The following is a 53,435-nucleotide window of genomic DNA, read 5'->3' as shown; positions in this document are numbered from 1 at the left end:
ACCCAGAATGCCCATTTCGTCCCGAAGGAAATCGTCCGGCAGCTGACAAAAGTCCCAGGCATTATGCACACCGAATTTCTTGAACCGTTCGTAATATCTCCGACCAACACCCCAGATGTCTTCGAGCGGAAACCATTTTAATGCGGCCTCAATCTTTGCCGGCGTGTCAATCATATACACAGTTCCGGTCCGATCCGGATATTTCTTTGCTATTTTGTTGGCCACTTTTGCCAAGGTCTTACTCTCGGCAATGCCGATGCTAGTAGGCAGGTCCAGGCCGCGGAAAACTTTCTCACGAAGATTCCGCATCCGTCCCATCGGGTCAGAATAGCCATCCAGGAAAATAAATGATTCATCAATCGAATAAGGTTCAATATCATTGCAGTACCGGCGCACAATCTGCACTACTCTATTGCTTATGTCACCGTACAAAACAAAGTTTGCAGAACGAACGATAAGACCGTGTGTTTTCTCGAATTGTTTGACCTTAAAATACGGCTCCCCCATCGCAATGCCCAGAGCTTTCGCTTCATTACTACGGGCAATAGCGCATCCGTCGTTATTGGATAACACAATCAACGGCTTTTCCCTCCAGTCCGGCCGGAATATTCTTTCGCACGATGCGTAGAAATTATTACCGTCAATTAATGCTATCATAATTTCCTCCAATTTCTAAACGTCCAGGTAACTACGCCCCAGAGCATGAATTCTGTTTGATCAGTGATGTCGAAGTCTGAATACTCAATATTCGCCGATTCAAGCTTTAGTTCCCGAAGCACATTATTTTCCTTATACTTTGGTCGAAACCGTTTAATGAAAAACTGTCCTTCGATAATGGCAGCTACCAAGTCATTCGGGCGGGCTTCGATGCCTTTTTGAATGAGGCACCAATCCTCGTTTAAAATTCCTATATCTTTCAGGGAATCTCCAGAAATTCTGCCGGGAAAAGTTGTCACCGGATCCTTAACGAGCAACTTCAGAAAGTCGATCCCTTCGTCGGGAAAGTCAAGCGCAGCACTTGGAAAAGCCGTGTAACCTCCTGCCAGAAGCTTTTCTCTAACTGGCTGAAGAATAATAGGATCAACACTCTCTAATATAAATAACTCTAATGTTTCCATGTGACTAAATTAAACCAAAAACTTAACCCGATTTTTAAATTATTCAGATTAAGTTTTCCACTTTGGCAAGAATCACCCTTTAATGCGACAAAACGTGACGCATTATATAAAAGTTATCCACAAAAAAAATAATGCGGCCAAATTGTTGATATTGTTAAATGACCAAAACCCATATTATGATAAATCTAACAAAAGCTGAAAAGGATTTAATTCTGGCAGCTATTAAAATTGAAAAAGAAGTTAAAGAAAGATTCAATGATGATGAATCCGAAGAAATAGAAGAGATCGAGTTGGAAATTACAAAAGAAAACATCTTTCTTTCCAGAATCCAAATAGACGTTATAATTTATTATTTAGGAGCATTGCTGGACAGAAGGGAAATGTTTGATCAAGGTGATGTTTTATCTTTAGAATCTAAATTAGAACAATTGATTGAATTACCTTAATTTAAGGTAAACAAAACCCCCAGCCTTAGCCGAGTGAGAGCATATTGATTTGATTAATATCGAAGGATCAAATATTATTCCTATATTCGAAAAAACTAATATCTAATTTTTAGATGAAAGAAAACAATGATGGAAATATTCCTTTTTATGTAGCCCTAGCTTTATTTGTAATTCTCGTGGTGTTGGGATTGACTTACATGACTCAAAATTCTAATGACTACAATGATCGTGGAACATTTGGTGATATGTTTGGTTTTGCTAATGCATTATTCACAGGACTATCCGTTGTTGGTTTAATTGCTACTATACTGCTTCAAAGAAAGGATCTAAATATCCAACGGGATGAATTAAAAAAACAAACAGATTCTATTCATGTTCAAAATTTTGAAAATACATTCTTTCAAATGTTATCTCTTTATGGGAATTTTATTTCAACAATTGAAAAAGATGATTTAAAAGGCAGAAATTATATAAACCACCTATCTACCGGAATATCTCGACCAATCCTATCTTTTTTAACTTATAAACAAAACACGATAGATTTAGATAGGGTAAGAAACATATATTTTGAATTACATCAATATAATCGTTCTGAAATGGATCATCATTTAAGAATCATTTACAGTATAATTGAACTGATAAATACAACAGAAAGAGTGAACAAAATTAAATATTTTAGAATATTTAAAGCTAATGTATCATTGGATGAACTTATATTACTTTACTATGGATGCTTATATAAAGATGATTTAATATTAAAAAATTTGATCGAAAATTTTCCAATATTTGAAGACTTATTGCCAATCCATACTTTACACCCTAACATCAAAAATTATTATAAAAAAAGTGTTTATAACGAGTAAAATAAATAATCCCCACCTAATAAGTGGGGATATTTTTTTGCGGTAAATTACCGGACTTTTTTACTTAAGCTTATTATACCAAGCCTTAACCTCATCAATACCAAAAGGTTTCTGGCTGTAATTCCCAGCGATCACCTGCCGGGTCGCAAGCAATGTCGTTTTCTCCGAAAGCTTGTGAGTCTTCCAGAAATCCAGCGCGGAAATGAACTTATATTGATCAGATTCGAGCCACTGCGGGTTATTTACGAAATCAATTCCTGTTCTTTTGGAAAGCATCGTGTAATTGTTTCGGCCGGTTACTTGGATAGCTCCACGCCCTTTGAAATTCCATCCGTCACCATCGTAGAGATTACCAAGACCTTTTTTAAATTTCCGATCATCATAGACCAAGTTAAAAAGCTTCTTTTCGTTTCGGAGATATTCCACGGGATTATTCTTGCCAGTTGTCCCGGGACGGCCGAACGCTGACGGAAAAACTTGCTGAAGCCTTAAAGCGGTGGTGTAATTTCCGTTTTCAGCAAATCTGGTAAATCCACCCGTTTCATTCAGGCAGTTCGCTAAGAACCGCATGCTGTCTTCCACGGTGATAACTCCATATTTCTCCATGGTCTCGGCTAAGTTTGATGGGACCCTACCGGCAGCCACTCCGGCACCTACAAGCATTTTATTTAAATCTGATTGTTTCATTATTTTATTTTTTATTAAATATTTTCATAAACCAAGTTGATTTCCGGAAATAGAAATAAACGAAAACGAGCAATAAAACCACTACTCCAACAATCAGAGCAATAGCCCAAACGTCGAACGTAAAACCTTTCTCGCTTACCTCTTTCGCTTTTGTCATTACTGTTGATGCAACGTCCTTAATCGTTTCTTTTGAAACTAAATCCCGGGCTGTCTGCTGGATTACATTTGTACTTTCTTCTTTTCCGGATTCGCTTTTGCTTTTATCCATCTTATTGAACCGATTATTAATAATGTAATCAGCATTTCCCCGGATAGATATCGACTGCAGCGTGTCTCCGTTAATCACATTATGGAATTCAAGCGGATTTAAAGAATCTGATTTCCCTTTGATGATTATATCTCCGGAAAACTCGTCTTTCTTTTCCTGGATCGTTTTATCGATCACTTTTTTAGTTTCCTGCTTTGACGAAGTTTCTTTTAATGAATCCAGATTTACCCGCTGTATTTCGGTTTTCGCTTCTTTCGTTACCGTGACAGCCTTATGTTTTGTCCGGCAGCCTAAAAAAAGGCTACTCAGGAATATTAGAATCAATATCTTTTTCATCTTTCTTTATTTTTAAGTCGTTGTAATCTAATGTTTCATTGAATTTGTGGATCTTCTTCAGGAAAGCCAGCGGAGGAAATTTTCCCTTTGTTATAATGCCCATATTTACCAAGGCATTACCGGCAGGCCATATAAACAATAGAAAGCGAAGAAATACCTTCACATAAATACTATCAAGTTTTGCATCAGAAATGATCTGCAGGAATGCTTCTGATAGAAAATAAAACACGATCACAAAAAACATTTTCTGCGCAAATCCCCAAATCATGCTTTTAAAAGAAAATGTATTTAAGTTTAAGTGCTTCCATACGCCCAAGGCCAGATCAGCGACAAGGGTCCATATCAATATCAAAATAAAAGATTGGCTATCTATATACCAACCTGATATTTTCTCAGTAATTGAAATTCCCACAGCTGGAACCGCTGCCAACTGAACCGATCCCCATATCTTTCCACCCACCCCTCCTGAGTGGATGGAAATTAAATTTTTTATTATGAATTCTTTTATCATTTTGAGTATTTTAAGTGTATTGAACCAGAATACCTTTTTCAAATTGCATTGCTTTATTATTACCTAAGCTATCTTTGTAGGTTATTATTGTAGATTTTCCAGTCTGTGAACCAATTACTATTTCACCTGAATAAATTTCTAAGGCATTATCAGCACTGCCTCCACTTGCTCCCAACCTCAAAGCTGTGTTGTTTGCATTATTGCCACTTGATGATATATCCGCAGCAATATTATTTATATTACCTTCTGATTTCATACTAGTAATCATGAAGCTATTTCTAAATGTCGAGGGCGATACATAATTATTTTGAGCTATTGAAATTCCGCTGGTAAAATTTCCGAGAGAATCAAACACACCAAACTGTATTTTACCCGTTGTGCTTGTAAGCCTATTGGTAGTAATCTGCCAACCGTCTGGACCGCCGATATACCCTTCTGTAGCTTTTATAACACCTTCTATTTCCGCATTTTCAGCAATCATTTTTCCATTTTGAAGCACTTTAAACGCTGCATCGTTTTTATGTGCATAATCTGCGCCCGCACCAAAGCGAATACTTTCCGGACCAGCATCCGTAACCGATGATATAAAAGCATTTCTTTCAGTATCATTTCCTACCTCGATAATTTCAGACATCAACAAACCGCCGTCAATAGATGTAAACCCATCTGAACCGTTTAGGAATTTAATTTTACCTTTAATGGCTCCGGTGTCAAGATTGAAGTAAGTCTGCATATCAAGTGAAGAAATAGTTCCAGTCCTGATCAGTCCGCCGTTAATGGTAGTGGTTCCGACAGTTATTGAAAGCACTCGCACGCCATCGACAACCGAGTGTAGTATCCCGATCAGGAAATAAAAATCATTAGGATCAGAATCAAACTTAATCTGGTCTTTGGTGAAAACTATGGTTCCGGTGGTCCCGGTCTTGCTACAAGCCGCATAAACATATCGGTAATCATCATCTGGGATAGTTTCTATATTTTCAGGAATACTCCACTCCTTATCCATTGTTTGAGAGTAAACAATGCCAGGATTTACCTTGATCTTATTTTTATTATTTTCAAACATCACGAAGAAAACCACAGAGCAGCTTATCTGTTGACTTTTAGCTCCCACAGTCAACATATTCGTTTCAATCGAATTCGGGCGAATATTCTCCGGCTTAAAGTAATCATCAGTGTCAAAAACCAGGTTCTGAAGCTCCTGAGTAGTTTTCAGCCCCAGTTTTGAATAATTGATCTGACCCAGGTTCGTAATGGACATTACATTCTTGATTTCCTTTATATCCAGAATAAGCTGTGAAGAATAGCTGATTTCATAAGAATCAGCAATGACAATTTTTGAACGGTTTACATTCCATTCTCCATCCTGGATGAAATCAATAGTTTCCTGATTAACTCGCAGAACCTTATTGATACCCAAAGGCTCATCTACGATTCTGATATAATCACCAATATCAAATTTTCCGAATCCTATTTTTCGCATGTACTCAGGATCTAATTCCATCGAATACGAAACCTTTGCGTTTTTATGGAGATCAAATTGTTCAAGACCTTTCTGTAATAGTTCATTTTCAGCGGCGGAAATATACGATTCCGGCATCACGATATCCAGGATCACATATTCATCACCTACAGCAAACTGAAATGCAGTAGCAGCCTCATCCGGAAAACTCTGACCCTGATCATTTTTGAAAGGGATTATCTCGAAAGTTTTTGAAACATGATCATATCCTCCGCTTTTTATTTCAAATTCGTAACCCGCTAAATTACCGGTGTTAAAATGAACTTTTGCTGAGGTTCCTGCTATCAGGTATTTAGTTGATCCATCTGTATTTTTAGCTTTCAAATCGAAATCCATTGTATTATCAATGAACTTAAATTTCGTACCACCTAAAGCCGTAATCTTACCGGTCCGGTGCGGGTAAATATCATCGAAAGTGATGGATCCTTCTTTCAAGCCAAATGAAATAATCGAAGCCTGATCTTCTATGTAATCTGCATTCGGTAGTTTTAATTTCGTGCTGAAATTCCGATATTCATTCGGAATATTGTTGGAACCTCCGAAAACATACAGGCGATTTACGATATCGTTGTCATCAACATTGGCTCGGGATAAAGAATAAAGTCCCTTCCCTTTTCCGTACTCAAATTGAATCGGAATCGTATTTCCGTAGTTTCCTGTATGGATAACGAACTTATCGCCCTCCACTTTGATCCAGAAATCTGTCTTGAATTCTGAGCAGATCTTCTGCAGGGCCGAAAGGCAAGTATCATCTCCGAAAGTCAGAGTTTTAGTTTCACCATTGGTAAAAGTTCCAATCTCCCAATTAGAAGCAAAACGCTTCATGTTATTTCTAAGAGCGATCAGGAAAGTTTCAATGTTTCCAATCAGCGGAAACTCTAAATCCGGACCAAAACCGGTTGCATCGGCGTTGAAGTACTTACACCTCAACAAATCGAACATCAGACCCTGGGCTGTGATGTTATACTCATACTGCGAATTGCTTTTTTTATCTATTGAAGGAAGTATGTTAATGCGGTAAACCGAACCAAACAAAATAAAGTAATCGTTAATTCGGATATCAAGAACAGAAATAGAGTTCAGCTTAATTGATACCGAATCATCCGAAAGTAATACCCTATTTAATGAAGCTGTTTCAACAGAACGCTTCCCCTTTTCAATCAAATTGAAAATAAGAGAGCCGTTTCTGTATAGTGTTATATTGTTCATTATAATTCAATTAGAATAGACTCACCAACCGCCGAAACAAATCCCACTTTCAAATTTGTAGTATTTGAAAGTGTTAAATGACGACTGGTTACAAATTCATTATCTCTTGATACTTCCGAAACTATTCCGTTTCCATCCACTGTGTAAACTACTGTTTTTGTCATAATATTAGAGGTGATAGTTAAATTATTTCCCGATAAAACAGCGGTTGCGGTTGGTTTTGTGAAATCGTAGTAAACGCCTGTTGAGTCTTCTAATATCTCGCAATTATCTGTTAAATCAATTGCATAAACATTTGTAGAAATCTTTCTAATACCAATGCAATTTTTTGACGGTTTAAAATTCTTACCTTCGAAAGAAGTTCCTGTAAAATCAATAATTACAGTGATGGGACATATTATTAAATCATCAATTGGTAATCTATTTCTACGCAGATTAATTTTTAATCCGCCTGAAATTGAATACAAATCCACCCTTAAAACAGAATCTCTATTTGTGTGATAGCCGACAATTTCATCATATCCGCCTTTAAAAACAAAATGATCATTAAGTAAGCTTGATAGATGAGACAAATAATCCTCGTACAAAGCTCTAATGTCGCCTTTCGTGCCTGTCCAGCCTGTGCCATTCTTCATATTAGCCCAATGGCTAAATTCCTGATACCATCCAGAAGATGTGAATAGGCTCTTTATAGAACTCCCATTGCCGTTTATTAACGTAGTTAAATAGGCTTTAAAATTGTTATGTGCTGTTAAATAGTTGTCGCTTCCTGCACCTCCTGCCGTTAATGATGCTTCGTATTGGACGGTGCTTTGCCTATTTAAATGATGGGTATAAGTCCATCCTAAATTTGGATTTGCAGCAATTTGCGCATCTGAATAAAAAAATTCGCCTAATTTCACGGATTTATCAGACTGCTTAAATCCGTAACTTGTTAACGCTGCCCCCGATGTTCTTCCGCCTGAATTTCTACCACCTAAAAAATTATTTTTGGCGATAGTCCATGAATTAGAAATACCATTGCGGTATGCTAATGTTATCAATTTCCGCCCTATGGCCAATTCTACAGGGTTTCTCGTAACATTCAGCATTTGATTAAATTCAGATAGATTAGAATGCCCTATAGTATTATTGGCAACATTATAACCATAACTTCCACCACTTACATCATACATTTGTTGTCCGTGATTCGGATAACGAGTAACGGTAATAGTTTGGCCATTACCGTCTAAACCTGTTGGTTTTGGTTGCCCTGCAACCGCTCCAGTAAAAACAGCCGCTCCCAATGCCGTCCATGTCGATGAATAGTAATCTGGAATTACTTCGTAAACGCCAGTAATAGGATTTGCCCATTTATCAGTCATTAGATACAATGAGTGTTGTATTTTACCTGTTTTTTCAAAGTCTACGGTTTTAGCCCTCCATATAGCCTCGTCTCCATTAATGAAGGTAGTGGCTTTCAGGTTGTTTTTAAAAAATAGCATTTCTCCCCAAAACATAGAAGCATCTTGGTAAGCGTCATTGCTGACTGATACGCTCGCTTCCGCACCATATCGGTGATCAGCAATCAACACCCCTACAACAATATCGGATGCAGGAATCCATCTACCCGGTATGTTTAAAACTCTTCCCATTATTGCTTTTGTCTTAAAATTGGGTTTGCTGTGGAATCTGTTTGATCTAGCCAATACTCACCTGATACAAGTCCTGTTGGTGGCGTTGCTAATGTGCCTTTTTTCAATGTGCCGGGTATCGCATATTCATTGGCTGTAACCTTAGCAAACTGCACATTATCTGTAGTATTTAATGCCTGATTAAACGAATTTCCTGCGCCGCCTCCGATGTTTACCCATTTTGTTACATCTGTAGGTAATGATGTATTATCATTCACTAATGATTTATATATTTTTGCTTGATAGACAAAAATTTGATTTTTTTTATAAGTTCCTGCTACGTAATCAGGTAAATATGAAGCAATTAAATCTTTATCATCAATTTTTTTAATAATTTCTGTTTCTTTGTAAGGTTCGTAAGCGGTTGCAATATTTCCTTCTTCGATCTGTAACTGCGTTGCCGACACATTAGATGTGTTTTTTATCGAAGCGGAAATAAAATAGCAGTTAGCTGGTATCACGATAGTCTTAGGCGAAGGGTTCAACGATACTGACGGGGGAGAAATTATGGCTTTATTAATATCCTTAAAAACCACATATTTTGTCACGCCTGTTACGTCAATGCCGGAAATTGTAATTTGGGAAGAAGGAGTTACAGGCACATCTCTTATAATCTCCCAATTAGCCAAAACAGCCTCGGCACCCGATGAATTAATCCATCTGCCAACAATTCTTAAAGCTGGGTTTGCAAGGTTTTTACCAGTAGTTTTTTCAATAGAAGTTACGGATACCCCCGCTTTTATTTTAACCCACTTATCACTAATTCCAGGAATATCTGTTTCGCTCGCTCCATTAGGTGCAATGTACTGAATAAAATTGTCTACAACCATTGCATTCGGAGAATAATTATCAGGCAACCATTGCGGAATTGTTGATGTTCCATTTGCTCCATCAGCTCCAACTTTTGCATAAACCTTTTTTTCTGAAATCCCATTATAAACTTCAATAATTACTTCATTTCGTTGTACTCCATTAACTATACTTAAATCTGCATCAGTAACTACAATAGATGTATTATTGACATCTAAGTAATTTGTATATGTTACAGCTGTATTTGCTAACATTCGGTAAAAACCAGTTGTAGTAATTGTATCACTAGGCTTTGCCACTCCTCTAATTCCTGAACTAGTGTTTTCTTCAACCTCTTTTCTCCATGCATTATCCTGCTCTTTTGTATAAACAGAACCTGTCATCACCCCCTTATCTATTGTAGCATAATTTTCTGGCGGAATTGTGTCTGAAATATTAATAATTACTTGATCTGACATTGTTTATTTTTTATATTTTTTCCCAAATTACTTCTGCAGGCGTTTCCAATATTGTAACCTTATCAATATCACCTGCGATAATGATGATCTTTTCTTTTCCGAGCATGTTTTGCCAATTACCAATTACTTCAGCGGTTTCGATTTTTGGCAGGGTGTAGATAATACCAGGTATTTCCTGACCGTCTGAATCCAAAACCTTGTAAAAGAACTTAGTATACTGGCTCATATCTAATTCAGCTGTGAGACTTACCGAATTAATCCCGGTGCCGGCTTCAAAGATTGAACTGGACTTTATTGAATTATAAGTGTTGTCTGGCTTTCTGCCGATCACATAAAGGGTCACGTTTTTAGGTGATGCAAGAGTGATATTAACAGAAAACTGATATGTGTTTTGTGCCGCTGGAATTGTGTATACTTCATAATATTCATTGTTTACCGCGCTATTTTGAACTAATGAAATTCCTGATGCTTGATAATTCGGTTCTGAATATTGAAATAGAAAATTAACATTACCTCGGCCAGTTAATTTTGTTCCGTCACCCGGGAATATTTCTGTTTCTGATTTTGAATTATATTTTAATATGAAAGAATCCAAAGAAGTTTTCAGAACCTTTTTAATCGGGTTTGGCTCGATCAGTTTTAGCGAGAAAATACCTACCATCCGGCCCTTTCTGAATGTCTTTTCCAGGGATATTTCTTCCTGTATATAGATTTCATAAGGCAGAACAGTATGCTCAAATGGAACAATATGAATTCTTTGAGTTCCCGATCTTGTAAACTGATCTTTGAATGAATTAAAATTTATCACCATCACTTCCCAATTCTCTCCATCGATAAAGCATTTTAACTCAATTTTCCGCTCTTTATACCGTGGTTTGGTCAGAGAAGGTGAAGTTCCGTGGTATTCTGCCCAATCATAAGACTGAACAGGCTTTCTTTCCAAACCATCAGTGATCCCGATAGAGTCAGAAACGTAAACCCGGAAGTCCCGAAAGTCCTTATAATTGATTAAATACTTTACTTCATTCATTTCTTAAAAGTTGATGTTTGAACTTTTACATTTCCAATGCTCTTCACGTTATGATTGTCATAACAGAAAACAAATACCCATGCTTTTCCCGAACATTCTATTTGTACCTCAGCATTATCCAGCAGGTTGATAAATACAATTGAATTATCTCTAACATTAATCTTCGCCTTCGTGTTGTGTCTTAAAATCACCTTTCCAACCGAAAACCCGTCATATGATAGCCTCACATCAGAATTACCGAAATAAGCTGTCTGGAGCTCATTCTTATTGGTACCAATAAAGTCCGTATGAAGTCCGTGTATGTCTGATTTACCTTTGAATTCCCTCAGAATATTCAGAGCCGGAAAATCGTTTTCCATACTCCAGTCGTCACCATCGAAATACATTTTACAAAGGTTTTGTAATGAAGAGTCTTGCTTCATCTTTTCCTGCCATGGGCCACAAAGTTTTTTCTCTTTGGCTATGTTTAATATTACTTTTGTCTCCATTATGGTATGCCGGCGAGTCCCGGTTTTATTTTTGAGTTCATCTCTGATATATCTTTTCTGATTTGTACCAGGTTTCGTGTGTTTACCTCGATCTGACTTAAAGTCAACAGCTGATTTTTAAAGACGTTTTGATTTACCTGATGGATTTTTAATATCTCAACTACATTAATACGCACTGCATTGAATTGACCTTCCAAGGCGCCCGCTGTCTTTTCTGTAATCCCTTTGATATCGCCTTTTAAGCCTTGGGCGTTTTCAGAAGCTGCACCAAACAAGTCTTCGTATTGTTGCAATGCAGATGTATATTGATTCATTGCAGAAAGCCCCAATTCTTTTATCTTATCACGTTCTTCTTTAGTTAGTCCGTCAAAGGATCCGGACATGGAATTCGCTGCGATCTGTTGCTTGAGAATCTTTATTTTTTCAAGAAGATCATTTTTTAAAGAAGTTAAATTACTGGCTGTTATAGCATTTACATTCGGAAGTTTTTTATCTATATCATCGATTTGATTTTGATAATTCTGAAGTAATTCCGATTGCTCAATTGTAGCTCCAGAATTACCTCCAAATCCCATTGATTTGTAAAGATTATCAACCATATCCTTTACGGCAGGTTCAAGGATTTTAATCTTAAGAGCATTAGCAACCGCGTTACGCATAACATCATCAACAACTTTTTCAAATGAAGCAGCCGCGTCTTCTCCTTTTCCAAAAGCATCAATTAAAGCATCTGCTATCTTTTGAGAAAGGTCTTTAAAATCAGATGTGGTTATAGACTTCTGGAAATCATCGATTATTTTTTGAATCTGAATATTTATATCAGCTATTTGCTGGGTATAGCCTGATATTTTATCCTGATCCGCTTTCTTTTTTGACGCCTCTTTAGAGCGCATATCAGCAAGTATTCTCTGTTGTTCTTTTAGATTGGCGATAAGTTCTCGTTGCATGGTGATTTGACCTTCTCCAGCTGTTTTCTCAATCATCAATTGCAATTCTTCATACGCAAACTTCAGATCATCAACCGCTTGCTTCCAAGCTCTAATTCCTTTCTCTTTTTGTCCATCACCAGCAGTTGACAACATTTTTACCACACCAACAACCATCTGTGCAATCCCCCCAACCATTTGCTGAACATTCCCTGAGAAATAACCTACCAACGCATTAACTAAGCCTTCCAATGTTTGTGTAAGATCTTTTGCAAATTTTTCAAATGGACCACCTTTCCCATCCATTCCTAAAGCTTCAGATAATTCTTTGGCAGAGTTTACAGCTAAATCTGTATAAAATTTAGTTTCTTGGATGTGTTGATTTAGTCTGTTAAAATCTTCCTGCGTAGCTGTTCCTTCACGAATTCTTTTTCTTAATTCCTTGAAGCTGGCAATAAGAGATTTAAAAGGACTATTTCCTGAAGTGAGAGTTTTTAAATCTTCAATTTTCTTTCTGAAAACCTCTACCTCGGCAGTTGGCGCACCTAAATCAATTAATTCCTGCATCTTTTTTTCAAGTTGCGGAAGTAATTGTGATATTTCCTTTTTGGTTAAAGCATCGATATTTCCAAATGCTTTTTCGAATAAATCTGTTTTTTCAAATACAGACATGAAGGCCTCTCTATATTCTTTCGCTTCGGCTTTGCCTGCTGAATCCAACAATCGTAGTCTTTCAGTGTCGGAAAAATTTCCCTTACTTATCTTTTTTCGAAAATCTTCATACTTAGATTGAATTTGTGTTTTCTTTTCTTCAAACGTTTGCTGTTCCTGGAGAAATGATGTATAAAGTTCTTTCTCCTGTTGGACAGCGTCTCTGTTTTTATCCTGAAGATATTTTCTTTGTTTAAGGAAGAAATCAGTATTGCCGCCAGCTTTATCATAAGCATTAGATTCGGCTTCCGACAAGAAATCAATCTGATCAACCAAAGAAGGCAATGCTTTTAAAGCATCATCAATCCCTCTTTTAAAGTTCTCAAAAGGAGTTTCTGTCCCATTAAGCTCGGAAATCTTTTGCTGAAGAAAAAGAATATCTTTTTTCTCTTGCTCAGTTAAAATTCCAGAAGATTGTTTATCTCTTAGTGTTTGTTCTTGCTTTTCTAAATAATCAAGATAATTCTGAGCACCATTAAACAGTTCTTTATATTGAGCATCGGAAGTTTCCTTACCGTAATACTCAGACATTTTGTAGTAATTATTCCATTGACGTTCTGCTTCATCTATCCTTTCCTGAAAAGACTTATATTGCAGCTTGGTGATTTGAATTTCAATGGATTCGCGACGCTTATATGATTCTTCCAGACTTATAATTTCACCGGTATAAAAAGGATTACCTTTTTTGTCTTTATCCTTGCCGAATTTATCTAATTTTCTAAGCCTAACCTGACCATTGATCGCTACATCAATAGCATCAGAAATTAAAGACGCTCTTTGTTGAAGTTCCTTAATTGATCCTAAAGGCAGGATCTCAGCAATCTGCCCTTCCTGTTTTTCTTTTTTTGGATTGAGAAGATCGTTTAATACTTTGATTTTTGCTTTTATCTTATTATAAGCAGCCTGAGTTGGTGCGCTATCAAGCTGCGATTCTAATTCATCGATTTGAGCCTTGATTTTAGCAGCCCAACCTTTTTTTGCAGGTGATTTATCTTCATTGATTTCTGTTTCAGAAATATTTACTCCTCGCTTAGCTAGATCATCCAGTTTTTTCTGAATCTCTTTTTTCTCAGCTTCCTTATCTTTTACTATCCTGTCAACTCTTTCTTTTTTACGTTCTTTCAATGACCATTGGAAACTACTGTCGAAATCAGTAAAATCATCCCACATATCACCAATACCGAAATCACTCCTTGTATTCTTTAAATTTTCTGTATCAGTTTCAAGACGTCCCAATTCATTTACATATCTTTTAGCCTCTGCTTCAAGCTTAAGCATTTCAATATACTTCTGAATCATTCCTGTAGCTTTCCCAGTTTTTACAGCTTCCGCATCCAGTTGATCCAGTCTACCATTGGTAAGAAGATGAAGTCTCTTAACTGCCGCAGAACTTTCATCTTCGGAAGAATTTTTATCTTCTATAACTTTTATTAATGATTTGATTTTAGCCTCTTGTTCGGTAATAGTTGAGATTTGGTTTGCAGCATCCTCATTCATTCTCTTTTGAGATTCCTCCGCAACTGTTAAAGCTGAATTATACTTGTAGATTGCATAACCTAGAGCAACTATCAACGCAGTAGCTAAAGCATAAGGGTTTGCGAATAGCGTTGCATTTAAGAAAGCAGCTGCCCTTGCAGCAGCTGTCATTGCAACCGTTTGAGCCAATTGTGCAACTGTCAATCTTTGAGTAGCTATTGTATTCGCTGTTTTTGCGGCAGCATTTGCCACTTCTTCAGCAGTTTCTACAGTAACCGCAGCTGCTGATAATGCTGTTGCAGCGGTTTCCAAACCTTTTTGAGCTGTGTAGAACTTGGTTCCAGCTGCCAAAGCAGCCTTTCTCGCGATAGAGGCTGATTCTTGTGCAGCAATTACCGTGTTTTGTGCTTTCTCGACGTTTTTTGTAGCAATTAACACTTCGCGGGCGGTGCCACTTGCTTGAACCGCTCTAAGTTCTGATTGAGCTAAAGCGAGCTGAACCTGTGCATTTCCTACTGCCTGTGTTTTTTCTATACCTAACGCTACGGCCTTTTGTTTTTTTACAGCAAGAATTGAGATTTCTGCCTGTAACGTTGCATATTTTGCAGATAATGAAGCTTTTTCAGCTTGAGCATCCGCAAGTGTCGCAGCGGTTTGTCTTTGGGTTATAATTGCTCGTCCCAACTTCATTCTTTGGGAAAAAGAAAGATATCCTATTTCGGTAGCAAGCGTTTTGTTAGCCAAAGATTGAGCTGCTGAGGTTACCATGATAGCAGCTTTATAGGCGCCATATGATAACACTAGCGTTTTGATCATCTCAAACAACTCTTGATAGTGCTCAACCAAATGGGTTAGACCTTCAATGCCATCGTAAAGAATTCCTTCATTTGCCTGACCTATTTTGTTCAACATCTGATCCCATTGATCTCCAAGATTGGAAACCCTTCCGGACATTGATGTAGATTGTTTTTCCATTAACTCGAAAAACATTCCTCCTTCACTGGTAAGGTTTTTAATTACCTGTTCAACATCTTTAAAGCCTACTTTACCAGCTTCAATCATTCCTTTTATTGCAGTTTCATCAGTTTTAAGTACTTTGGCCAATTCAGCATACATCGGAATACCGGCTTCCGTAAACTGTCTCATCTCAGTGCCCATAAGCCTTCCTGCTGCTTTTACCTGGCCATAGGCTAGAATGATTCGATCAATCGGAACTGAAACTCCTGCAGATATGTTTCCGATTCTTGTTAAAGTTTCAAGGAGGTCCTTTGCTGGAACCTGGAAAGCGAGTAACTGTTTCGCACCAACAGAAACGTCTTTTAAAGAGAATGGAGTTTTTGCGGCTAGATCAACCATCTGACCCATCAAGACCTTTGCCTTATCACCACTTCCTAGCATTGTTGAAAAAGCGATTTCCGTTTTCTGGAATTCGCCTCTTACATTGATAAGTTCTTTGGTAAATGAGAATAAAGATTGCGCTGTGAAATACCCTCCAATTGCAGTTCCAAGATTACGGAATGCGGAATCCATCACCTGAGCTTCTTTTTGAGCTACTCCTGAGGCTTCACGAATACTGTTTTTGATCCTGGTAATTCCCTGATCAAAGTTATTCACTGAAAGAAGTGCGTCAAAATGTAAAGCTCCCTGATTCATTATTTTTTATTTCGCTTGTTAAGCTCTTCAATATGTTTTGCGAAGTCAGAAGTGTTTTGAGGTGTAAGCTCTTTCAATTCTTCTTTCGGCTTATTTTCTGATTTATTGTCTACATATTTCTGATTCGGTAAGTCAGATAACATTCGCAGAATAGTTCCCCATGGAATTCCCCACATTAATTCTTTGTAGGAAATCTTCAAGGTTTTCATTGCGAAACCTACAGTTCCATAGATGGATTTGAGACCGGTACTTTCCCATCTACCAGACTGGTCTCCTTCGGATTCGTTATTGTCGTTTGTCCGATTAACCTGATAGAGGTTATAAAATTTGCGATATCATACATTTGCAGTATCGCCAGTGTAATTTTTAAGGCTATTTGCGGGCTTAATTTCCATTTGAGATACTTTGCCAGCAATCCGGAGAATAATTTGATTTTCCAATAATCATGAAGAATACAGACGGCGATGAATTTCATAAGGGGTTCTACATTTCGATTCACTTCTTTGAAAACCGATGTGTTGTCATCACTCAGAATATTGATCTTGAGATCAACGGCGTATTTGTTTGCCTGGGTGATTGTCCCGAAGTATAGCGGCTTAATATGAATCTCCCGTTTCCCGATATTGAAAACAAACCCTTTTTCGATAAGGAGATCGGATTCTTTTTGCTCCTGCTGCTCCTTTGTCAGGCTTTCTTCGACAAACTTTGAAAATATTTCTTCCTGATTTTCCATTGTAGAAAAAATCCACTTACAGAAATGCAAGTGGATTTTGCATTTAATTAGTTATAAAGACTATTTTTCTCTGTAAGTCAGGGCGTTTTCCCCATCTTTTTCCGGAGCCTGCACAGTGACAACAACCTTCATGGTCATTACTCCTTCAGTTCCTACTGTTCCTCCAAGCGGCGTTGCCATGACTTTTCCGTTTGTCACGTCAATGTCATACCCTACTTTGGTTTCAAGAGTGAAAGACTTTTCAATCACCTCTTTTAAAGCAGGCGGTGAATAGCTTTTTTTTGAAGGCGTTCCGCTTGTCTCTACGGTCCCGCCTAAGTAATACGCCTGAGTTTCCAGGGAGGGATTAGCAATTTCAAATGTTAAGGTAGTTTCTGCATCGTTTTGGCCGATGGCAATCCTCTTACCTTTTTCTTCTGTTTCTACCCAGTTGATCGTTTCGTCAGTAGTTTCCAGAACTACAGTTCCTTTCAAGTGCTCATCGTGCTCTGTAAGCACGGTTCCCATACCTCCATCGGCAGCTTTGTCGCCTGATAGGATTCTTTTTACACCAAATGTCCAAGCCATTTTATTTTATTGATTAATTGTTATTGAATTGTTCTTGTTTTAAGTCTGATGACGGAAACTCTTTCGTTCACTCCATCGACTTTATAATCACGCTGATATTCGATTTCGATATAGGTCTTTTTGTTTTCCAGATAAACCTCATCAAAAAGAGGCATTAGCAGTTTTGTTACGTTATTGAGTAGTGCTAAATCAGGTAGATATGATGTTCCGGATTTGATATCTTTAGCGTAGATGTTCACCAAAACAGTTGAAGGTTGTAGCACCTGATCAGGCACCTGTAGAGCGCCTATGACAACATCATTCTTTAAGGAATCTAAAGGTCTCGTATCAATATATACATCACCATTAATCAGTGTTTTGAAATCACTTGATTTAATGATTCCGTAGACAATTGATTTTAATTCGAATGTTGTGATCATTGTGCTCTTCTCATTGAATTGACAATACTCTGCGCTATCTGGGTAATCCTGGTGTTTGCAAAGGTTTGGGCCGGAGCTATTACATCCAGATGTTTAACATCTTCTATATAACTCGCGTATTCCATCCCGGCAACTACAATCAAGGCATATCCTACTTTAAAATCTTTAGCAATTTCTTTAGCGAATATCTCCCCCACTCTTTCACCTGGCATTTCCTGAGAATCGAATTCAGGTCCCCGGGTTCCCGCTTCAAACATTGAGGAAATTATATTTCCATGTTTCAAAACTATGTAGCCGATTGAGTTCCGGAGATTCCCGGTTCTGTCTGTGTAGGTATCTAAGCTTTTTGCCAGATTCACACACTCCATGCCGAGGAAATTGAGATTCCGAATCATCAATCCATCAAGCATATTAACTTTACCCTTCAGGTAAGAATCAATATCCCGCATGTTAAACCTTGGTTCTATACCCATAATCTACAATGAAGTTGAGGTGCATCAGAAAATCTTATTACATCTCCTGTAAGGATTATATTCTCGCCATCTTTAATGATAATCTTTGAATTGGTTGGAATTTTAGCAGTTCCTTTCGGCATTACAACCTTTGAAGCATAGCTTACAGTTTCGCCAGACTCATTTGCAACAATGTTACCCGGTCCGGCCGCTATTTCTCTACATTTACAGTGAAAAACCTCCGTAGGTTCAGACGGAATTGGAAATCCTGTTTCCGGATCCGTTCCGCCTTCGGTATTGCTTACCACATATAAATCATGAGGATACTGTGTCATGCTAAAAAGCTTATATCTTTTACCTGGAATTTTCCTTTTTTCAACAAATCATCAATTCCCAACCTACTGCATTCCATCGCATACCAACTTTCTAAAGATTTCCGGTCATACTTGATCGAATAATCATCTTCAGAAATATCCGGTACTATCAATAACTCAAGAACTATTTCCGTGAAAAGCTTATCCATATCATCGGGTTTTGTAAGATCAAAAGCACCGTCGATTTGCTTTGAAGCAAAAAAAACGTCAAGATCTGCATCACTCATAGTGATAGACAATCGTCTAAGCTTACTTTGGAAATATTCCTTGTTTGTTACTGACATATTCTTAGAAATCTCCAGTTGTACTTAGCAAGTAGATGTACTTTATAGTATCAACTACCGGGAATGCATTTAATTCTGCTTTCGTCCACTCTCCCCAAGGCTCATTGTTTGACCACTTAGAAATAAGGGTTCTGCCCTTCTTGTTATAAGTGACATGCTCTACTGGTTTCATTTCTTCCATTGCTAAGGCATTCTTAATTTCACCTAAGTTTCCATCAGGAATAAAGGCAATGTTAGCAGCTTTAAAGGGTTGAAGAATTGATACATTTCCGTCTTTTTCGATTGGAACACGGATGTCAACAATTTCGAAAATCGGAAGTTTTGCAGCGGTCATATACTCGTTGATTCTGTCAGAAGTCAATGGAGCAGTCTGAGAATTTCTAGCAGCAGCAGAAAGTCCGAAGAAAGTACCTACAGTATCTTTTACTTCTTTTGACTGCATGAACTGAAGGAAGGCGGTATTATCGATCAGCATTTTAGCAAACGTTTTACCTTTTGCATAAGCACCATTCACTAAATTAGTGATGTCGGTAATTGGTTTTGAATTTGCTGAATCACTCCAATCAATTGAAGCGTTGATTTTATTTTCAGCTGGCATTTCTAATTCGATTGTTCCAACCACAATACCGTCGGGGTTATTGTCAGCAGTGATCGTAATTGTTCCTGTTGAAATAGCTTCAGCAACGGTGTAATCAAGTCTTTTATCAACCGCTTCGGTAACATACTTTAAGTCGTCCCAAATAAGTTTTAAAGCCTGATTCTTTTTTTCGTTGTCCTTAATAGCCTTCATGTCCTGAAGAACCATGTAGTTACGATACTTCTCCTCATCCAAATCTCTCATCACCTTAATTGGTGGGATTTTACCAGTCAAAGACTGTAAAGTCTCTCGGCTTCTCAATGGAGTTTCACCATCACGAGTCACGAAAGATGCAGCAGGAGTAATTACAGAATTACCCAATACTGTTGTGTAGGTTAATGAGATTTGCGGTAATGCAAATGAGAAATATTTTGAATACCAAGGTTGATTGAATTTTTCAAGCCTTGTATCGATCATTATTTGCGTTGTCTCTTGATCAGCGACACTTCCAAAAACTGATGCTTCTTTAGCCATTTTGTTTAATTTTTAAGAGATTATCGAGATTCAGAGAAAATAATTAGAGGCATAGCCTTTCTGTGCGTTGCGTTGATAGATGGCGTTACTCTTCTTGCGTAAACAGTTCCTCTTAGAACTACATCGACAGGTGCGTTTGCTTCGATTTTTACATCAGTGTACAAAAGACCTTTTGCATCAGATACCTGGTCAGGAGCAGTACCTGTTAAAGCTGCTTTTTTTGCTTTTCTGGTTGTTTCATCAAATGTGATTGGTGTTCCTGCTGGAATTATATCTCCAATAGTTAAACCTGTTGCATCTAATGTAAAACCACCTCTTGCAGTTTCCAAAACTTTTTGGAATACCGGAATCGTTCTTGATCCGGCAATTGAAGTAGGCTCTAAATATCCCATTTTGTTAGTGTTAAGTTTGATTAATGCTCTTAGAATGACTTATTGAAAGCTTCAATATCAGCCTTCTTCTGAGCTTCTGTCTGATTACCCACGGCAGTAGCAGGTTTATAGCCGTCTCCGGCTGTTTCCTCCGTTCTGTTTTGTAAAATTTCAGCGTAGAACTCACCCTGTTTCGTTACAAATTCTTCAATCCCATCTTCATTTTCAAAGCTTCTTCCAAGCATAACAGAATCAATTTCTTTATCTGTCATTTTCAAAGCTTTAAGACCTGCAATTACTTTTTGATTGTTTGTTTCGACTGCTTTTTCAGTTTGCAAGCCCTTGACAGTTTTTGTAAGTTCTTGAATTGCCAAAAGCATAGGATCAGTAGTTTTACCTTCATCTGGTTTAGGTTCTTCAGCAGCCCCTTCTCCAGAATTTCCACCTTGTTCTTTCTTTTTAGTTGCTGCAGTTACTCTCGCATCAATCTCTGACTGGAAAGTTTTAGCAAGCGGTTCGAAAACCACACATTGAGCAGTTATTTCTTCATCAGTTGCGTTTTCACCAAGTGAACCCACAATAGAATCAGACAATCCCTGTAATGCCTTTTCGGAAAGCCCATTTTTAAGGAAATGTTTTTTTACGATCGGGTTAATCATTTTGATTTCATTTTTAATTAATCAAAAATAATACTTTCATAGGTACAATGTACGTTGGAAATTTGTATATTTGTCAAATAAAAGAATTGATTTATCATCTATTTATATGATTTTGATAAGAATAAGAGCCTGTTTTTATTGGTTTTTATATAAATAACTAACCTAAAAACATAGAACTATGAGTGAACAATTTTCTAACAAATGGATTACGGTGACCGCAAAAATAGTCATATGGACATTTTTAACCATTTCAATAACAATAGCAATAATAAGAATATGCGGAACGATTTAATCAGATTCTTAAGAAACGAATACGTTGACAGTACAACGCTATTCAGTTTAATGAGAGAAGGGTATTTGAATAAGGTTTTTAACGTATATCTTCTTACTCAAAAAGGTGTTAACATTTTAAAATAAACGAAAATGAGAACAAAATTTATAAAAGTTAAAGCAAACGTCTGCCTACCAAAAGATCAAGGAATGTATATGGTTATTTTCAAAAATAACAAGGTTGGCAAGTTTAATTATTGGAATGAAGAAGCGTTTAAAGAATCGTGGGTTGAACATGTAGAATATTGGCTTGAAGAAGTGCCCGACAGAGAAGAAGAAATGAGGGAGATGCTGGAAGGAATTTTAAAAATTAACACCTTCGGAGATTATATTGAAAATTTCTCTCAGTATAAATTAAAAATAGAACAACTACTTAACAAATAAAATAAAAAATATGAAATTAAAACCAATGATGGACTTTGTCTTAGAGCAAAAACAAAAAACAACATCTGAAACTGACTATGCTAAGCCGTTAAAATTAATATTTAATTACGCCAATTTTTTAAAACAGCCTTTAACGCTTGGAATGTTTGTGCCGTGTGATGAAAACGGGAATGTTTTAGAAAAGCCTGAAAATTTTATAGAGGGTTATGATTCGGAATATAATGAGGAAATCTATAATTACATGAGGGTCAAAGAAAAGGTTTTGTTTAAAGGCTTCAGTCATGGTAAATTTGGATTTAAAGACCAATACTATGTAAAGTTAGGAGAAAACATGAAAGCGGTTTTTCCCTTTCCTAACATTAGAAATTACACAATTGAAGATTTAATCGAATTTGAACCCGAACTCACACCCTCCGCTCTAAAACTAATAGGTCTAAACTCTTAAATAAAAAAAATGAATAGCAAATAGAGCTACATCTGCAATGGATTTAGGTGCGTCTTATAGGTTTTACAAGGATACAAATTCGGAAATAACACATTATAAAGTTGTGAAAAAACCAGAAGAACCATTTTTTTAAGCTGACATCTTACTGTCTAAATAACAATTTAAAAATAATTACAATGGAAAAAATAAAAGTAATAAAATACGGTTTCCCGTACTCCCTTTATGGTGAGATATTGTATATTGCGGCATTAAAAACATATCTATGAAAAAAACAGAAAAACTTAAAAATCTTGCAGAAAAACTACAGCCCTTTGTGGATGAATTTAAATATTCCGAAGTGAAGCCTGTATATTATTATAATTGGGTAAAACGACTTGTATATATTAAATTACAGCTTATAAGGTCTTCAAAGAAATAGTATCTTTGTTTCATGGAAAATGAGGAATTAGAAAGACAGATTTTAGAGATCGTAAAAGAGAAACACGAAGCGTCCGGCGGCCATAATGGCAATTCATTCGGTGACTTTGACCACATTCTAAAAATGCAAAGAGTAGATCGCAACGCCTTCCTTGAAAGAATGGCCGCTGAGAAGAAAATTAAGTTCTACAATTCAGCCAACAGCGTAATGATTACTTTACCAAAATAAAAACCTCAACTTTAATGTCAATAAAAATAATCTATCACGTAAAATTCCATGAAGCAAAAGAAGGGAAATCTGATTTCTACTTCAGTTCCATTACGGCTATATATAACGCTTTCACTCCGGAAGAAATTGGAATTGCAAGACAGACAATTTACGGGAAGAGTATGAAGTCAGGTGATGAGGTTCGCACTAAGTTCTGTTTAATAAAAAAAGAGGAAGTTTTGAATAATAAGTAATTATGAAAATGATACATATATTGACCGGTAACATTGGCACATTCGTCGAAAAACGAAATGGTTATTACGGCGAAATAACAATAATTAAATTAGACAACGGCAGAGAGTATTTTGCCCCGTCACATGAATTCAAATCATTTTAATATGGAAGCAAAAGAATTGAGAATAGGTAATTTAATTCTTTGGAAAGGCGTGCAATTGCAAAAAGTTGATTCGTCAATAATTGCAAGAGCCGAATTAGATCCAGAAGGCTTTAATTTCAATTATAGCCCAATCTCACTAACTGAGAAATGGCTGTTTCGATTAGGAATTGAGGAAAACTATGATAATCCTACATATCAATTAGATTCATTTATTTTAGATGAAAAATTCCAGCCTATTGAAGATTCTAAAATTGAATACAAGTTAGAATTCGTTCACCAACTGCAAAATTCATATTTCGCCCTTTGCGGTGAGGAATTGGAACTAAAATAAAGGATATGAAAATATATTTGAAAGGCGGTAAGGGAATTGAAAACCCAGTTGATTTCAATGGTAATGCAATCAAAGAAGGTGATATTTTAACTTTTGATTCTTTTGAATTTGAGAATTAATAATTATGGAACAGTTAGAACAGATTAAAGAAAATCTCGCAAAAGAGAAAGGTTTTGAAGATTACAGCGAAATGCTTTTGCAAAGCACACATTCGTTTGGTGATTTAGATGATGTTATTAACGAATTGTGCGCTCGATATGCCAAATTATGCATAAATGTTTCACTTGAAAAAGCTGCCGAAAATGCTACAGCCGTGTATGATAGTAATTTTATAGCAGATGTAAAAAAGGATTCTATTTTAAATCCAACCAATATAATATTACTATAACTAATTTCAGAATTTAAAATCTTAAAATTTATATTTCTCACTTTCAGGAAAAGAGTTAACTTAGAGGAAAATTTATAACTTATGGAAAAAGATGAACAAATCAGATTAATGATATTATCTTTAAATCAAAATCAAAAAATGTTTGACGAGCTTATTAAAGCTTTAAATCTTGATATAAAAGATGAAAACAATAGGCTACTACGCACATATTCTGAACAAAATAAAGCAGTTCTCAAACAATTACTCGAAGTGATAAATTAAGTAAGCCACCTGTTAAAGGTGGCTTACATTTTACAGACACATAATTCAAAATTCTGGATACAATCTAAGATATCCTGGGTAGTAACCTTTTATCAAGAATTTTTTAAAATTCTTCCATGATTCTAAACGCTGCTGGATGTTGCCACATCTCTTGTGTAGAAAATCAAATCCTTTAGCATTGTAACACTCTACATTTGTTTTGAAGAATAATTTTGCTTTTCCCTCAACTCTTCTAACTGACATCTGGTAAGTTCTACCATTAATTTTAATCTTTTGCATATTGCTTATATTTAATATCGCAATTTACGCTTGATGTAATGTAAAAATAGGATTGCTAAAAACAGCTTCACAGTTCGTATAAATAAGTTTTTATAACAGATGGCTTACTTTTTCTTTGTTATTCAGAATGAAATACGGTTTGGATTTAGCATTTTGAATTTTCTGCTTATGCTCAGAAATCCACGAAGTAAACTGCTCAGGAAGTTTAGTAATAGCATCTTCGGGTTCTAAAGGTTTGAGGCCTGCGAATATTCGCTCATTATCCTTTTCCATTTCCGCCCAAGTCTTTAAGATAGTAACGACAGTACACCTACAGCTCGGATGCCATCCCCAGAATTTAAAATCCTTTGGATATTCTCCGGCCATCGCTTCACAAAAAGGGCAATGATTCGGATTATTTGACAATTTAATCCTAATCCCTTTCACAAAATCAAACTGCTGCATCTTTTGAAAGTTAGCTTCGTGATAAGCAATATTGTTTTCGGTCCTGGTTAAACGTTCAGCGTTTTTGTAAGAAGATCGATAAACACCTTGTCCGGGATTGTACGCTTTAGCATTCTTAGATAAAACGAGATTTCCATGCTTATCACGGATCCTGCGAAACAATCGATCGGGTTCTGTAAGATTTGATTTTAATTCTCTGGCAAGTTTGGCGGCAGACTTTCCCTCACCTATTCCTATATCTAAACCTAATTCAATTTCTTTTTTAAATTGATCTGATAACTTCCAGACTTTATCAGATAACCTCAACCCGTCTATCTTACGATTTTGAAAGGCTTTTAAAGCTTCATTATTCGGATTGAGGTATTCTTTCACCTTTTCTTTAGGAAGATTGATTTTTGAGGCTATTTTATTGACTAATGCTGATTGTTTTTTCTCTCCATACTTCCAGCTCTGTTCGAATTGGTTGAACATTTCGGCTGAAACGTTTTTCGTAAAGCCTTCGAAAAGTTTATCTACTTGTGGCTTTAGCTGCGGATAATCGTTAAAAGAAAATATTTTTGTTGTATCAATTTGACCGAGGTAAATGAGTTTAATAATATCTTCGATGAGTTTTTGGTAAAAACTTTTTATCCTACCAACATAATACTCACCTCTTTCGAAGTGAGTATTATCAAAGATATCATCGTGTAGGTCTACCATTAATTTACAACTCTACAGGATTACTAAATACACTTTCTGTTTTCGCTTTTTCCTGTTCAGCTTCAAGAATCAACCAATCTTCTTTCGGTGCCAATTGCGAAAGCTCGGCAGAATATTCCTGAGAGACTAAAGGCTTGTTTCCGTTGGCTGTCATGAGTGTTTCCACCCATTCTTTCGTGTCTTGAATCATGTAAGGCTTAATTACAGGTTCTAACTCCAGATTCTCGGCAGCATCAGCAAGTTTTAAGTTTAGAAGTTTTCCGACATAAGCCTTTAATACATTTACGGTTCTTTCAAAGTAATCCTCCCAGATTTCATTCTTCTCCATAACTTTCAAATGAGCGTCCATAAACAGCATTTGAAGCATGATACCTGATATTTGAGACAGACCTTTGACTTGTCTGAACAAATCAGGCGTTTTAGTGAACTTATGAATGTTTTCAAGACGTGTTTCAATTTCCAAACGAACAGATTCCGGAGCTGATTCCCAAGAAATAACCTTCATATCAGAATTAACATCTCCTTGAATAGCTTTATTAGCTTCTCCAGCTTGTGGTAAAGTCGAAACATTTCCTTTAATAAACGTAACCGGTGCAGCATGATAATCATTAATCTCAGCATGTCGGGAAAATAGCAGTTCCAGGCGCTCAATATCATATTTAACATCTTCGTACTCTGTTTCCTCCTGCGAAGCATAAACAACCGGAATCTTTCCTATAACATTCTTGCCCACTCCTTCGATAACCTCATCTATCCATCCAGCATCTGCTTTTTTAAATCTTCTTACTTCAGTATCCGTGTAAGCTTCGAAATATTCGATCGTGTTCTTTTCTCTATCAATTAATGTAAAGGCACGAGAGAAAGCAACCATGTTGTCAAACTCATCAAACATAGGATAAAGCACATCATTCTTCCACGGAACAAAAAGTTTTAACTTTATTCTATAGTTGCATGGAAAACCATAATCTTGATGTGTATCAACTTTTTGATAATACCAATAAGCAGCAACCTCAGTAGATCGATATACTTCTCTAGCACTTTGCCTATTTCTGATATTAAATTTATTCTGTTTTAGAATTTTATTAATAGCTTTTTCGACAACCTCTTCCTGACTACCTTCCTCCGCATTACTTTTAAAAGTCACAGGATTACCAAAACCGAAAGAAACAGCGCTGTTCACGATATATTTCTGAACCGGGATTGCAATACGATTTACAGGTTTCGTTCTTTGAACTTCACCCTTTTCGTTTTTAATCTCCTTATCCGGAAGGAAAGTTTTATCTTGAATAGTTCTGTGCTCCGACACCTTCCATTCTTTTTTAAGATCTTCGATTTTCGGTTTTGCGGAGCGATCAACCTTTAAAACTTCAATCTGTTCCGCTGGTGAAGCTTTTTCTGTAATTTCTGCTATGTTCATGAGGATTGCTCTTTATACCTTCTGATTAATTCTGCTATTAATAAATCCGAACTGTTTCTCGTTGGAGGAACAGTCATTGTAAACTTTTTGCCACCATTACATAAATCCGTCAAAATCGCATCGCATTTTTCGATTAACTTATCTTTAGGTATTTCCGCAAGTTGTCTGTTTAATTCTTCGACTTTATCCATATTTCAAAAATTAATTATTTAAAAATTTCTCTATTTCCTGAAAGAAGAATCCTGTTAAATACGCTTGAGGTTCGTCATTGAATATGTCAGGTCTTACACCTCGATCAGAGAAGATGTGATTAACCAGATGAACGCACTCATGAGCAATAACAAATCCCTTCGGAGGTCGATTGAAAGCAACTACATATTCGGAATATCCATCTTCTTTCTCTGGTGTGAAAACTACGCCATCAAAACTATCAGAGATTTCCATGCTGTATTTTTCGTTAACTTCTTTCCAGTTTTCGCACATGATCATTGTTAATTCTCCATGATAGATTGGAATTTTTATTGTGTTTACTTTCATACCTTAATTTTTCGCTATTACCTTAGTTTTCGCTGCTTTCAAAGACTTTAATTTAATCTCTGGAGTTTTGTATATAAACTGATCCGTAGCCGTCCAGTTGGCTTTTATTTCTTCGAGTGTCATAGGTTATTCAATTCTTCAGTGTAGTAAATTTCGTTTTCTTTTATGCTTTCATGCGAAATAATTCCTTGTGCATACATTTCTTTACAGATTTTTAATCCTAACAAAACGCCTTCAATCCTAATTTTTTCAGCATGTGTTTTTATCTTACCTAAAAGATTTTTGGAAACACTTTCTCCCAAAGGAATATTTAATTCTTTACCAATTCCCTGTAAGTCTATTTCATTAAAAACTGCTATTGCTGAAAGTTTCCATTATATCAAGTCATTAATTTCTTTTTCAGTTAGTATCATAGTCTTTTATTTTCATTTATTTACCACAAAATCCCACTCAATCCCTCGGCACTCATTACCGGAGAAATAGGATGGAAAGTATTTGCAAGAGCGTCAAACTCATCAGTCGAACGCTTCAATCTTAGTTTTATATCTTCTTTCTTTTCCATTTGAATCTTACCATCTGAACGGAAAAACCATTTAATTTCCGTAGCTTCTTCCAGAAAAGATTCGGAAGGCGGCAACATCGCATCATTATTATTCTTCGGGTCCAACCATTCACGAACAGACCAGAATAAAAACGCTCTCATGTTGAGAAATTCGTACTGCTCGGTGCTGTCTTTAAGTTTTCGACCTCTAAACTCAGGTTTTGCAGAATACTTACACGAAATCACCCGCTTTTCGAGACCAAGCTCCACTAATCTCGAATAAACTCCGGCACCCTCCCCGATGGTATCAATAGAAGCAACCGCTTTCGGCTCAAGACGAAGAGTATTAGCAATTTTTCCAGCTTCCTCCATGTGATTAGCTTTACCTGCAGAATGTTTCGTAGTGAATTTCTCAACATAATTCCCGTATCTGAAGCAATCAACCGTATTATCACGCCCCATCCCGGCAATATCACTTCCAAGGATAAGATTATGCTTTTTTTTGTGGTTTTTGCTGTTTAGTTTTTGATATTCGGTCCAGCGTTTATTTGCGAGTTCAATCCATTGCTGCGGAATTAGCGCTTCTTCAGACACTTTCGGGAACTTTCCGAGAATCTTTGCTCTACATAAGTCATTCGGGCGGTACCATACTCCTTCGAATTCAAAATCATCCTCTTCAATTAGGACATCATTCTTCGAGATGATAGTACACCATTCATTCAGCTTATCAGCAATCCATTCGTAATCTACTTGACCAGGAATGACCATCTTTTTTTGAACAACATTAACTGCATTCAAAGAACTTAAACTGAACTTCTCCCATCTTTCGCCTTTCTGAGACTTTGCAGCATAACCAGTAGAAACGTTTGGGTTAAAAACAATCAACATTCGGGAATTACCTTGTAAGTTACCTTCGATGGCGTTAAAAGTAGTCTCAGATATACCCGTAGCCTCCGTCACCACAAACATTGTATTAACAGCGTGAAAACCCGTCCATGCTTCCGTTGCGTTATCATCAGCTTTAAAACCTGTCAAAAACCATTCATCCCAATCGGTTCTAATATCATTTCCCACCAATCGACCAGGCAAATCAATTCCTTGACTTAAGGCGTTATTGTAAAGTCTTGAAATTTCCGGTTGCATGATGTTATTCACCTGCCTACCTGTTGGAGCAGTCATAGCAACCTTTGTATTATGGATTAATTTTCCGTTTTTCCATTTTGGAGTCAGGTACATGAAGCACATAGCAGCAACGGCACTTAAAAAGTCTTTTCCTCTTGAAGTTCCCGACATTACCGATGTTCTCGGATTCATCTGAACGGAATCAATAATCGCCTGTTGCTCGGGGTCCATTCTCGCAAGAAGAACATCATAAGCAAATTTATTCCATCCGCCCGGCGCACGCCACTCGTTGAATTTGTTTAATGCTTTTTGATGGAGGTCTTTGCTCATGTTTTAATTTTCAAATAATTCTGGTTGCTTTGGCTGCAACTTTTCAATTCTTTCTTTTCCCGCATTAAAATACTCCTCGTCAATCTCGCAGCCGATAAATTCAAAATCGATATCGGGAAATTCTGACTGTAGATTGATTACTGCTTCCCCGCATGACGCCGAACCACTGAAAAAATCAGCAATAACAATCTTTTTACTTTTCATTGGGAGCACCAGTTTTAAAAGGCGTTCGAGAAGACGGACGGGTTTCTGTGTAGGATGAATAGTATTGTAATGCTCTCGAACAACATTAATTATTGATTTTTCAGTAATTCCATTCTGAATGGATGCTAAGGTGTTAACTTCTCTTGCGCCTGATTTACGAATATCAGACGTTACTTTGTGTTTTGTAAAGCGTGTATTGAGTTCCATATCGCTTCTATTTCCTTCGATAAAATCTTTAAGAAACTGAATGCTTTCCGGCTTACCTAATGATGAATTAATTCTATTTATATCAACTTGTATTTTTTCTAAATCGAAATTTTTTGACTCCAAATAGGGAACTTTAATTTTGTTAATAGCCGCGTCTCCTTTGCTGAATATTGCAATTGTTTCATGTACACGGCACAGTTTTGACAATGGAGAAGTGCCCATCGACTTGTTCCAAACAATTTCCTCTTTAAATGTGAATACTTTTTTGAAATCTTTGTTACCAGAAATATCAACGCTATTGTAGTATAAATTTTCTTTTACATCTACATTATTAGATATTGTAACTCTTTTTTCAACATAAACGTATTTTCCCTGATATAATCTGGTATTTTCTAAAAGTGTATTCCAGCGATAAAAACTTTCGCCACGTCCGAACATCACAATAAATCCGTTTTTCGTTAAAAGCCTTGCGCACTCCGAAAAGAATTTCAACTCATCAAAAGGGCGCTCAAGCTTCTGGTTTTTTAAATACAAGTACGGCGGATCAATACAGATCACATCTACACTATCATCTGGAAGTCTTTTCATTAGTTCCAGGTTATCTTCGTTAAAGAGCGCTATTCTTTCCATTGCTGGTAATTAATTTTTTATTCTTCATCTTCCTCAGAAGATTGTATTAAGAAATTAGTAAATGATAGAGTTTCGCCATTGCTGGAGATGTCTTTTTTATCAGCAAGACCTAAATCTCGGGAGATAATGTTTGCGTTTAGCAGGTTTCCGGCTGCACCTTCGAACTTTTGACGGTATACGACATTCTCAATATCTGTGATGACCGTCGAAAAATCTTTGTCATCATCAGGAAGGTTTGCCTTAAAGTTTCTGAAATAAGATTCATTAGTGTTTAAGTAAAAGCAAAGCCCCGCCATCGTCATCGCTCGCATAATTGGTACTTCCTTTGTTACTACCTGCCCCTGAAATTGAAAGACCTTCGTTTCATATAAAGGGTTTTCCTCTATCCATCTGAAGTATTCACACGCAGCTTGCCACAATAATTCCGGAGTAGCAAATAGCTTATCTCTTCCGTGCTTCGCTCTGTTCATCCAGAATTGATTTCCTATTCTTCCGTCAACTTTCCTCATTTCAATATCCAAGGATTTTGAAATAGTTTTTGATGGTGTAGGTAATTTCTTTGCCGGAGTTTTAGCGGCAGTCTTTTTCGCAGCAGGTTTTCGTGTTGCTGTTTTTGCGGGAGTTTTAGAAATTGTCTTTTTCGCAGCAGGTTTCGCAGGAGCTTTTGCCGTTGGAGCCGTCGTTACTTTTGCAGCTGCTTTTCTTGGCGATCTTTTCGGAGCAGTTGGTTTTTCCGCAGGAACAACCGTTGCGGCCTTAACAGTTTTAGCCACTGCCTTTTTTGGAGTGGTTGGTTTTTTAATCGGAGTTTTAGGAGTTTCTTTCTTTTGCATTTGAACTATGAATAGTTTCCTGTTTCATATAGCTTTTCAAGCTTTTCCCTGATTTGATTTATAGAATAAGTGTAAACTGCATCTGTATTCATTTCTTTCTTACCTTTAACAATAAGCTCAGCTATCTTTAAACGCTCAACTGGATTTATTTTTAACTTTAAATTGTCAACTTTTTTCAAGGTTTTGTTTACAATCTCTTTTGCTTCTTGCTGTATCGTTTTAAAATATTTTCTTTTCGTTACTAATTTCAAAACAGTGACATTCTGTTTCATTCGATGAACTGTGACCAACTCTATACTTGGTGCAAGTCAACTCTACGATAATCGCAATCACCAGAAACTCTCTCTGCTCCGGATCAGTGACGAAGTAAACAGTATCTCCGATATTAAATTTTGGTTCAACGAGCATCAATTTCTCCCTTTTTTACAAGTTCATCATAATCTGCTTTCATTCCCGGCGCAAGTTCTTTCCAGCATTCCGGACAAAACCAATTTGAATCATCATCACTGGTCATTGTTTCCATATCAGTTTCTTTATCACATCCTAAACATTCTTGCAGAGAAATCACATCATTAATGTCAGTGGACATGTATAATGGTTGCAATGGCTGACCAAAAGTTTTAACTGAAATGAAAAGCTTTTTAGTTTCTTTTAATTTCTCAATTTCGACGTCGGTCAATTCCCAACAAATCGAAACATCACCATTAATTGCAATGTGTGCGGGTAATGGTTGATATTCTGGCTGATTTACTGCAAAAACAGTATTAGTGTATTCAAAGTTAATTGGTATCATAACAGTATTTTTTAAATTCAAACTCTCGCATTGAAACTCGCTCGTGAGATATTTATCAGATTAAAATTTTTACGAAGTACCTCTGATACGCAATATCTCTGTGTTTTGACCAGCCGTCGAGTTGCGGCACAAGGTTTATGAAGGGACTTCAACAATACATGAGTACATTTTATTTTTCCCTGATTAAAAAAACCCGACCGGAATGTTCCAGCCGGGCAAAACTATAACCATGAAAACTCAATTAAACATGAGAATCGTGGAAAAGGAAAGATTCGAACTTCCGACGCGTAGAGCTTCAATCTACCGCTCTACCAACTGAGCTACATTTCCATTTGATAGTCTTTCCTATCTGTCACGAGTCTGAAACGCTTCGAGTGTCTGAACATCCGCATACTTCCCAGTAACTTTATTGTTCAATTCATTCGGAATTCGTGGATGATGAAGGAGTCGAACCTTCGAAGCTTATTATTTTCGCTTCCTAAACCCAGACACCCCGCTATGGCTATTCCCAAACTCTAAGCTTGTACAATTCTCCAGGTGATCAACCTGTTTTTATTTGGGAATAGCGCTCTTTAAAATGTTTGTGAAATCGTCAGGATTCGAACCTGAATCTTATTACCGCTCAACCAAGAGGGGCGTCTACCTTGTGTTTTAGTTGCCTCTCGACCTTACTAACACTTTCCGCCACGATTTCATGTCTCGTTTTTATTTAAAGCTTAACGAGAAAAAAGCCTCTCATTTTGGTTTGATTTCTTAAATGAGAAAAGAATTTTTAAAAAGCAGTTCTGGGTTTCACAACAGAGAACTGACCACCTCACAAAATATATGTATGAAAAAAAGTCTATTAAAAAGAACAGACAGGATTCGATACCTGTAAGAATCTATGCATTCGGCAATTCCTATTTTTCAAGGACAAAGAGATTCATCCGTCGGGGTTTTCATAGTTCCTTATTACTTGCCTTTTACCCCGTATACTAACCGGATTAGCGTTTCAATTTCGCCACTGTTCTTTTATTTTAAGCACTTACGTCTGCGCTGATTGTTACTACTGAAAAATTTATATTTAACATGGTTTTCTCAGGTTCTCTTTCTGAAGTGCTTTATTTTTATTTACCCTTTCCAGAATAGATTCATAATCATTTCTGAATTTAGCATTAAATCTAATCTCAGCATCGATTTTTTTTAGATAACTATTAATGTTTGACTGATTCATGTTAAAATGTATTCCTATTGCCTTTTGAGTTACCCCAAATTTTCTACTGCATATAACCGAAACTATCATTCTCGCATAAACGATATGTTGAACTTTGGACCTTTGTTTTAACTCCGAAGGGAGTATTCCAATTTGGCTACAAGTTATTTTACAAACATTTAAAAGAACATCTTTACTCATCTAAAAACCAATACCTTGATTTACTTAACAAATATAATAAAATATTTCTTTCAAACGTACACTGTACGTTAATATTTTCAAATTTTTTTACACTTTTTCAATCAGGTCAATTATGGCCTTAGCTTCTTCGTAGGTTTGTGGTTGAATTTGCTCTTTATAAACGAGTCCACACGAAGGACCGGCAGCGGAAAAAGTCTTGTTTTTATGGATGGTTATAGCATTCCATGTTTCCGGAGCAATATTCTTCTGGTAGTTTGTTGCGAAGGTTTCTCCGGATCTTTCCCGTATCACTTCTTTCTCATATCCGTTTTCTTCGAGAAACTGGTAGAAGTTGAATGATTTATTTTCCATTGAGTTGATTTTTTAAGTTTTGATAGTTTATGTTTAATTGCTCCATATAGTCCTTTTCAAGTTGTTTTATATACTTTTCCTGCTCTTCGATGTGCTGTTTATACTTCTCAATAAGCTTACGGTTCTGCTTGGCAGATTGAACTTCGAAGGCTACAAAGATTATAGCGACTATTGAGATGATGATTATAAATTCTGTGTCCATGTTTTAAAATTAAGAGTTGTGTTTTAATCTTCAAAAAGGTTTCCCGTATCCTTTTTTTAAATCTTCTTAAAGTCCCGGCTGGCTCCTTTTGGCAGGAAAACCACTTTCCGAGGAATCTCTTTTGCTTTTTCTAAAACCGCAAGAGCTTTTTCGCGTTCTTTAACTTTGTTCGGATGCGTGGCATTGTCTATTTGTGTACGTTGTTTCATGTTTTATAAATCTAATTCTGTCTGACCCTTAGTTTGTTTTCCTACTCCCATACAAGCCATACCAGGTAATGCATGTTGAAACGACAATATCGGATTAACTGCGGACGGTAAACCCATTAATACACACCACCCATCACCAAGATTGTAGTGAACGCATTCCAAACATGAACCATCGCCTCCCGGCTCAGTCCACACTTCAATTAAATCATTCCTACCGGAGGATCTAAACTCTTCCAAACATTTATTCCAGCGGGATTTTCTTTCTTCTTTACTGTAATCGTTGACTGTTTTACCTAATATCTGTTCAAATGAACTGTAAAATTTAATCTCGGCGAATGATATTGGGTATTTTTGCCTATGCTGATCAATAATTTCTTTCATTACTCCGCATTTTCAATTTTACCAACACGCTTATAATCATCAGCAAAAACAACAGGAATCATTTTCTCACTTATTTCGCCTGAAGAAATTGCTTGCACAAATTCCAAAGCAACTTTTTTATCTTCAATCTTCTTGTCAGCAATTTGACATAATGCTTTGCTTCTTTTAAGTTCTAATTCTAACTGGTCAGAAGATAAATCTTCGTTCATTAGTCTCTCCATCATGTCATCAAGATGGTCATTAAATGTTAATTTACTCATGAGTTTTCTTTTTTATAATTCTTTTTAATTTTGATACTTTTCGCATTTGAAGTTTTAAATCTTCTGGATATTTTCCGTAGGAATTCCACCTATTCCGCCTTGCGTGATCTTCTTTTGATATAAGCATTAAGTTTTCCGGATTGCAGTTTAGCTGATCATTATCTTTGTGGATTACATTTGTTCTGTCGGGAATTTCACCGATAAAAACAATGTAATTGAATGTTCTGAGGTGTCGGTAACCGATAGAAGTCTTGATGAATTTCAAGCCTTTCCAGATTACAATTGAGCCTAAGGGACGTGCGCCTCTCGTCTCCCACATCTTTCTGTTTGATTCTTTATACAAACCCTTTTCAGTCCAATCTTCACGAATAGCTTTTAGCATTTCTGGTGTTCTTTTCAGATTTAGATATCTGCGTTTTTTCTCAATATGTTTTTTAGACCAACCCTTTTCCTTGGGATATTTTTTATTGAATAATTCTGCAATTTCAGTATCACCAATTTTATGGTAATTTCTTTTGAGGAAAAGGATTTGCTCCGGGATCCAATACTCTAATTTCATTTTGTACAATCCCAATTCGTATAGTTTTGTTCTGACAGTCGTTAATTTCAAGCCTAGATCTTCAGCTAATTGAACGTTTGTTTTCTTATTGAAATTCTCTCGAATGAATAATATCATTTCCTCCGTCCATTCCGTTTTATTCCATGCTGTTCTTGACATTTCTCAATTAATAGTTTTAAATCGTTTTCAATATCTTGGTAATTTAATACCGTGTACCGTAGTACCTTCCAACCTAAGCACTGGCAGAGATTGTATTTCGTGCAGTCTTTTGAATATCCCTTAATTGTCGTATGTCCGCTTTTTTCGGAAATAATTCCTTCAAACTCAATTCCGCATTTTAATACTGGAATCACCCAATCAAACCGAAACTTCCTGACCTCATCGAACTGAAACTCTTCCCGAAATTCTAATCCTGATTTTTTCAGAACCGAGATGATGTGAAGTTTATACGGTCCGATTTCTTTCGGGATCTCAACTTTATTTTTCGGCTCCGGAGGAATGAATACATTTTTTATCTTTCCTTGTTTCTCCAATTTTTCGAGAAGTGATTTACTCCAGGTCATTGTGCAGCTTGTCTATTTTTAATTAATTTATTTGCAGTAGCTTCGCATATCTTCCGGGCCATGGTAACTTCCACCGCATTTCCGATGAATTTTTTCTGGTCCGCCTGTGTGCCTATCAACACATAATCTTTAGGGAATCCCATTATTTCCTTGAGTTCTTGAATTTTCAGCATCCTCATTTTTATATCCATTAATCCGTAATGCGCCATGAACTCTTTAATTTTCTTCATCATTGGTGAATCATCTTCGTAGATCTCATAAACTATCACATTCCCGTCCGTTACAATGAAAGGTAGTAATTCCTTCAAGCCTGAAATTTCAACCAGGTAAGGCGTGGTTTTATCCATTCTCGCAATTAGAGTAAAACATGGCTGCTCAATACTGTTTCCGACTCTGCTATACTGTGCGTCCATCAGGTAATGCCATTTTCTGTTAGCGGTAATTGTCGGTGCAGGTTCTTGAATATCACTTCCGATATTTTTGAAATTTGTATTCATAATCCATTCTGCGTGAACCTTCGCATATTTCGGATTCACTGTTACCGCACCTAAAACCGTATCAACCGATGAAGGTTTACTATTCCCGAACTGCTGATCAATAAATGATGTTTGAACCAGGCTAAAACGATCACCAGTTGTTACCGTTGGAGACGGAGAATCAACACTCGAAGTAAAACCATTTCCGTAGTAAGCCTGCAGAAATTTAGGCTGAATCAATGCATGGGAGTCTTTTGTTCTCAATGTTGCAGCAGGAGACTGAATTGATGAAACCATTTGATCTGGATTACCAGAATAGTACTTTGAAAGAAAATTACATTCAACTTTTGCAAACCTGTTATTTGTAGTTACGGCATTACAAGCTTCATCTACACTCTTAACACGGTGTTCAGGATTACCTGAATTGTATTGAGCTAAGAAATTAGCACTGACAACTCCCAATCTTCCCTGGCACGAAACAGTTGGGCAAGGATCATCCACACTTGGCGGTATATGAACTCTTGTCTTACCATTTACGGAATTGTATTTGAGTAACCATTTTTCTTTCCCACCAGCAACAAATTTTATCAGTCCGTGATAGATTCTTTCCAACGTCGCCTCTACAAGTGGTTTTTTCCGTGTGAAAATACTCTCACCTTCATCATCAAAGTCCAAAACTTCTTTCACTGGTCGCCATTTTTCAAGGCTTTCGAACAGTCCGGTCGACGGGTTTTTTGCGTGTGTCGCTTCAGGCCATACAATTGCAAATTCTGGCTTATTAAATTGGGCGAAAAATCTTTTACGACTCGTTAAAGCTCCAAAATCAGCACTGTTTAAAATTCTATGGTCAAAATTATATCCGAAGGCTTTTATGTGATCAACCCATTTTTTATACAAGCGGCCTTTATCCTTGCTTATCGGTTTGCCTTTTTCGTCAATGTCACCCCAACTCATGAACTCCTCAACGTTCTCAATCTGCACTGAATCAGGATTAAGTGCAATGATGTAACGGTCCAGGTGTTCGGCAAGGGTTCGACTGTCAGCATCCCGGGCCAGTCCACCTTTCGCCTTGCTGAAGTTGGTACATTCGAGTGATGCCCAAAGAACTAATTTAGCAAAAGGATATTCTTTCTTCATTTTTCTGGCATAATCTACCAACGGAGAAAGTTGCAAGGTCCGAATATCCTCGGTGAAGTGAAGGGATTCTGGATGATTTTCAGCGTGCGAGGCGATAGCGTTTGCATCATGGTTCACGCAGGCGATAACCTTAGCACACTTTTCTCCCTGAAATTTTGCTGATTCTACTCCGGTGGAGGTTCCGCCAGCACCGCAGAATAAATCGACGTAAAGAAGCGTTATCGCTAAGGCTCCGAGTTTAATATACTTATTGTTCATACTTGTTTCTTTTTAACTTTTCGTTTTTTTAACCTGATCGGCTTAACGATCTTTTTCACGTATTTTTCCTTTATGATATTTCTCGGAAGTCTTTCTCTAATCTTTTGATAAGGTTCCTGGATATAGATTTCCCGTGATTTTTGATAAAGGATTTTGAAAGAAGCTAGTGATTCAGCTTGATCGAGTTTTGCTTTAGAATCTAAATCCATCATCTTCATCGTTTAATTGTTCTGGAATATCGAATGCTTGCTGAGGAGTCGAAAACGGCAGGGGATTTTCATAGCCTCCGAAGTCGGTACCGATATCAAAGAATTTCGAAATATCACCTCTAAAACTCAACCTTGATTCGAATATGCTTCCATTTCTGAACTTCGCACACATAAACTCCGCTTCATTCTTCGTGCTCGTTTCTTCTCCATCGGGATCATTATCCCAAGTATCAATTTTGTAATATTCAGGACGGAAAAGAAATCCTACAACATCAGCATCTTGTTCTATAGCCCCCGAATCTCTTAAGTCTGAAAGCTGAGGTCTTTTTCCTGGTCTTTTTTCGACTTCTCTCGAAAGCTGTGATAAAACAATCACCGGCACCTGTAGCTCTAAAGCAAGAAGCTTTAATTTTCTTGAGATAACCGATACTACCGAATTGTCACTTTTCCCTTTGCTGTCTGAAATTTCAATCAACTGCAGGTAGTCAATCACAATCATTTTCACACCTTTTTCCTTCTTCAACAGTCTCGCTTTAGCAAGTATCTGATTGAGGTTATTTGTATTTTCAACGATGTGGAAAGGAAGATTATCGAAAACGGGCGTTTCGTATAGCTTTTGCATTTCCAAATCTGATAAATTCATATCACGGAAAGCGTTTCCACCGATTTCTGTCTCATTGCTTACCATTTTCGTGTGCAACTGGCCCGCACTCATTTCCAAAGAGAAGAAAGCAACCGGATGTCCTTTTTTTGCTGCATGGAAAACATCATCGAGAACGAAAGTTGTTTTTCCCATTGCAGGTCTTCCAGCTATCACAATCATATCTCCATCCCTCCAACCTCTCAATTTGTTTTCAACCGATTTGTGTTTACTCGGTATTCCCGGAATAATTTTTAATTTCTGCTGCTCGATTAATTCCTGGTGTAATTGCAATGAGGTCTTATCTTCTTTCTGCTGAGCGATAACCTCCTCAATTTCATTCATTCTCCCAATATGGGCATCAATTTCCTCGAAGATATCCGTTGATTCCTGATAAAGCGAATCGATGGCATAAGCACAACTTGCAATCATTTTTCGGGCGAGATACTTCTGCAAAACCATCATCAGGTGATAATCCAAGTGAGCCGCAGAACTCACTCCCATCGTAAGCTCAATCACGTAGTGGTCACCTCCTGCAATGCTTAGTTTCTCAGTTCTTTTCAACTCCTGAATCACAGTCATGATATCCACCGGATAATCTTTCGACTGCAGGTCCATCATGGCTTTGAAAATTGTTTGATGTTTCGGGTCGTAGAAAACCTCATCTTTTCCACCGAATCGTTTTTTAATTTTCTCAATCGCTGACTTATCGATTAGAGCGGTCCCAATTACCAACCTTTCAAAATCAATTGCGTTTGGCGGCATTTTACCGTCGGAAATCGCCATTTCATGCAAAAAGTCTTTTCCTGATTTCGTATTTTTTTTAAGTTCTGGTTGCATAGTTTTTTTTGTTGTTTAACCATTTTTTCAATCTCGATCGTGTGTCCCAAGCCTTCATGCTCTGAAATAACATTTCTCCGGTCGGTGTTGGCTCTCGGTAATGATCAAAGAATTCCTGAAGAGTTTCTTTCGAAATTTGTTGTCCGTTACTTACGGTTTGAACGTCCTTGAAAAAATCCTCTTTGGTCCATTTCGTAAATCCCGTGAAAGGTAGTTTAGGATTTTTAGCAAGCCAGAATTCAAAGTTTTTTGAGAGATCACCTTCACTTAGCCAATTATCATCACTCCATGAAACTTTCTTTTCAACGAATTCATCGATTTTTAAATTCATCTGATCGTCAGAAAAGTTGTGAGCCATTTTCAAGCGATCCATCTGGATGGGTTTTTGAGTTTTAAGGAAGTTTTTGAAATCAGAAATTTTCTGCAAGTCCGGATCGGTTTCTTCTACTACGTCTTTTGATTCTTTTTCTAAAAGAATATCATTATCATACTCATTATCATATTCATTATCACGTTCGTTTTGCTTCGAAATTGAAGCATTTGCTTCGTTTGGTTTCTCTTGCTTCGACGCTCTTGATTTTCCGCTAGTTACACCGCCTTTCTTTCCTGCTTCTGATCTTTTTTTGCAAACCTCTTCATATTTCTTCAAGTCTTTTTTTAGAACATTTTTCAATTTTTGAGCTGCGAATTGGAGTAATCTATCCTCATTTTCGAACTCTGGGTTTTCATCGTTAACGTATTGAAGCAAATGCTTAATTAGCTTCCCTGCTTCAGCATCTGTTAAAAATTCGAAGTCTTGCTTCCATTCCGCATAAAAGACAAAAGTGTTCTTGTTTTCAGCCATTATTTTAAATTTATTACTGACTTATTATTTCAATTCTAGCTTATCTCCGACTTCTTTAAGTTCCTTATTTCCTACCGGAAGATCAAAGTATTTGTAATCGAATCGGTTGCCTAAATTCGCTTCAAAAACGATCTTCTGTACTTTTCCTAAACCCGTAAAATGAACCTTCTGAATTCCCTTGTATTTGTAAGGCGAAACATTGATAATTACTTCCTGGTCTATTTCTAAATCTTTAACTTTCATAGATTTTCATTGTTTTTAAATGAGTTTCTATTAAAAACTCTTTGGTGAAAATATTTGCGTGCGCTTTCTCATGGCAGGTTCTACACAGTGCGATAAGATTATCAATTTTATCTTGCTGATCTTTTGTTTTGCTGCCGAACTCTGAACGTCTTACGATGTGATGAATCTCGGTTGCCTGACAATGATTTCACAGTGATAGAACCCGGAATCAGAAGGGAAATACTCGGTGTATACTTTCGTATGCTTTTCCATTTTAAGACTCCTTATCGTAGTAAATCATGTAGAATTTACCTTTATCATCTTGACCTTGTGATATCATTTTTCGATCACCGTGAACGTAGATGTGGAAATTCTTATCTAACTTGATAATGGATTTGAAATGACGTTGAGATTTTTTAACTGCAGCATTTGATATTGGAAATGTTTCTGAAACATTGATTTGATATTCTTGCTCGTAATCAGTTTTGAAATTATTAAAGCTTTCGATTACGTGCTCATCTTTAAGAACTTCGGCCGCAAAATCATCTAATTTGAATTCTTCTTTTTCCTTGAAGAAATTAAGAGTGTTGTTTAAGAAATCAGCCTGATCAACTTTTGACACTTCAAATTCCTGAGGGAGTTGTTTTGTAATGTAATCTTTGTAGATCGATAGTGATTCCTGAGTATGGAAGTAATCATCCTCCCTCTGTCTTACTTTCAGGAAATCTTCAAACCAGTAATACATATCACCGTTTTTGTTATTATCAACTACTGAAAGAACATATCCGGTTTCTTTGTCTTTATTGTAGATTAAAGCAGCTTTGTCGATTTTTGCTAAACTGATTCCCTGGTCTTTTTCAAGATCCATAGTTTCATTGTGTGGGAATATTTTTAAGAAAGATTCTCTTTTCTCAGTTTTGAAAATTCCGATTTTATCAACTTCATTTTCGTTCTCAGCTTGGAAGAATACGATGAACAATTCGCCACCTTGAACTCTTGGATTTTCAGCAGCATCATAAAGATGTCTTCCAATATTTTTAGTCTGATCTATGAAACTTGCTTGATACTCGAATATTTCTCTTAAAGAATTGTAAACGTAGTTGTGCTGCAAATATGAATCACTATAAAACTGATAAGTTTCTTCGCTTTTGAAAGCGCTTAAAAAGTAGTTTTGAAGCAGTTCTGACATATTCTCATCCAACTGCAATTCTTCGTTAGAAAACGATGCTCCTTCACCGTTAATTTTATTTCCTATTCTGTGTGCTATGATTTTCATTTTGTAATTGTTTTATAAATAAATTCGACTCTCGTGTTGTTCGATTTTGTTTTTGATTTCTTCCAAGTGGATAAGATCTTTAGGTTCCGGAAGGTAGAGTCCTAAAGTCTGAGCTGAGTAGTTTCTGAATCTCTCAGTAGCAAGCGAAAATTCTTCTGTATTTAAATTTTCTGAACTTCTCCACTCTTCTCTTTCTTCTCCGGTAATTCGGTTGATATGTGTTGTTTTGAAGATATCCGGATTGACTTTCTTTTTGAAGTGCTCAAGCTTGATTTCTGCCAGCGTGTCGCCGTATTCCAAAGCGTAGTGACTAAGAATTAAATGCAGATAATTGTTCTGGCTGTAGGTTCTGTTTTTCTTCTTTTCCAAGACCTCAATCTTTGCATTTTTCTCAAAGAGATATTTAATTCTCCTGATAGCTCTCTGTTTCATGGTTGGGTTGGATAAGTCGAAAATCATAGTCTTTATTTTAGAAGTTCTGGATTTTCATGGATATTTCCGATTACTTCACACACAACCCACACAAGATCTCTCTCATCAAGTCTAGATTCTGGTTTTAATATATACTCTTTCAAATCAACTGAAACAAATCCAGCATCTCCCGAATCCCATAGAATGACATATTTTTTACCATTAAAATTTCGAAGAATATCTCCTTCATAAATCTCATTTCCTTCCATGTCTTTGATTCCAGTATATTGCATCAAAGATTGATAGTTTAAAGTATCTAACTTGATTGTCTTTTCTTCTGTAGTTTTGATATTCCAAAAACTTGCATTAATGAAATTGAAGTATTGATCAGGATAAATCATATCCTCTGTATCCCAAATTCTAAATTTTATTTGTCTCATATCTAAAAAGGTGTTTTGTTTATATTAATTATCATTCCTCCGTTCGCTGTGTGAACTTCTTTTCCTGTGATTCCTGAGACTTTCTTAGCGAAATTTATTTCGTGTGAGTTGCTGTCAGATAAGTGAATCAAAACGATGTTATTTACCTGTGAAAGATCATTTGCGAGTAGAAAATCCATACATGTCTCAATACTCATGTGAGAGTTGTAAACCCTATCTCTTAAAAACTTTTTATCTCCTAACTTTTCATTGATGATATCAGCATCGTAATTAGCTTCGATAATAATGTTGTTCAATCCTTTGAAGGTGTAAGGACAATAAACAGTATCAGTAAGAAAAAGCACCGTTCCGCAATCTTTGTGATTGATTAAGAATCCGCAAGGTTCAGCAACGTCATGAATTGTAGGAAAGGAAATCAAATTGAAGTTTCCTACTTTGAATTGTCCTTTCTGTGGAATCACTTTCATTCTGGCACTGTTTGCGGTTTTGGCTGCTGAATTCTGAAAAGTTCCGGAAGTTGCATAAACATTGATTCCTGCTTTAATTACTTCGAGAATACTCTGTGCATGGTCGCCGTGCTCGTGCGTGATTAAACAAGCCGTGATTTTATTCACTTTGAAATCGACTGCTTTTTTAATTTCCATGATATTTACTCCACATTCGATGAGTAAAGCTTCCTCCTCATTTTCGAGGAGGTATGCATTACCCTTACTCCCGCTCCCAATTACCTTCAGCTTCATTAGAAAGATGGTCCTTCAGTTACTGGTTCATTAACTACTTCTGCAGATACTTCTTCATAATCAACATCAGAAATATTTTCAAAACCTATTTCCTCCTTATTTGCATTTTGAGCAATTTTTTCAGCAACTTCATTCGGAACTTTATCATTTTCATTGGTGATAATCTGCATTAGGTAATCATCAATTTTCTGAGAATCAATATTGATAGAATTCCAACAGTGACGTTTTAGAGTTTTCATGAACATTTCCTCTTCCCAACCTTCAACTTTGATTTTCTTACCAGTTTTTTTACCGTTCTGATATTCATCTTTCTCACCTCCCCAAAATTCAGCAGAAGCATACTCTGGAATTCTTTTCTCAATCTGCTCTCTGTTAAGAACTACAAGCTTGTTTTTCTCTTTGTTCTCATACATCATGTAATAAAAACCACCCTGCAGTTCACCTCGGTTAAAATCGTCTACGATTTCAAAATCATAGCTTTCAATTTTATTATTGATATTCTTTTTGAATGATTTGAACTTATCAGTAGAATATTTCAACTCAAAAAGAACGTCATCTGGAGCATCGAAACCATATTTTTTTGCTTTCAACTCAAGACCATTAAATCCTTCAATGAAAGTAATATCATATTTATTTGTTTTGCTGTTTTTGTAAGGAATTGGATTTATGTGATTCTTTTGAAGAGGATCTAAGCCAATCATTGAATAAGCAACGACATCTCTAGATAATTTATTAAGATTTACATTTTCCCATGAAAATGACAGAGTATCTCTGTACTGTTCAGATTTTGATAATCTTTTGACCTCGCTTTCTTTCAGAACACTATCAAGCTTTATGAAATAGTTATTAATCAACTTTTTCTGAAAACTAGTGAGTTCCAATGGTTCACTTCCAGGATTATGAAATTCAGTTAAAACTTTTTGAGTAAATTTTTCTGATGGCGTTAATGTTTTCTTATCATTTACCAAAGGTGTATTTTCCTGTGTGTTTGCTAATTGTGTGTTGTTTTCTGACATTTTATTATAGTTTTAAAGATTATGCTATTCTTAATTTTTTATCTTCCGGTGATACGAAAAGATTGATGATTTGTGAAGGACTGTCTATAAGCTTTACAACTGATTCTCTGTTGTCAATGATGATCGGTGCAGAAACATTGTAGAACTCGCATAAAGAATTTATGATATCAATTCCTGCATTGATTTTAGAAGCGGTGTTTGCATCAGAAAAAGGCACCCCATTGATTAAAGCATCACAACATTCTTCAACACCTCCGTTGATCTGAGTTTTAAACAATCTGAATTTTACAAATGAGAATTTTTCATTGATTCGATCTTCGATGGTGTCGATTTTCAACTTGATGAAGTTTTCGATAACAAACTGAGTTTTCTCGACATTAGCAATACTTTGAGCAAGCATAGATTCTTCTTTCTGAAGCTCTGCAATACGGTCGTCCGCAGCCTTGATTTGATCGTTTACTTTTAGAGAATCTCTTAAAATCTGGATTTCTGAATTGATGGAAACTTTTTTGTTTCTTAATTCGTTGTTTTCTGTCTGATCCGGAAGATTGAATTCCTTAGCTTCTAAAGCTGCAATCTGAGATTTAAGACCAGATAATTCTGTATTTTCAGCCGTATATCTCTCGATCAACTGCTCAGCGGTAATATTGCTCTTATCTTCATCTTTTGCTGCTTCCAACTGGTTTCTTAGACCTCCGATAGATGACTTTAAATTGTCGATGTATTTCGATCCTTCAGAAATTCTGATATCAAGTTCCTGGATTTCTTTTTCAGCAGCTGTTTTTTTATCAGATATAGCTTTACCTTCTGCGTTGATTTCGTCTAAAACTTTCTTTTTATTAGAGTTGAAGTTTGAAAGAAGCTGATTTTTATTTTCCGCTACCTTTTCCGCATCAAGCGGTCTTTTGCAGCATGGACAAATAGCATTATTTTCGTCAAAAACAAACGTTTTAGAGTTTTCAGTTTGCCACTGTTCTCTTTTTTCAAGGATGGAATTTTCATAAGAAGAAATTGAATTTTGAAGATTTGTTTTTTCGCTCTCAAGTCTTTTTACCTTGGACTCTGCAGGAACCAATTCTCCGTTTGTTTTTTCATCGATCAATCTCTGAACCTGTAAAGCTTTTGATCCTTGAGAAACAACCTCGTTTTTCGCTCTTTCAGCGATTTCAAAAACGATTAGATTTACTTTTCTTGAAAGCTTGAAAATCTCATCCTGATTAGCATTTCTTTTATTGATGACCTCATCAAAAGCTTTTGACTTATCCAGAAGCTGATCATCAATTTTTTGAATCTCAGTCTCTTTTAATTTAATTTCAGCATTGATTTTCTCAGCGTTTACCGCTTCTGGCTTACTTCTTTCAACTTCATCGATTCTCGTAGGAATCATTTTGATATCATCCTTCGCTTTTTTGATGGTTGCAGCGATTTGCTTTTTATATTCATCTAAAGATTTACTAGTCAACTGAGCAACTAAAGCGATATATTCTTCATTTCCTGCAGCTAGATCAGCATCTGAAACCTCACCTGCAATTTTCACTAAAACATCTCTTCTATCCTGCCATTTCAAAGAATTAAACGCAGATGGTGATGTGATAAGTTTAAAAACTTTTTCATCGATGATTTCGCCTACTTTCTCATTATATTGCTTCTGAGACATCGGAACATCATTCCAGTAGTAAAGTGTTTCATTACCTGAAAATTCTGATTCTAAAGCTCCTTTAGTTTTTACCCACTTTTCACGGAAAACTCTTTTTAATCTTACCGGTTCTGAGTTTACAAGAAAATCGCCTTCCACTTCGTGATCTATTTTCGGAATGACGTTGTTATCAGAATCTAATGTTTTCAATTCGAAATCCTTTCTGTCGGTGCTGTCTTTACCGAAAAGAAGCCAGAGAATACTGTCGAAGATCGTTGTTTTCCCGGTTCCGTTATCACCGAAAATATTCGTATTATTATCGAAATCGATATTCAAATTTCTGATTCCCTTAAAGTTTAACAGGGATAATCTTTTTAATTGTACTTTGTTCATCTTTATAGTTTTAAAAATTGTTTTTGTTTTTCTAGGTCTTTAATTTCCTTGATAAATTCGTTGATTGCAGAGAATTCTGCGGGCGTTAAACTGTCGTAGCCAAGACGTTTTCCATTGCAATACCATACGCCTCCGATATTTTCAATCCTGATGTTCATGGCCGTACTTTATAAAGTTTGAAAATTCCTTGTGATAAATTCTGAAGAAACCGGCTACCAGGTAGACACACGCAGGAAAGAAGAATACGGTGATATCATTGTTATCGGCACATATTAAAACATATATTGTGTTAATGGCCAGGATGAAGTTAAATAGTGCTTTCATATTAATTTTTCTACTATGATTTTACCTGATTCTTGACTGCTATTAAAAGCATGAATTACATCGTGTATCTTGTAGATACTGTCTTTTATTTTGATGGATTGCCCAATTCCCGGTGGAGATACATAACACGATGATGCTACGAATATTCCACCTGGTAAATAATAATGAAACTCAGATTCCAGTCTTACTGCGATATCTGAAACCGCATCATCTATAATATTCTCAATCTCCTCAGCTATCTGATCCTTATCTCTCAGCTCGAATAAATACTCGATTCTTTGTTTAGTTGTTCTCATTTTATAGTTTGTTTTAATTTATTTTGGTGCTTTGTTCCATCCGCGGCGCTGGGCGGCCTGATGAAGTAAGAGCTGGGCACTTGGAGAGAGCTCTTGCGCGGCATCCACTCCGCTATTCTCTTGTGCTATTAATTGTTCCAGTTGTTCAATACGTTCCCAGACTTCGGCATTCGCTTTTTTTTGATTGTCTTCTACTCTGCTTTGCTTCATTCTGAGGGCGTGAACTGCTTTCTCCAGTGACCTGCTCATGATATTTTATTTTCTGATGGGAATTTCCTGTGATATTCTTTCTCGATTTCCTGATAGTTGGTTGATTTAAGCTTGTATGCATTAAAAAGGATACTATCGGCGGTCTCTTTGTCTGTGGCTTCCTGCATGCAGAAGAGGAATGAATCAAAGACAAATTGCTTCTCAAAAACTCCCATTCCCTTGAATGGATCTGATTTTTTTAGGTTGGGCTTCATACGCAGTCTAAAAGCATTTGGTTAACCGTTTTCTTGCACTGCTTTGCGCTTTTAATTTTAGCATCGGCATTCTTACTCGCAATCGACATAAGTCTTTTTAAGGCGAGAAGATTCTTTTCAGTCACGGGATTAGTTCTATAAACTATATCTCTCAGAGTTGATGAACTACAGCTATTCTCCTCTGCTGCCACATCGGCAATATCTTCTTTAGTTGTAAACTCACGTAAGTAAGTTGACAATTGAGATGAAATAGGCTGGCTAATTTTTAGCATTGTTATATTATTTGTATTTTCGCACTATTATTGCAATTCTTTACCGTAATTGCTTTACAAAAGTAAACATTGTTTATTTACAAAACAACACTTAAATAAACATTGTTTATATATTTACTATAACTTACTGGTATTCAGAATGAAAATTTTCAATAATCATGAATAAAAAAACCATCCAAGAGTTTATTTACTTTAAGAAAAGCACTGGAGAGATTAAAAATCAAGAAGATTTTGGACGTAAAATCGGCTATAGTAGTAAATCAGCATTTTCTCAGGCTATAGGAAAATATCCTTTGCCTGAAGAGTTGATTCTTAAGATAAACACTGTTTATCCCGAATTTAAAGATTGGGAAAACAAAAATTTTGTAAAGAAGGAGGGATCTTTCAATGATCAGTATAATTTCAGCAATTTATCAGTAGATGATAAATTAAATTTCTTGAGTAAACAAAACAGTGATCTCTTTGAAGAAAATGAAAACTTGAAGGATATGATCGAAGATTTGAGTTTAAAGCTAGAAATATCGTTAGCTCCAATATTAAGACATTTTAAACTTCAAAAAGATAAAATGGAAAATATAGGACAAAAAAATAGCTCAATTAATTGAAACTTAATTGAGCTATTTTTATACCTAATCGGAATTTTTCAAGATTTACCTCGAAAGAAATTGATTCACACAGAATCGTTTTTTGTTCTTCATTTAGAGTGGCTGATCGAACTTGCCTCAGAAGAGTATAATTGTTTTCTAAGTATTCTTCATACTCTATCAAACCTTTATCAAAGAAATCCTCATTACGATAATGAAGCTGCCTAATTAAAGTCCTTTGTTCTTTATTAATTCGCTTCATCTTTAATTTTATTTAATTTTGAAAGTCTTTTGATGGTATTATACTGCATTTCATCTTGTAACTTAAGATCTTTTATATGTTCTATAAGTCTGTATATTATATAGAATCCTGGAACTAACATAAATAAAAATCCAAGTCTATGATACCAATCCGGATTTATTTCAAAGCCATATCTCATTAATTCATACATTACAAGTGAATATGTTGCTGCATATATAGGAAAGAAATAACTTAACTTATATGCCTGCATAACACCACCGATGCTAACTAAAATAATAGAAGCATATATACTTTCTATCCAAATATCAGATCTTAGAGGTACTCCTCTTGCATCCAGCATTTTATTAAAAGCAGGGTAAATCCAAGTGATTATATTATCAATAAAAGGAATAAAGCCCGAAATTATTACTAATATCGAGCCCATTATTTTTATATACGTATATCTATATTTACCTCCTAGGCGGTAAAGGAACGTCTTTTGGGTCTCCTCCCTCATTTGGGTCTGTTGGTGTTGTGGGGTCTAATGGTCCATTGGATTTGGTCGGTTGCATTATAATAGTATCTCCTCCCTTGGCAGTACCTCCCTGGTTATTTTCTTTTTTTAATGGTTTAAGATCAATTTCCTTTTTGCCTTGAGGTTTTACAATCTCATCTTCTGCTCTGTCTGTTGAACAAGAATAAACACTTAATGCGCATATTGCGCTGATAAATAATACTTTTACTTTCATCGAATTTAATTTTTTAATTCCTGGTAAAAGTAATTATTTTCTCAAAGCGGTATTAAATCTTTTTTTGCTAATATATAATTATTTCAACAATTAATGAATTGCTTTTTAAATTATTTTTAATATTCAGTATTTATACGGATAACCGTAATATTAAAAATTTATGTATTATTACATTTGCGATTACAAATATAAAAATAAAAAATAATTAACGTATATAATACGTTGGTAAAATTAATAATCTATGAATCATGTATTCCCTTTAATCATTTTTTTAATTTTAGGTTTAATAATAGGAGGTGTAATAACATATTATGTTGTTAGGGCTGCTACAAAAGATGCTTTAAAGCAGACTGAGTATTATTTGGAAATATTAGCTAAAAAGGCAATTGATCAAAACTCTAAAAAATAACCATGAAAAATATTTTAATCCTATTTGCAATACTCCTTACTAATTTTTCATACTGCCAAATCTACGATTCTTATACAGCAAGTAACGGAGTTAAATACAATCTTAAAGACACAATAACCTTAAATATAGGTTCTGGTCCAGGAGGTGAATTTTTATATTTTCAAATCGGTGGTTGGGCAAAAGGTTTTGCTTTAGCTTCGGATGCAAATCAATATAGTAAGTTTGGCAGATCAAATTCTAACCCTACCAAAACATTTGCAGGAAAGAATGTGCGATTAAAAAAAATCTTAAAAGACAAGGATGGTCGAATTACTTTCGTAGTTACGGCTAAAATGGGAAGTAATTACGATCTTAAAATTGAAGAAGCTATCCAAACCTGCGAGATCAAAGATTGCAAGAAATCTGAAAACACCGCTGCACAATATCAACCAGATAAATACGATAAACTTAAGAAACTCAAAGAGCTTAGAGATAACAATACAATTTCTGAAGAAGAGTTCCAAAAGGAAAAAGAGAAGGTGTTATCTGGGGTATAAGATTTTTATAAGAACAAAATGTTAAATTCTTGTTAATTTTAATAAATTGCGTGTATTTATTTGCACGCTAATTTTATTTATTATATATTTGAAGTATCAAAATAACAAAACAGTTTAACAATTAAAATTTAACAAAATGAAAACTAAAATCAACAAATCAATCGTTTTTAAATCGGCATGGAAAATGGTTAAAGATTTTTACATGAATCTTTCTGATGCTCTGAAAAAAGCATGGAAATATGCCAAAGACAACATTAAACTAATCAAACTTAATATTGTGAGAGAAACTGAAAAAGCCGTAGCTATCGAAGTTTATACTTCAAACGGATATACTTCGACAAGTCACAAGTATTATGGACAAAAAAACTTAATGTGGTTTCCAAAGTCGGTTTTAGTAAATGGATGTGCGCCATCATGGATGGTTAACAAAAAAATGGAAGAATTTAATAAATAATAAATACTATCAACTATGAGAAAATTTGCAAAAAACTACAACCCTATATTTGGTAATCCTAGAAAAAACGAAGCTGCTTTCACATCTATTGCCAATTTTGAAGAAATATTGGATAGAATAGACGATTTGATCGGTAAGGAAATTCATTATTACAATAGTAATAATGAAAAATATTCAACATTTGTAGTAAATGCTTTTGATAAAAATTCTATCGAAATTATTATATACACTCTGAATAAATCCGGAAATACAGTGTCTAGAAAATATGACATAAAAACAAATTAAAAAAAAGCCCTCAGACGAGGGCTTATTATCAAAATAACTTTAGTGTTTAACGACTAAAATCAATGCAAATATATGAAAGAATTAATATTGCCAAAATTTTTATTGGCTGAAGAACCAACAAAGCCAATTGATAGGGAAGTTTACATTTACTCTCCGCACTATCTATCATTAGTTTTAATCATTCCTGAAGATGATATTACGCTGTTTTTAAACGAAGAAAAGAGAACAAAACCAAGAAAAACTTTTACGTATCAAGATGAGAGTTTTGAATTGGTAGTTTTGCAGAATAATGTTGGTTTAGCAGGCGGAAATCTTTCTCCCGAAATAACAGAAGATGAATTTTTAAATCAAGCCTGGATGTTCTGGGAAGATTACCTTATTTGGGAAGATAGCAACAGTGATGAATCAGAAATATCACAATTAAATTAAGATGACAAATCACGAAAAATCAATCTTCATAATTTCTGAACTTGGAATTGCACCTAAAAAAATAGCAGAAATTATTAAACCTGGCCTTTCTGCTGTTTATTCAAAATTAAAAGGTGAAAATAGAAATGCTTTTACAGTAGAAGATTTCACATTATTAAAAGAATATGTTTTAAAAAAAGCTCAGGAAATAGATAAACTCTAGTTCGATAATCAAAACCTCTTTCTGCGAGGTTTTTTCTTTTTTAGGTCTTCCAACGTATTATAAACTTCCTTTTATTATATTTGTAAACAGATTACGATATTTAAACTTATGGAAGAAGAGAAAAAAGTAAACACCGGAAGATACAGCGCAAAAACGAAACGACAGATCCAGGCAGAGAATATAGCTGAAGATTATCCTCATGTGAAAAGATTCTTTACTGCAATTTTCGATATAATCGCCCATGAAAAAGAAAAGGACTACACTAACTTTTGCAAATCAAATAGTATCGACGGCAGGAATCTCCAGAAAGTTATCACCGAACCTCATCGTAATCTTAAGGTAGAATACTTTGGTATTTTAGTGGAGAAATACGGATATTCTGCCGAGTGGCTTTTAACCGGAAAAGGGAAAATGAAGTAATGATCATATCTGCGGCGTTCACAACCGTGTATGAAAAAGTGTAAAGAGTATCAAAAAACGAGTATTTTAAGGTTTAGACAAAGCTATAATTAATTGATTTAATGCACATTAGTATTTTTGAAAAATTTAATAATTGGTCTCAAACACCAGTTCTTAGGAGTACCGGTTCGATCCCGGTCCTGGGTACAAAAACGGAAAGAAGTGATCATTCATTTTCTTTCCGTTTTTTATTTACTAAACATTTAGATCAATCGTTATAAAAACGGATCATGCACAAAATTTGGGGACTAAGCAAAAAGTTTTGATAATCTGAATAGGAAAAACGATTTGTCTTTTACTCCTCGAAGCTGCAATCTGAAGTTTTTTATTTTTGCATTGAACGATTCTGCTGAAGCATTGGTACTTCTTTGGTCAAAGTAATTCAGAATATCGCTGTAATGATTCATTATTGTTTTCACCAGTACTGAAAAAGCTTCGAATCCTGACTCTTCTACTTCTTTAAACCAATGAGCCAATTTGAGCATTGCCACAGATTTTCGAATATTTTGATTGTAAATTTTCCTGAGCCCGTCTGATAAATTGTAGGCTTTCGCTAAATCCGGATATTGCGAAAACAGAATTTGAGCTCGCTGTCTTTGAGATAACGTCCATTTTTCTCCGGTTTTATAAAGTAAGTAACGACTTCTTGCCAAAAGCTGCTTTCGGGTATCTCCGTTTTCGAATATTTCGATTTCAGGCTTTAGTTTTTTGTCCTTTGCTTCAGTAAAAAGGGTGTTTTCATGCTCAATGACTTCCCATCGATATCGGATTCTGATGTTCTGCAAGGCTTCGGTGGCGAGCTTCTGAACATGAAAACGGTCAACAACCTGAACGGCATTTGGGAAACATCTTTTGGCGATGAGTTTCATGGATCCTGCCATATCAAGGGTCACTTCCTTCACTTTCATTCTCTGATTTCTATT

Annotated in this window: 77 protein-coding genes and 1 tRNA gene (1 of these 78 running past the window's edge); 18 read left to right on the top strand and 60 right to left on the bottom strand. The window is 35.9% G+C overall.

Going from position 1 to position 53,435, the window contains the following annotated elements; all coding sequences use genetic code 11:
• Positions 1-657: the 5' portion of a Y-family DNA polymerase gene (locus MKJ01_RS05735; protein WP_241612482.1), read on the bottom strand. 600 nt of this gene lie to the left of the window's left edge; the window shows 657 of its 1,257 coding nt (coding positions 1-657); its start codon is at positions 655-657; the stop codon falls past the left edge of the window.
• Positions 654-1,118: a LexA family transcriptional regulator gene (locus MKJ01_RS05730; protein WP_241612481.1), complete on the bottom strand. Its 465-nt coding sequence runs from the start codon at positions 1,116-1,118 to the stop codon at positions 654-656. The genes MKJ01_RS05735 and MKJ01_RS05730 overlap by 4 nt, the downstream gene beginning before the upstream one ends.
• A gap of 176 nt (positions 1,119-1,294) precedes the next feature.
• On the opposite strand from MKJ01_RS05730, the gene MKJ01_RS05725 reads away from it, so the two are divergent.
• Positions 1,295-1,564, top strand: coding sequence for a hypothetical protein (locus tag MKJ01_RS05725; RefSeq protein ID WP_241612479.1), 270 nt, complete (start codon positions 1,295-1,297; stop codon positions 1,562-1,564).
• Positions 1,565-1,677: 113 nt separating this feature from the next.
• The gene (locus MKJ01_RS05720) at positions 1,678-2,427 is read left to right on the top strand and encodes a putative phage abortive infection protein (RefSeq protein WP_241612477.1); all 750 of its coding nucleotides are present in this window, start codon (positions 1,678-1,680) and stop codon (positions 2,425-2,427) included.
• Positions 2,428-2,487: 60 nt separating this feature from the next.
• Here the strand turns inward: MKJ01_RS05720 and MKJ01_RS05715 are convergent, their stop codons facing one another.
• The 19 genes from MKJ01_RS05715 to MKJ01_RS05625 are packed head-to-tail and all read right to left on the bottom strand — an operon-like array spanning position 2,488 to position 21,155.
• Positions 2,488-3,114, bottom strand: coding sequence for a glycoside hydrolase family 19 protein (locus tag MKJ01_RS05715; RefSeq protein ID WP_241612475.1), 627 nt, complete (start codon positions 3,112-3,114; stop codon positions 2,488-2,490).
• A 4-nt stretch (positions 3,115-3,118) separates the two neighbouring features.
• Complete coding sequence (locus MKJ01_RS05710; RefSeq protein WP_241612472.1) at positions 3,119-3,718, bottom strand: hypothetical protein; 600 nt, start codon at positions 3,716-3,718, stop codon at positions 3,119-3,121.
• Positions 3,684-4,229: a hypothetical protein gene (locus tag MKJ01_RS05705; RefSeq protein WP_241612470.1), complete on the bottom strand. Its 546-nt coding sequence runs from the start codon at positions 4,227-4,229 to the stop codon at positions 3,684-3,686. Before MKJ01_RS05705 ends, MKJ01_RS05710 begins: the two co-directional genes overlap by 35 nt.
• 10 nt (positions 4,230-4,239) lie before the next feature.
• Entirely contained in the window at positions 4,240-6,960 is a 2,721-nt protein-coding gene (locus MKJ01_RS05700; RefSeq protein ID WP_241612469.1) for a phage tail protein, read from the bottom strand.
• Positions 6,960-8,594 (bottom strand): hypothetical protein, encoded by a 1,635-nt coding sequence (locus MKJ01_RS05695; RefSeq protein WP_241612468.1) that lies wholly within the window; start codon positions 8,592-8,594, stop codon positions 6,960-6,962. The genes MKJ01_RS05700 and MKJ01_RS05695 overlap by 1 nt, the downstream gene beginning before the upstream one ends.
• Positions 8,594-9,901: a hypothetical protein gene (locus MKJ01_RS05690; protein WP_241612467.1), complete on the bottom strand. Its 1,308-nt coding sequence runs from the start codon at positions 9,899-9,901 to the stop codon at positions 8,594-8,596. The genes MKJ01_RS05695 and MKJ01_RS05690 overlap by 1 nt, the downstream gene beginning before the upstream one ends.
• Before the next feature lie 10 nt (positions 9,902-9,911).
• Positions 9,912-10,931: a hypothetical protein gene (locus MKJ01_RS05685; RefSeq protein ID WP_241612466.1), complete on the bottom strand. Its 1,020-nt coding sequence runs from the start codon at positions 10,929-10,931 to the stop codon at positions 9,912-9,914.
• Positions 10,928-11,419: a hypothetical protein gene (locus tag MKJ01_RS05680; protein WP_241612465.1), complete on the bottom strand. Its 492-nt coding sequence runs from the start codon at positions 11,417-11,419 to the stop codon at positions 10,928-10,930. Before MKJ01_RS05680 ends, MKJ01_RS05685 begins: the two co-directional genes overlap by 4 nt.
• The gene (locus tag MKJ01_RS05675; RefSeq protein ID WP_241612464.1) at positions 11,419-16,185 is read right to left on the bottom strand and encodes a tape measure protein; all 4,767 of its coding nucleotides are present in this window, start codon (positions 16,183-16,185) and stop codon (positions 11,419-11,421) included. Before MKJ01_RS05675 ends, MKJ01_RS05680 begins: the two co-directional genes overlap by 1 nt.
• The gene (locus MKJ01_RS05670) at positions 16,185-16,394 is read right to left on the bottom strand and encodes a hypothetical protein (protein ID WP_241612463.1); all 210 of its coding nucleotides are present in this window, start codon (positions 16,392-16,394) and stop codon (positions 16,185-16,187) included. Before MKJ01_RS05670 ends, MKJ01_RS05675 begins: the two co-directional genes overlap by 1 nt.
• 8 nt (positions 16,395-16,402) lie before the next feature.
• Positions 16,403-16,918 (bottom strand): hypothetical protein, encoded by a 516-nt coding sequence (locus MKJ01_RS05665; protein ID WP_241612461.1) that lies wholly within the window; start codon positions 16,916-16,918, stop codon positions 16,403-16,405.
• Positions 16,919-16,978: 60 nt separating this feature from the next.
• Complete coding sequence (locus tag MKJ01_RS05660) at positions 16,979-17,485, bottom strand: hypothetical protein (protein WP_241612459.1); 507 nt, start codon at positions 17,483-17,485, stop codon at positions 16,979-16,981.
• Positions 17,486-17,505: 20 nt separating this feature from the next.
• Positions 17,506-17,904, bottom strand: a complete 399-nt coding sequence (locus MKJ01_RS05655) for a hypothetical protein (RefSeq protein ID WP_241612458.1) — start codon at positions 17,902-17,904, stop codon at positions 17,506-17,508.
• A complete protein-coding gene (locus MKJ01_RS05650; protein WP_241632531.1) occupies positions 17,901-18,377 on the bottom strand; it encodes a hypothetical protein in 477 nt (158 codons plus the stop codon). Before MKJ01_RS05650 ends, MKJ01_RS05655 begins: the two co-directional genes overlap by 4 nt.
• Entirely contained in the window at positions 18,368-18,691 is a 324-nt protein-coding gene (locus tag MKJ01_RS05645) for a hypothetical protein (RefSeq protein WP_241612456.1), read from the bottom strand. Before MKJ01_RS05645 ends, MKJ01_RS05650 begins: the two co-directional genes overlap by 10 nt.
• A complete protein-coding gene (locus tag MKJ01_RS05640; protein WP_241612455.1) occupies positions 18,688-19,014 on the bottom strand; it encodes a DUF6706 family protein in 327 nt (108 codons plus the stop codon). The genes MKJ01_RS05645 and MKJ01_RS05640 overlap by 4 nt, the downstream gene beginning before the upstream one ends.
• 4 nt (positions 19,015-19,018) lie before the next feature.
• Positions 19,019-20,125 (bottom strand): major capsid protein, encoded by a 1,107-nt coding sequence (locus tag MKJ01_RS05635; RefSeq protein ID WP_241612454.1) that lies wholly within the window; start codon positions 20,123-20,125, stop codon positions 19,019-19,021.
• A gap of 20 nt (positions 20,126-20,145) precedes the next feature.
• Complete coding sequence (locus MKJ01_RS05630; RefSeq protein WP_241612453.1) at positions 20,146-20,517, bottom strand: hypothetical protein; 372 nt, start codon at positions 20,515-20,517, stop codon at positions 20,146-20,148.
• Positions 20,518-20,546: 29 nt separating this feature from the next.
• Positions 20,547-21,155, bottom strand: a complete 609-nt coding sequence (locus MKJ01_RS05625; protein WP_241612452.1) for a hypothetical protein — start codon at positions 21,153-21,155, stop codon at positions 20,547-20,549.
• A 423-nt stretch (positions 21,156-21,578) separates the two neighbouring features.
• Here MKJ01_RS05625 and MKJ01_RS05620 point away from each other — a divergent pair, with 423 nt between their 5' ends.
• The 8 genes from MKJ01_RS05620 (at position 21,579) to MKJ01_RS05585 (ending at position 24,316) form a co-directional block, all read left to right on the top strand.
• Positions 21,579-21,869, top strand: a complete 291-nt coding sequence (locus tag MKJ01_RS05620) for a hypothetical protein (RefSeq protein WP_241612450.1) — start codon at positions 21,579-21,581, stop codon at positions 21,867-21,869.
• Positions 21,870-21,879: 10 nt separating this feature from the next.
• Positions 21,880-22,314, top strand: a complete 435-nt coding sequence (locus MKJ01_RS05615; RefSeq protein ID WP_241612449.1) for a hypothetical protein — start codon at positions 21,880-21,882, stop codon at positions 22,312-22,314.
• A gap of 262 nt (positions 22,315-22,576) precedes the next feature.
• On the top strand, positions 22,577-22,732 hold the full coding sequence (locus MKJ01_RS05610) for a hypothetical protein (RefSeq protein WP_241612448.1): 156 nt from the start codon (positions 22,577-22,579) through the stop codon (positions 22,730-22,732).
• A 12-nt stretch (positions 22,733-22,744) separates the two neighbouring features.
• Positions 22,745-22,960 carry a hypothetical protein gene (locus MKJ01_RS05605; protein ID WP_241612447.1) on the top strand — a complete coding sequence of 72 codons (216 nt, stop codon included), beginning with the start codon at positions 22,745-22,747 and terminating at the stop codon, positions 22,958-22,960.
• 14 nt (positions 22,961-22,974) lie between these two features.
• Positions 22,975-23,193, top strand: coding sequence for a hypothetical protein (locus MKJ01_RS05600; RefSeq protein WP_241612446.1), 219 nt, complete (start codon positions 22,975-22,977; stop codon positions 23,191-23,193).
• A gap of 144 nt (positions 23,194-23,337) precedes the next feature.
• A complete protein-coding gene (locus MKJ01_RS05595; RefSeq protein WP_241612445.1) occupies positions 23,338-23,667 on the top strand; it encodes a hypothetical protein in 330 nt (109 codons plus the stop codon).
• Between the two features lie 124 nt (positions 23,668-23,791).
• On the top strand, positions 23,792-24,055 hold the full coding sequence (locus MKJ01_RS05590; protein WP_241612444.1) for a hypothetical protein: 264 nt from the start codon (positions 23,792-23,794) through the stop codon (positions 24,053-24,055).
• Between the two features lie 81 nt (positions 24,056-24,136).
• The gene (locus tag MKJ01_RS05585) at positions 24,137-24,316 is read left to right on the top strand and encodes a hypothetical protein (RefSeq protein ID WP_241612443.1); all 180 of its coding nucleotides are present in this window, start codon (positions 24,137-24,139) and stop codon (positions 24,314-24,316) included.
• Positions 24,317-24,685: 369 nt separating this feature from the next.
• On the opposite strand, the gene MKJ01_RS05580 is transcribed toward MKJ01_RS05585, so the two are convergent.
• From MKJ01_RS05580 to MKJ01_RS05410, 36 genes are all read right to left on the bottom strand, one after another.
• Positions 24,686-25,738, bottom strand: coding sequence for a hypothetical protein (locus MKJ01_RS05580; RefSeq protein ID WP_241612441.1), 1,053 nt, complete (start codon positions 25,736-25,738; stop codon positions 24,686-24,688).
• Positions 25,739-25,742: 4 nt separating this feature from the next.
• The gene (locus MKJ01_RS05575) at positions 25,743-27,155 is read right to left on the bottom strand and encodes a phage portal protein (protein WP_241612440.1); all 1,413 of its coding nucleotides are present in this window, start codon (positions 27,153-27,155) and stop codon (positions 25,743-25,745) included.
• On the bottom strand, positions 27,152-27,346 hold the full coding sequence (locus MKJ01_RS05570) for a hypothetical protein (protein ID WP_241612439.1): 195 nt from the start codon (positions 27,344-27,346) through the stop codon (positions 27,152-27,154). The genes MKJ01_RS05575 and MKJ01_RS05570 overlap by 4 nt, the downstream gene beginning before the upstream one ends.
• 10 nt (positions 27,347-27,356) lie before the next feature.
• On the bottom strand, positions 27,357-27,692 hold the full coding sequence (locus MKJ01_RS05565) for a hypothetical protein (RefSeq protein WP_241612438.1): 336 nt from the start codon (positions 27,690-27,692) through the stop codon (positions 27,357-27,359).
• 119 nt (positions 27,693-27,811) lie between these two features.
• Positions 27,812-27,994 carry a hypothetical protein gene (locus MKJ01_RS05560; RefSeq protein WP_241612437.1) on the bottom strand — a complete coding sequence of 61 codons (183 nt, stop codon included), beginning with the start codon at positions 27,992-27,994 and terminating at the stop codon, positions 27,812-27,814.
• Between the two features lie 131 nt (positions 27,995-28,125).
• Positions 28,126-29,685, bottom strand: coding sequence for a hypothetical protein (locus MKJ01_RS05555; protein WP_241612436.1), 1,560 nt, complete (start codon positions 29,683-29,685; stop codon positions 28,126-28,128).
• Positions 29,686-29,688: 3 nt separating this feature from the next.
• Positions 29,689-30,726 (bottom strand): DNA methyltransferase, encoded by a 1,038-nt coding sequence (locus MKJ01_RS05550; protein ID WP_241612434.1) that lies wholly within the window; start codon positions 30,724-30,726, stop codon positions 29,689-29,691.
• Positions 30,727-30,743: 17 nt separating this feature from the next.
• On the bottom strand, positions 30,744-31,559 hold the full coding sequence (locus MKJ01_RS05545; RefSeq protein ID WP_241612433.1) for a DNA-packaging protein: 816 nt from the start codon (positions 31,557-31,559) through the stop codon (positions 30,744-30,746).
• A gap of 5 nt (positions 31,560-31,564) precedes the next feature.
• Positions 31,565-31,831, bottom strand: a complete 267-nt coding sequence (locus tag MKJ01_RS05540) for a hypothetical protein (protein WP_241612432.1) — start codon at positions 31,829-31,831, stop codon at positions 31,565-31,567.
• 125 nt (positions 31,832-31,956) lie between these two features.
• Positions 31,957-32,352: a hypothetical protein gene (locus tag MKJ01_RS05535; RefSeq protein WP_241612430.1), complete on the bottom strand. Its 396-nt coding sequence runs from the start codon at positions 32,350-32,352 to the stop codon at positions 31,957-31,959.
• Between the two features lie 257 nt (positions 32,353-32,609).
• Positions 32,610-32,682 (bottom strand) — tRNA-Phe (locus MKJ01_RS05530).
• Between the two features lie 733 nt (positions 32,683-33,415).
• On the bottom strand, positions 33,416-33,745 hold the full coding sequence (locus MKJ01_RS05525; protein WP_241632529.1) for a hypothetical protein: 330 nt from the start codon (positions 33,743-33,745) through the stop codon (positions 33,416-33,418).
• A gap of 87 nt (positions 33,746-33,832) precedes the next feature.
• Entirely contained in the window at positions 33,833-34,096 is a 264-nt protein-coding gene (locus MKJ01_RS05520; protein ID WP_241612426.1) for a hypothetical protein, read from the bottom strand.
• Entirely contained in the window at positions 34,086-34,298 is a 213-nt protein-coding gene (locus MKJ01_RS05515; RefSeq protein WP_241612423.1) for a hypothetical protein, read from the bottom strand. The genes MKJ01_RS05520 and MKJ01_RS05515 overlap by 11 nt, the downstream gene beginning before the upstream one ends.
• 56 nt (positions 34,299-34,354) lie before the next feature.
• A complete protein-coding gene (locus MKJ01_RS05510) occupies positions 34,355-34,507 on the bottom strand; it encodes a hypothetical protein (RefSeq protein WP_241612421.1) in 153 nt (50 codons plus the stop codon).
• A gap of 3 nt (positions 34,508-34,510) precedes the next feature.
• Complete coding sequence (locus tag MKJ01_RS05505) at positions 34,511-34,888, bottom strand: hypothetical protein (RefSeq protein WP_241612419.1); 378 nt, start codon at positions 34,886-34,888, stop codon at positions 34,511-34,513.
• Positions 34,888-35,148, bottom strand: a complete 261-nt coding sequence (locus MKJ01_RS05500; RefSeq protein ID WP_241612417.1) for a hypothetical protein — start codon at positions 35,146-35,148, stop codon at positions 34,888-34,890. The genes MKJ01_RS05505 and MKJ01_RS05500 overlap by 1 nt, the downstream gene beginning before the upstream one ends.
• Positions 35,141-35,866, bottom strand: a complete 726-nt coding sequence (locus MKJ01_RS05495) for an HNH endonuclease signature motif containing protein (RefSeq protein WP_241612415.1) — start codon at positions 35,864-35,866, stop codon at positions 35,141-35,143. The genes MKJ01_RS05500 and MKJ01_RS05495 overlap by 8 nt, the downstream gene beginning before the upstream one ends.
• Positions 35,821-36,270 carry a hypothetical protein gene (locus MKJ01_RS05490; RefSeq protein ID WP_241612411.1) on the bottom strand — a complete coding sequence of 150 codons (450 nt, stop codon included), beginning with the start codon at positions 36,268-36,270 and terminating at the stop codon, positions 35,821-35,823. The genes MKJ01_RS05495 and MKJ01_RS05490 overlap by 46 nt, the downstream gene beginning before the upstream one ends.
• Positions 36,267-38,141: a DNA cytosine methyltransferase gene (locus tag MKJ01_RS05485; protein ID WP_241612410.1), complete on the bottom strand. Its 1,875-nt coding sequence runs from the start codon at positions 38,139-38,141 to the stop codon at positions 36,267-36,269. Before MKJ01_RS05485 ends, MKJ01_RS05490 begins: the two co-directional genes overlap by 4 nt.
• Positions 38,142-38,333: 192 nt before the next feature.
• On the bottom strand, positions 38,334-39,830 hold the full coding sequence (locus MKJ01_RS05480; RefSeq protein ID WP_241612408.1) for a replicative DNA helicase: 1,497 nt from the start codon (positions 39,828-39,830) through the stop codon (positions 38,334-38,336).
• Positions 39,814-40,674, bottom strand: coding sequence for a DUF6291 domain-containing protein (locus MKJ01_RS05475; protein WP_241612406.1), 861 nt, complete (start codon positions 40,672-40,674; stop codon positions 39,814-39,816). Before MKJ01_RS05475 ends, MKJ01_RS05480 begins: the two co-directional genes overlap by 17 nt.
• A gap of 24 nt (positions 40,675-40,698) precedes the next feature.
• Positions 40,699-40,917, bottom strand: a complete 219-nt coding sequence (locus MKJ01_RS05470; protein WP_241612404.1) for a hypothetical protein — start codon at positions 40,915-40,917, stop codon at positions 40,699-40,701.
• Complete coding sequence (locus MKJ01_RS18925; protein WP_368366337.1) at positions 40,907-41,074, bottom strand: HNH endonuclease; 168 nt, start codon at positions 41,072-41,074, stop codon at positions 40,907-40,909. Before MKJ01_RS18925 ends, MKJ01_RS05470 begins: the two co-directional genes overlap by 11 nt.
• A 96-nt stretch (positions 41,075-41,170) precedes the next feature.
• A complete protein-coding gene (locus tag MKJ01_RS05465) occupies positions 41,171-42,172 on the bottom strand; it encodes a nucleoid-associated protein (protein WP_241612401.1) in 1,002 nt (333 codons plus the stop codon).
• Positions 42,173-42,184: 12 nt separating this feature from the next.
• The gene (locus tag MKJ01_RS05460; RefSeq protein WP_241612399.1) at positions 42,185-42,631 is read right to left on the bottom strand and encodes a hypothetical protein; all 447 of its coding nucleotides are present in this window, start codon (positions 42,629-42,631) and stop codon (positions 42,185-42,187) included.
• A gap of 5 nt (positions 42,632-42,636) precedes the next feature.
• Entirely contained in the window at positions 42,637-43,023 is a 387-nt protein-coding gene (locus MKJ01_RS05455) for a YopX family protein (protein ID WP_241612397.1), read from the bottom strand.
• A gap of 2 nt (positions 43,024-43,025) precedes the next feature.
• Positions 43,026-43,763: an MBL fold metallo-hydrolase gene (locus MKJ01_RS05450; RefSeq protein ID WP_241612394.1), complete on the bottom strand. Its 738-nt coding sequence runs from the start codon at positions 43,761-43,763 to the stop codon at positions 43,026-43,028.
• Positions 43,763-44,779, bottom strand: a complete 1,017-nt coding sequence (locus MKJ01_RS05445; RefSeq protein ID WP_241632527.1) for a recombinase RecT — start codon at positions 44,777-44,779, stop codon at positions 43,763-43,765. Before MKJ01_RS05445 ends, MKJ01_RS05450 begins: the two co-directional genes overlap by 1 nt.
• 19 nt (positions 44,780-44,798) lie before the next feature.
• Positions 44,799-46,808, bottom strand: a complete 2,010-nt coding sequence (locus MKJ01_RS05440; protein WP_241612390.1) for an ATP-binding protein — start codon at positions 46,806-46,808, stop codon at positions 44,799-44,801.
• Positions 46,809-46,810: 2 nt separating this feature from the next.
• Entirely contained in the window at positions 46,811-46,966 is a 156-nt protein-coding gene (locus tag MKJ01_RS05435) for a hypothetical protein (protein WP_241612388.1), read from the bottom strand.
• Positions 46,950-47,132, bottom strand: a complete 183-nt coding sequence (locus MKJ01_RS05430) for a hypothetical protein (protein ID WP_241612385.1) — start codon at positions 47,130-47,132, stop codon at positions 46,950-46,952. The genes MKJ01_RS05435 and MKJ01_RS05430 overlap by 17 nt, the downstream gene beginning before the upstream one ends.
• Positions 47,129-47,428 (bottom strand): hypothetical protein, encoded by a 300-nt coding sequence (locus MKJ01_RS05425; RefSeq protein WP_241612383.1) that lies wholly within the window; start codon positions 47,426-47,428, stop codon positions 47,129-47,131. Before MKJ01_RS05425 ends, MKJ01_RS05430 begins: the two co-directional genes overlap by 4 nt.
• Before the next feature lie 18 nt (positions 47,429-47,446).
• On the bottom strand, positions 47,447-47,677 hold the full coding sequence (locus MKJ01_RS05420) for a hypothetical protein (protein WP_241612380.1): 231 nt from the start codon (positions 47,675-47,677) through the stop codon (positions 47,447-47,449).
• Positions 47,674-47,892, bottom strand: a complete 219-nt coding sequence (locus MKJ01_RS05415; protein WP_241612379.1) for a hypothetical protein — start codon at positions 47,890-47,892, stop codon at positions 47,674-47,676. Before MKJ01_RS05415 ends, MKJ01_RS05420 begins: the two co-directional genes overlap by 4 nt.
• Entirely contained in the window at positions 47,889-48,164 is a 276-nt protein-coding gene (locus MKJ01_RS05410; RefSeq protein ID WP_241612377.1) for a hypothetical protein, read from the bottom strand. Before MKJ01_RS05410 ends, MKJ01_RS05415 begins: the two co-directional genes overlap by 4 nt.
• A 158-nt stretch (positions 48,165-48,322) precedes the next feature.
• Between MKJ01_RS05410 and MKJ01_RS05405 the strand changes: the two genes are divergently transcribed.
• Positions 48,323-48,769 (top strand): hypothetical protein, encoded by a 447-nt coding sequence (locus tag MKJ01_RS05405; RefSeq protein ID WP_241612375.1) that lies wholly within the window; start codon positions 48,323-48,325, stop codon positions 48,767-48,769.
• Between the two features lie 227 nt (positions 48,770-48,996).
• Here MKJ01_RS05405 and MKJ01_RS05400 read toward each other — a convergent pair whose 3' ends face one another.
• Positions 48,997-49,434 carry a hypothetical protein gene (locus MKJ01_RS05400; RefSeq protein WP_241612373.1) on the bottom strand — a complete coding sequence of 146 codons (438 nt, stop codon included), beginning with the start codon at positions 49,432-49,434 and terminating at the stop codon, positions 48,997-48,999.
• Positions 49,435-49,459: 25 nt separating this feature from the next.
• On the bottom strand, positions 49,460-49,738 hold the full coding sequence (locus MKJ01_RS05395) for a hypothetical protein (RefSeq protein ID WP_241612370.1): 279 nt from the start codon (positions 49,736-49,738) through the stop codon (positions 49,460-49,462).
• Between the two features lie 241 nt (positions 49,739-49,979).
• On the opposite strand from MKJ01_RS05395, the gene MKJ01_RS05390 reads away from it, so the two are divergent.
• The 7 genes from MKJ01_RS05390 to MKJ01_RS05360 all read left to right on the top strand — a co-directional run bounded on the left by MKJ01_RS05390 (position 49,980) and on the right by MKJ01_RS05360 (position 52,473).
• Positions 49,980-50,147, top strand: coding sequence for a hypothetical protein (locus tag MKJ01_RS05390; protein WP_241612367.1), 168 nt, complete (start codon positions 49,980-49,982; stop codon positions 50,145-50,147).
• A 2-nt stretch (positions 50,148-50,149) separates the two neighbouring features.
• Positions 50,150-50,683: an SHOCT domain-containing protein gene (locus MKJ01_RS05385; protein WP_241612365.1), complete on the top strand. Its 534-nt coding sequence runs from the start codon at positions 50,150-50,152 to the stop codon at positions 50,681-50,683.
• A gap of 136 nt (positions 50,684-50,819) precedes the next feature.
• Positions 50,820-51,137 carry a hypothetical protein gene (locus MKJ01_RS05380; protein WP_241612364.1) on the top strand — a complete coding sequence of 106 codons (318 nt, stop codon included), beginning with the start codon at positions 50,820-50,822 and terminating at the stop codon, positions 51,135-51,137.
• Positions 51,138-51,152: 15 nt separating this feature from the next.
• Positions 51,153-51,422 (top strand): hypothetical protein, encoded by a 270-nt coding sequence (locus tag MKJ01_RS05375; RefSeq protein ID WP_241612362.1) that lies wholly within the window; start codon positions 51,153-51,155, stop codon positions 51,420-51,422.
• Between the two features lie 72 nt (positions 51,423-51,494).
• The gene (locus tag MKJ01_RS05370; protein ID WP_241612360.1) at positions 51,495-51,851 is read left to right on the top strand and encodes a hypothetical protein; all 357 of its coding nucleotides are present in this window, start codon (positions 51,495-51,497) and stop codon (positions 51,849-51,851) included.
• 1 nt (position 51,852) lies between these two features.
• Positions 51,853-52,053, top strand: a complete 201-nt coding sequence (locus MKJ01_RS05365) for a hypothetical protein (protein ID WP_241612358.1) — start codon at positions 51,853-51,855, stop codon at positions 52,051-52,053.
• Positions 52,054-52,161: 108 nt separating this feature from the next.
• Positions 52,162-52,473, top strand: coding sequence for a hypothetical protein (locus MKJ01_RS05360; protein ID WP_241612356.1), 312 nt, complete (start codon positions 52,162-52,164; stop codon positions 52,471-52,473).
• Between the two features lie 287 nt (positions 52,474-52,760).
• Here MKJ01_RS05360 and MKJ01_RS05355 read toward each other — a convergent pair.
• Positions 52,761-53,435 (bottom strand): transposase (locus MKJ01_RS05355; RefSeq protein WP_241632524.1); only part of this gene is annotated, 675 nt, incomplete at its 5' end.

Origin of the sequence: Chryseobacterium sp. SSA4.19, from assembly GCF_022601875.1 — a bacterium.
GTDB lineage: Bacteria > Bacteroidota > Bacteroidia > Flavobacteriales > Weeksellaceae > Chryseobacterium.
The sequence above is the reverse complement of the archived record's forward strand: the minus strand, read 5'-3'. Positions and strand labels throughout refer to the sequence as shown.

Excerpts from the sequence above, each read along its gene's own strand:
- MKJ01_RS05730 (WP_241612481.1), bottom strand. The coding sequence starts at position 1,118 with ATGGAAACATTAGAGTTATTTATATTAGAGAGTGTTGATCCTATTATT.
- MKJ01_RS05725 (WP_241612479.1), top strand. The coding sequence starts at position 1,295 with ATGATAAATCTAACAAAAGCTGAAAAGGATTTAATTCTGGCAGCTATT.
- MKJ01_RS05720 (WP_241612477.1), top strand. The coding sequence starts at position 1,678 with ATGAAAGAAAACAATGATGGAAATATTCCTTTTTATGTAGCCCTAGCT.
- MKJ01_RS05715 (WP_241612475.1), bottom strand. The coding sequence starts at position 3,114 with ATGAAACAATCAGATTTAAATAAAATGCTTGTAGGTGCCGGAGTGGCT.
- MKJ01_RS05710 (WP_241612472.1), bottom strand. The coding sequence starts at position 3,718 with ATGAAAAAGATATTGATTCTAATATTCCTGAGTAGCCTTTTTTTAGGC.
- MKJ01_RS05705 (WP_241612470.1), bottom strand. The coding sequence starts at position 4,229 with ATGATAAAAGAATTCATAATAAAAAATTTAATTTCCATCCACTCAGGA.
- MKJ01_RS05700 (WP_241612469.1), bottom strand. The coding sequence starts at position 6,960 with ATGAACAATATAACACTATACAGAAACGGCTCTCTTATTTTCAATTTG.
- MKJ01_RS05695 (WP_241612468.1), bottom strand. The coding sequence starts at position 8,594 with ATGGGAAGAGTTTTAAACATACCGGGTAGATGGATTCCTGCATCCGAT.
- MKJ01_RS05690 (WP_241612467.1), bottom strand. The coding sequence starts at position 9,901 with ATGTCAGATCAAGTAATTATTAATATTTCAGACACAATTCCGCCAGAA.
- MKJ01_RS05685 (WP_241612466.1), bottom strand. The coding sequence starts at position 10,931 with ATGAATGAAGTAAAGTATTTAATCAATTATAAGGACTTTCGGGACTTC.
- MKJ01_RS05680 (WP_241612465.1), bottom strand. The coding sequence starts at position 11,419 with ATGGAGACAAAAGTAATATTAAACATAGCCAAAGAGAAAAAACTTTGT.
- MKJ01_RS05675 (WP_241612464.1), bottom strand. The coding sequence starts at position 16,185 with ATGAATCAGGGAGCTTTACATTTTGACGCACTTCTTTCAGTGAATAAC.
- MKJ01_RS05670 (WP_241612463.1), bottom strand. The coding sequence starts at position 16,394 with ATGAAAACCTTGAAGATTTCCTACAAAGAATTAATGTGGGGAATTCCA.
- MKJ01_RS05665 (WP_241612461.1), bottom strand. The coding sequence starts at position 16,918 with ATGGAAAATCAGGAAGAAATATTTTCAAAGTTTGTCGAAGAAAGCCTG.
- MKJ01_RS05660 (WP_241612459.1), bottom strand. The coding sequence starts at position 17,485 with ATGGCTTGGACATTTGGTGTAAAAAGAATCCTATCAGGCGACAAAGCT.
- MKJ01_RS05655 (WP_241612458.1), bottom strand. The coding sequence starts at position 17,904 with ATGATCACAACATTCGAATTAAAATCAATTGTCTACGGAATCATTAAA.
- MKJ01_RS05650 (WP_241632531.1), bottom strand. The coding sequence starts at position 18,377 with ATGGGTATAGAACCAAGGTTTAACATGCGGGATATTGATTCTTACCTG.
- MKJ01_RS05645 (WP_241612456.1), bottom strand. The coding sequence starts at position 18,691 with ATGACACAGTATCCTCATGATTTATATGTGGTAAGCAATACCGAAGGC.
- MKJ01_RS05640 (WP_241612455.1), bottom strand. The coding sequence starts at position 19,014 with ATGTCAGTAACAAACAAGGAATATTTCCAAAGTAAGCTTAGACGATTG.
- MKJ01_RS05635 (WP_241612454.1), bottom strand. The coding sequence starts at position 20,125 with ATGGCTAAAGAAGCATCAGTTTTTGGAAGTGTCGCTGATCAAGAGACA.
- MKJ01_RS05630 (WP_241612453.1), bottom strand. The coding sequence starts at position 20,517 with ATGGGATATTTAGAGCCTACTTCAATTGCCGGATCAAGAACGATTCCG.
- MKJ01_RS05625 (WP_241612452.1), bottom strand. The coding sequence starts at position 21,155 with ATGATTAACCCGATCGTAAAAAAACATTTCCTTAAAAATGGGCTTTCC.
- MKJ01_RS05620 (WP_241612450.1), top strand. The coding sequence starts at position 21,579 with ATGAGAACAAAATTTATAAAAGTTAAAGCAAACGTCTGCCTACCAAAA.
- MKJ01_RS05615 (WP_241612449.1), top strand. The coding sequence starts at position 21,880 with ATGAAATTAAAACCAATGATGGACTTTGTCTTAGAGCAAAAACAAAAA.
- MKJ01_RS05610 (WP_241612448.1), top strand. The coding sequence starts at position 22,577 with ATGAAAAAAACAGAAAAACTTAAAAATCTTGCAGAAAAACTACAGCCC.
- MKJ01_RS05605 (WP_241612447.1), top strand. The coding sequence starts at position 22,745 with ATGGAAAATGAGGAATTAGAAAGACAGATTTTAGAGATCGTAAAAGAG.
- MKJ01_RS05600 (WP_241612446.1), top strand. The coding sequence starts at position 22,975 with ATGTCAATAAAAATAATCTATCACGTAAAATTCCATGAAGCAAAAGAA.
- MKJ01_RS05595 (WP_241612445.1), top strand. The coding sequence starts at position 23,338 with ATGGAAGCAAAAGAATTGAGAATAGGTAATTTAATTCTTTGGAAAGGC.
- MKJ01_RS05590 (WP_241612444.1), top strand. The coding sequence starts at position 23,792 with ATGGAACAGTTAGAACAGATTAAAGAAAATCTCGCAAAAGAGAAAGGT.
- MKJ01_RS05585 (WP_241612443.1), top strand. The coding sequence starts at position 24,137 with ATGGAAAAAGATGAACAAATCAGATTAATGATATTATCTTTAAATCAA.
- MKJ01_RS05580 (WP_241612441.1), bottom strand. The coding sequence starts at position 25,738 with ATGGTAGACCTACACGATGATATCTTTGATAATACTCACTTCGAAAGA.
- MKJ01_RS05575 (WP_241612440.1), bottom strand. The coding sequence starts at position 27,155 with ATGAACATAGCAGAAATTACAGAAAAAGCTTCACCAGCGGAACAGATT.
- MKJ01_RS05570 (WP_241612439.1), bottom strand. The coding sequence starts at position 27,346 with ATGGATAAAGTCGAAGAATTAAACAGACAACTTGCGGAAATACCTAAA.
- MKJ01_RS05565 (WP_241612438.1), bottom strand. The coding sequence starts at position 27,692 with ATGAAAGTAAACACAATAAAAATTCCAATCTATCATGGAGAATTAACA.
- MKJ01_RS05555 (WP_241612436.1), bottom strand. The coding sequence starts at position 29,685 with ATGAGCAAAGACCTCCATCAAAAAGCATTAAACAAATTCAACGAGTGG.
- MKJ01_RS05550 (WP_241612434.1), bottom strand. The coding sequence starts at position 30,726 with ATGGAAAGAATAGCGCTCTTTAACGAAGATAACCTGGAACTAATGAAA.
- MKJ01_RS05545 (WP_241612433.1), bottom strand. The coding sequence starts at position 31,559 with ATGCAAAAGAAAGAAACTCCTAAAACTCCGATTAAAAAACCAACCACT.
- MKJ01_RS05540 (WP_241612432.1), bottom strand. The coding sequence starts at position 31,831 with ATGAAACAGAATGTCACTGTTTTGAAATTAGTAACGAAAAGAAAATAT.
- MKJ01_RS05535 (WP_241612430.1), bottom strand. The coding sequence starts at position 32,352 with ATGATACCAATTAACTTTGAATACACTAATACTGTTTTTGCAGTAAAT.
- MKJ01_RS05525 (WP_241632529.1), bottom strand. The coding sequence starts at position 33,745 with ATGAGTAAAGATGTTCTTTTAAATGTTTGTAAAATAACTTGTAGCCAA.
- MKJ01_RS05520 (WP_241612426.1), bottom strand. The coding sequence starts at position 34,096 with ATGGAAAATAAATCATTCAACTTCTACCAGTTTCTCGAAGAAAACGGA.
- MKJ01_RS05515 (WP_241612423.1), bottom strand. The coding sequence starts at position 34,298 with ATGGACACAGAATTTATAATCATCATCTCAATAGTCGCTATAATCTTT.
- MKJ01_RS05510 (WP_241612421.1), bottom strand. The coding sequence starts at position 34,507 with ATGAAACAACGTACACAAATAGACAATGCCACGCATCCGAACAAAGTT.
- MKJ01_RS05505 (WP_241612419.1), bottom strand. The coding sequence starts at position 34,888 with ATGAAAGAAATTATTGATCAGCATAGGCAAAAATACCCAATATCATTC.
- MKJ01_RS05500 (WP_241612417.1), bottom strand. The coding sequence starts at position 35,148 with ATGAGTAAATTAACATTTAATGACCATCTTGATGACATGATGGAGAGA.
- MKJ01_RS05495 (WP_241612415.1), bottom strand. The coding sequence starts at position 35,866 with ATGTCAAGAACAGCATGGAATAAAACGGAATGGACGGAGGAAATGATA.
- MKJ01_RS05490 (WP_241612411.1), bottom strand. The coding sequence starts at position 36,270 with ATGACCTGGAGTAAATCACTTCTCGAAAAATTGGAGAAACAAGGAAAG.
- MKJ01_RS05485 (WP_241612410.1), bottom strand. The coding sequence starts at position 38,141 with ATGAACAATAAGTATATTAAACTCGGAGCCTTAGCGATAACGCTTCTT.
- MKJ01_RS05480 (WP_241612408.1), bottom strand. The coding sequence starts at position 39,830 with ATGCAACCAGAACTTAAAAAAAATACGAAATCAGGAAAAGACTTTTTG.
- MKJ01_RS05475 (WP_241612406.1), bottom strand. The coding sequence starts at position 40,674 with ATGGCTGAAAACAAGAACACTTTTGTCTTTTATGCGGAATGGAAGCAA.
- MKJ01_RS05470 (WP_241612404.1), bottom strand. The coding sequence starts at position 40,917 with ATGAAAGTTAAAGATTTAGAAATAGACCAGGAAGTAATTATCAATGTT.
- MKJ01_RS05465 (WP_241612401.1), bottom strand. The coding sequence starts at position 42,172 with ATGAAAATCATAGCACACAGAATAGGAAATAAAATTAACGGTGAAGGA.
- MKJ01_RS05460 (WP_241612399.1), bottom strand. The coding sequence starts at position 42,631 with ATGATTTTCGACTTATCCAACCCAACCATGAAACAGAGAGCTATCAGG.
- MKJ01_RS05455 (WP_241612397.1), bottom strand. The coding sequence starts at position 43,023 with ATGAGACAAATAAAATTTAGAATTTGGGATACAGAGGATATGATTTAT.
- MKJ01_RS05450 (WP_241612394.1), bottom strand. The coding sequence starts at position 43,763 with ATGAAGCTGAAGGTAATTGGGAGCGGGAGTAAGGGTAATGCATACCTC.
- MKJ01_RS05445 (WP_241632527.1), bottom strand. The coding sequence starts at position 44,779 with ATGTCAGAAAACAACACACAATTAGCAAACACACAGGAAAATACACCT.
- MKJ01_RS05440 (WP_241612390.1), bottom strand. The coding sequence starts at position 46,808 with ATGAACAAAGTACAATTAAAAAGATTATCCCTGTTAAACTTTAAGGGA.
- MKJ01_RS05435 (WP_241612388.1), bottom strand. The coding sequence starts at position 46,966 with ATGAACATCAGGATTGAAAATATCGGAGGCGTATGGTATTGCAATGGA.
- MKJ01_RS05430 (WP_241612385.1), bottom strand. The coding sequence starts at position 47,132 with ATGAAAGCACTATTTAACTTCATCCTGGCCATTAACACAATATATGTT.
- MKJ01_RS05425 (WP_241612383.1), bottom strand. The coding sequence starts at position 47,428 with ATGAGAACAACTAAACAAAGAATCGAGTATTTATTCGAGCTGAGAGAT.
- MKJ01_RS05420 (WP_241612380.1), bottom strand. The coding sequence starts at position 47,677 with ATGAGCAGGTCACTGGAGAAAGCAGTTCACGCCCTCAGAATGAAGCAA.
- MKJ01_RS05415 (WP_241612379.1), bottom strand. The coding sequence starts at position 47,892 with ATGAAGCCCAACCTAAAAAAATCAGATCCATTCAAGGGAATGGGAGTT.
- MKJ01_RS05410 (WP_241612377.1), bottom strand. The coding sequence starts at position 48,164 with ATGCTAAAAATTAGCCAGCCTATTTCATCTCAATTGTCAACTTACTTA.
- MKJ01_RS05405 (WP_241612375.1), top strand. The coding sequence starts at position 48,323 with ATGAATAAAAAAACCATCCAAGAGTTTATTTACTTTAAGAAAAGCACT.
- MKJ01_RS05400 (WP_241612373.1), bottom strand. The coding sequence starts at position 49,434 with ATGGGCTCGATATTAGTAATAATTTCGGGCTTTATTCCTTTTATTGAT.
- MKJ01_RS05395 (WP_241612370.1), bottom strand. The coding sequence starts at position 49,738 with ATGAAAGTAAAAGTATTATTTATCAGCGCAATATGCGCATTAAGTGTT.
- MKJ01_RS05390 (WP_241612367.1), top strand. The coding sequence starts at position 49,980 with ATGAATCATGTATTCCCTTTAATCATTTTTTTAATTTTAGGTTTAATA.
- MKJ01_RS05385 (WP_241612365.1), top strand. The coding sequence starts at position 50,150 with ATGAAAAATATTTTAATCCTATTTGCAATACTCCTTACTAATTTTTCA.
- MKJ01_RS05380 (WP_241612364.1), top strand. The coding sequence starts at position 50,820 with ATGAAAACTAAAATCAACAAATCAATCGTTTTTAAATCGGCATGGAAA.
- MKJ01_RS05375 (WP_241612362.1), top strand. The coding sequence starts at position 51,153 with ATGAGAAAATTTGCAAAAAACTACAACCCTATATTTGGTAATCCTAGA.
- MKJ01_RS05370 (WP_241612360.1), top strand. The coding sequence starts at position 51,495 with ATGAAAGAATTAATATTGCCAAAATTTTTATTGGCTGAAGAACCAACA.
- MKJ01_RS05365 (WP_241612358.1), top strand. The coding sequence starts at position 51,853 with ATGACAAATCACGAAAAATCAATCTTCATAATTTCTGAACTTGGAATT.
- MKJ01_RS05360 (WP_241612356.1), top strand. The coding sequence starts at position 52,162 with ATGGAAGAAGAGAAAAAAGTAAACACCGGAAGATACAGCGCAAAAACG.